At 51.2% G+C, this 57,671-nt stretch carries 52 protein-coding genes (1 of these 52 running past the window's edge); 27 read left to right on the top strand and 25 right to left on the bottom strand.

The genetic code is table 11. The annotated features are described in order from the left end of the window. The first annotated feature begins 100 nt into the window (after nucleotides 1–100). The 3 genes from AC5JO6_RS08385 (at nucleotide 101) to AC5JO6_RS08395 (ending at nucleotide 1,911) form a co-directional block, all read left to right on the top strand. On the top strand, nucleotides 101–1,213 hold the full coding sequence (locus AC5JO6_RS08385) for a WD40 repeat domain-containing protein (RefSeq protein WP_496080604.1): 1,113 nt from the start codon (nucleotides 101–103) through the stop codon (nucleotides 1,211–1,213). 60 nt (nucleotides 1,214–1,273) lie between these two features. Further along, nucleotides 1,274–1,546 carry a hypothetical protein gene (locus AC5JO6_RS08390; protein ID WP_496080605.1) on the top strand — a complete coding sequence of 91 codons (273 nt, stop codon included), beginning with the start codon at nucleotides 1,274–1,276 and terminating at the stop codon, nucleotides 1,544–1,546. Nucleotides 1,547–1,671: 125 nt separating this feature from the next. Continuing rightward, a complete protein-coding gene (locus AC5JO6_RS08395; RefSeq protein WP_496080606.1) occupies nucleotides 1,672–1,911 on the top strand; it encodes a DUF433 domain-containing protein in 240 nt (79 codons plus the stop codon). A 16-nt stretch (nucleotides 1,912–1,927) separates the two neighbouring features. On the opposite strand, the gene AC5JO6_RS08400 is transcribed toward AC5JO6_RS08395, so the two are convergent. Both AC5JO6_RS08400 and AC5JO6_RS08405 read right to left on the bottom strand, forming a co-directional pair. Then, complete coding sequence (locus AC5JO6_RS08400) at nucleotides 1,928–2,176, bottom strand: hypothetical protein (RefSeq protein WP_496080607.1); 249 nt, start codon at nucleotides 2,174–2,176, stop codon at nucleotides 1,928–1,930. 44 nt (nucleotides 2,177–2,220) lie between these two features. Beyond that, the gene (locus AC5JO6_RS08405) at nucleotides 2,221–2,808 is read right to left on the bottom strand and encodes a prolyl hydroxylase family protein (RefSeq protein ID WP_496080608.1); all 588 of its coding nucleotides are present in this window, start codon (nucleotides 2,806–2,808) and stop codon (nucleotides 2,221–2,223) included. 92 nt (nucleotides 2,809–2,900) lie between these two features. On the opposite strand from AC5JO6_RS08405, the gene AC5JO6_RS08410 reads away from it, so the two are divergent. Together AC5JO6_RS08410 and AC5JO6_RS08415 are read left to right on the top strand one after the other, a co-directional pair. After that, the gene (locus AC5JO6_RS08410) at nucleotides 2,901–4,421 is read left to right on the top strand and encodes a hypothetical protein (RefSeq protein WP_496080609.1); all 1,521 of its coding nucleotides are present in this window, start codon (nucleotides 2,901–2,903) and stop codon (nucleotides 4,419–4,421) included. A 148-nt stretch (nucleotides 4,422–4,569) separates the two neighbouring features. Continuing rightward, a complete protein-coding gene (locus AC5JO6_RS08415; RefSeq protein ID WP_496080610.1) occupies nucleotides 4,570–6,321 on the top strand; it encodes a pentapeptide repeat-containing protein in 1,752 nt (583 codons plus the stop codon). A 108-nt stretch (nucleotides 6,322–6,429) separates the two neighbouring features. Here AC5JO6_RS08415 and AC5JO6_RS08420 read toward each other — a convergent pair whose 3' ends face one another. Together AC5JO6_RS08420 and AC5JO6_RS08425 are read right to left on the bottom strand one after the other, a co-directional pair. After that, nucleotides 6,430–7,122: a GntR family transcriptional regulator gene (locus AC5JO6_RS08420; protein ID WP_496080611.1), complete on the bottom strand. Its 693-nt coding sequence runs from the start codon at nucleotides 7,120–7,122 to the stop codon at nucleotides 6,430–6,432. A 341-nt stretch (nucleotides 7,123–7,463) separates the two neighbouring features. Then, nucleotides 7,464–8,180 carry a response regulator gene (locus AC5JO6_RS08425; protein WP_496080612.1) on the bottom strand — a complete coding sequence of 239 codons (717 nt, stop codon included), beginning with the start codon at nucleotides 8,178–8,180 and terminating at the stop codon, nucleotides 7,464–7,466. 957 nt (nucleotides 8,181–9,137) lie between these two features. Between AC5JO6_RS08425 and AC5JO6_RS08430 the strand changes: the two genes are divergently transcribed. Beyond that, on the top strand, nucleotides 9,138–12,392 hold the full coding sequence (locus AC5JO6_RS08430; protein ID WP_496080613.1) for an ATP-binding protein: 3,255 nt from the start codon (nucleotides 9,138–9,140) through the stop codon (nucleotides 12,390–12,392). A 57-nt stretch (nucleotides 12,393–12,449) separates the two neighbouring features. On the opposite strand, the gene AC5JO6_RS08435 is transcribed toward AC5JO6_RS08430, so the two are convergent. From AC5JO6_RS08435 to AC5JO6_RS08445, 3 genes are all read right to left on the bottom strand, one after another. Then, entirely contained in the window at nucleotides 12,450–13,688 is a 1,239-nt protein-coding gene (locus tag AC5JO6_RS08435; protein ID WP_496080614.1) for a pentapeptide repeat-containing protein, read from the bottom strand. Between the two features lie 598 nt (nucleotides 13,689–14,286). Continuing rightward, a complete protein-coding gene (locus AC5JO6_RS08440) occupies nucleotides 14,287–15,489 on the bottom strand; it encodes an argininosuccinate synthase (protein WP_496080675.1) in 1,203 nt (400 codons plus the stop codon). 127 nt (nucleotides 15,490–15,616) lie between these two features. Next, nucleotides 15,617–16,333 (bottom strand): Uma2 family endonuclease, encoded by a 717-nt coding sequence (locus tag AC5JO6_RS08445; RefSeq protein ID WP_496080615.1) that lies wholly within the window; start codon nucleotides 16,331–16,333, stop codon nucleotides 15,617–15,619. A 77-nt stretch (nucleotides 16,334–16,410) separates the two neighbouring features. On the opposite strand from AC5JO6_RS08445, the gene AC5JO6_RS08450 reads away from it, so the two are divergent. Next, on the top strand, nucleotides 16,411–17,844 hold the full coding sequence (locus AC5JO6_RS08450) for a HEAT repeat domain-containing protein (protein WP_496080616.1): 1,434 nt from the start codon (nucleotides 16,411–16,413) through the stop codon (nucleotides 17,842–17,844). Between the two features lie 216 nt (nucleotides 17,845–18,060). Here the strand turns inward: AC5JO6_RS08450 and AC5JO6_RS08455 are convergent, their stop codons facing one another. Continuing rightward, entirely contained in the window at nucleotides 18,061–18,438 is a 378-nt protein-coding gene (locus AC5JO6_RS08455) for a hypothetical protein (RefSeq protein WP_496080617.1), read from the bottom strand. A gap of 213 nt (nucleotides 18,439–18,651) precedes the next feature. On the opposite strand from AC5JO6_RS08455, the gene AC5JO6_RS08460 reads away from it, so the two are divergent. Both AC5JO6_RS08460 and AC5JO6_RS08465 read left to right on the top strand, forming a co-directional pair. Beyond that, nucleotides 18,652–20,640 (top strand): amylo-alpha-1,6-glucosidase, encoded by a 1,989-nt coding sequence (locus AC5JO6_RS08460; protein WP_496080676.1) that lies wholly within the window; start codon nucleotides 18,652–18,654, stop codon nucleotides 20,638–20,640. Further along, entirely contained in the window at nucleotides 20,637–21,389 is a 753-nt protein-coding gene (locus AC5JO6_RS08465) for a hypothetical protein (protein ID WP_496080618.1), read from the top strand. The genes AC5JO6_RS08460 and AC5JO6_RS08465 overlap by 4 nt, the downstream gene beginning before the upstream one ends. 256 nt (nucleotides 21,390–21,645) lie before the next feature. On the opposite strand, the gene AC5JO6_RS08470 is transcribed toward AC5JO6_RS08465, so the two are convergent. From AC5JO6_RS08470 to AC5JO6_RS08480, 3 genes are all read right to left on the bottom strand, one after another. Further along, entirely contained in the window at nucleotides 21,646–23,010 is a 1,365-nt protein-coding gene (locus AC5JO6_RS08470) for an 8-oxoguanine deaminase (protein ID WP_496080619.1), read from the bottom strand. Nucleotides 23,011–23,240: 230 nt separating this feature from the next. Continuing rightward, nucleotides 23,241–24,794: a mechanosensitive ion channel family protein gene (locus AC5JO6_RS08475; RefSeq protein WP_496080620.1), complete on the bottom strand. Its 1,554-nt coding sequence runs from the start codon at nucleotides 24,792–24,794 to the stop codon at nucleotides 23,241–23,243. Between the two features lie 216 nt (nucleotides 24,795–25,010). Beyond that, nucleotides 25,011–25,148, bottom strand: a complete 138-nt coding sequence (locus AC5JO6_RS08480; RefSeq protein ID WP_496080621.1) for a hypothetical protein — start codon at nucleotides 25,146–25,148, stop codon at nucleotides 25,011–25,013. Nucleotides 25,149–25,214: 66 nt separating this feature from the next. Between AC5JO6_RS08480 and AC5JO6_RS08485 the strand changes: the two genes are divergently transcribed. From AC5JO6_RS08485 to AC5JO6_RS08495, 3 genes are read left to right on the top strand one after another with little or no spacing between them, the layout of a single operon-like run. Next, nucleotides 25,215–25,469, top strand: a complete 255-nt coding sequence (locus AC5JO6_RS08485) for a hypothetical protein (protein ID WP_496080622.1) — start codon at nucleotides 25,215–25,217, stop codon at nucleotides 25,467–25,469. A 21-nt stretch (nucleotides 25,470–25,490) separates the two neighbouring features. Continuing rightward, on the top strand, nucleotides 25,491–26,228 hold the full coding sequence (locus AC5JO6_RS08490) for a hypothetical protein (protein WP_496080623.1): 738 nt from the start codon (nucleotides 25,491–25,493) through the stop codon (nucleotides 26,226–26,228). A gap of 7 nt (nucleotides 26,229–26,235) precedes the next feature. Then, nucleotides 26,236–27,405 (top strand): lipase family protein, encoded by a 1,170-nt coding sequence (locus AC5JO6_RS08495; protein WP_496080624.1) that lies wholly within the window; start codon nucleotides 26,236–26,238, stop codon nucleotides 27,403–27,405. Here the strand turns inward: AC5JO6_RS08495 and AC5JO6_RS08500 are convergent. From AC5JO6_RS08500 to AC5JO6_RS08535, 8 genes are all read right to left on the bottom strand, one after another. Then, nucleotides 27,381–29,225 carry a mechanosensitive ion channel family protein gene (locus AC5JO6_RS08500; RefSeq protein WP_496080625.1) on the bottom strand — a complete coding sequence of 615 codons (1,845 nt, stop codon included), beginning with the start codon at nucleotides 29,223–29,225 and terminating at the stop codon, nucleotides 27,381–27,383. The two genes, AC5JO6_RS08495 and AC5JO6_RS08500, sit on opposite strands and share 25 nt — an antisense overlap. A gap of 22 nt (nucleotides 29,226–29,247) precedes the next feature. Next, nucleotides 29,248–31,521, bottom strand: a complete 2,274-nt coding sequence (locus tag AC5JO6_RS08505) for a tetratricopeptide repeat protein (protein ID WP_496080626.1) — start codon at nucleotides 31,519–31,521, stop codon at nucleotides 29,248–29,250. 136 nt (nucleotides 31,522–31,657) lie between these two features. Beyond that, nucleotides 31,658–32,014: a hypothetical protein gene (locus AC5JO6_RS08510; RefSeq protein ID WP_496080627.1), complete on the bottom strand. Its 357-nt coding sequence runs from the start codon at nucleotides 32,012–32,014 to the stop codon at nucleotides 31,658–31,660. A 16-nt stretch (nucleotides 32,015–32,030) separates the two neighbouring features. Then, a complete protein-coding gene (locus AC5JO6_RS08515) occupies nucleotides 32,031–32,555 on the bottom strand; it encodes a hypothetical protein (RefSeq protein WP_496080628.1) in 525 nt (174 codons plus the stop codon). A gap of 59 nt (nucleotides 32,556–32,614) precedes the next feature. After that, nucleotides 32,615–33,046 carry a DUF4087 domain-containing protein gene (locus AC5JO6_RS08520; protein WP_496080629.1) on the bottom strand — a complete coding sequence of 144 codons (432 nt, stop codon included), beginning with the start codon at nucleotides 33,044–33,046 and terminating at the stop codon, nucleotides 32,615–32,617. Nucleotides 33,047–33,368: 322 nt separating this feature from the next. Further along, nucleotides 33,369–34,016, bottom strand: coding sequence for a hypothetical protein (locus AC5JO6_RS08525; RefSeq protein WP_496080630.1), 648 nt, complete (start codon nucleotides 34,014–34,016; stop codon nucleotides 33,369–33,371). 232 nt (nucleotides 34,017–34,248) lie between these two features. Continuing rightward, nucleotides 34,249–34,662 carry a hypothetical protein gene (locus tag AC5JO6_RS08530; RefSeq protein ID WP_496080631.1) on the bottom strand — a complete coding sequence of 138 codons (414 nt, stop codon included), beginning with the start codon at nucleotides 34,660–34,662 and terminating at the stop codon, nucleotides 34,249–34,251. Nucleotides 34,663–34,716: 54 nt separating this feature from the next. Then, complete coding sequence (locus AC5JO6_RS08535; protein ID WP_496080632.1) at nucleotides 34,717–35,157, bottom strand: hypothetical protein; 441 nt, start codon at nucleotides 35,155–35,157, stop codon at nucleotides 34,717–34,719. Between the two features lie 691 nt (nucleotides 35,158–35,848). On the opposite strand from AC5JO6_RS08535, the gene AC5JO6_RS08540 reads away from it, so the two are divergent. Next, nucleotides 35,849–36,244: a hypothetical protein gene (locus tag AC5JO6_RS08540; protein WP_496080633.1), complete on the top strand. Its 396-nt coding sequence runs from the start codon at nucleotides 35,849–35,851 to the stop codon at nucleotides 36,242–36,244. Nucleotides 36,245–36,334: 90 nt separating this feature from the next. Here the strand turns inward: AC5JO6_RS08540 and AC5JO6_RS08545 are convergent, their stop codons facing one another. From AC5JO6_RS08545 to AC5JO6_RS08555, 3 genes are all read right to left on the bottom strand, one after another. Then, a complete protein-coding gene (locus tag AC5JO6_RS08545) occupies nucleotides 36,335–36,940 on the bottom strand; it encodes a Uma2 family endonuclease (RefSeq protein WP_496080634.1) in 606 nt (201 codons plus the stop codon). 15 nt (nucleotides 36,941–36,955) lie between these two features. Next, a complete protein-coding gene (gene glmS / locus AC5JO6_RS08550) occupies nucleotides 36,956–38,872 on the bottom strand; it encodes a glutamine--fructose-6-phosphate transaminase (isomerizing) (RefSeq protein ID WP_496080635.1) in 1,917 nt (638 codons plus the stop codon). Nucleotides 38,873–39,098: 226 nt separating this feature from the next. Then, on the bottom strand, nucleotides 39,099–39,608 hold the full coding sequence (locus tag AC5JO6_RS08555; protein ID WP_496080636.1) for a hypothetical protein: 510 nt from the start codon (nucleotides 39,606–39,608) through the stop codon (nucleotides 39,099–39,101). A 395-nt stretch (nucleotides 39,609–40,003) separates the two neighbouring features. On the opposite strand from AC5JO6_RS08555, the gene AC5JO6_RS08560 reads away from it, so the two are divergent. The 6 genes from AC5JO6_RS08560 (at nucleotide 40,004) to AC5JO6_RS08585 (ending at nucleotide 46,860) form a co-directional block, all read left to right on the top strand. Further along, nucleotides 40,004–42,052 (top strand): beta-ketoacyl-ACP synthase III, encoded by a 2,049-nt coding sequence (locus tag AC5JO6_RS08560; RefSeq protein WP_496080637.1) that lies wholly within the window; start codon nucleotides 40,004–40,006, stop codon nucleotides 42,050–42,052. A 97-nt stretch (nucleotides 42,053–42,149) separates the two neighbouring features. Continuing rightward, nucleotides 42,150–43,088, top strand: coding sequence for a DUF6999 family protein (locus AC5JO6_RS08565; protein WP_496080638.1), 939 nt, complete (start codon nucleotides 42,150–42,152; stop codon nucleotides 43,086–43,088). Between the two features lie 168 nt (nucleotides 43,089–43,256). Beyond that, entirely contained in the window at nucleotides 43,257–44,327 is a 1,071-nt protein-coding gene (locus tag AC5JO6_RS08570; RefSeq protein WP_496080639.1) for an Mrp/NBP35 family ATP-binding protein, read from the top strand. A gap of 194 nt (nucleotides 44,328–44,521) precedes the next feature. Then, the gene (rodA, locus tag AC5JO6_RS08575) at nucleotides 44,522–45,799 is read left to right on the top strand and encodes a rod shape-determining protein RodA (RefSeq protein ID WP_496080640.1); all 1,278 of its coding nucleotides are present in this window, start codon (nucleotides 44,522–44,524) and stop codon (nucleotides 45,797–45,799) included. 128 nt (nucleotides 45,800–45,927) lie between these two features. After that, the gene (locus tag AC5JO6_RS08580; RefSeq protein ID WP_496080641.1) at nucleotides 45,928–46,125 is read left to right on the top strand and encodes an NAD(P)H dehydrogenase subunit NdhS; all 198 of its coding nucleotides are present in this window, start codon (nucleotides 45,928–45,930) and stop codon (nucleotides 46,123–46,125) included. Nucleotides 46,126–46,194: 69 nt separating this feature from the next. Next, nucleotides 46,195–46,860, top strand: coding sequence for an HAS-barrel domain-containing protein (locus AC5JO6_RS08585; RefSeq protein ID WP_496080642.1), 666 nt, complete (start codon nucleotides 46,195–46,197; stop codon nucleotides 46,858–46,860). Between the two features lie 148 nt (nucleotides 46,861–47,008). Here the strand turns inward: AC5JO6_RS08585 and AC5JO6_RS08590 are convergent, their stop codons facing one another. Next, nucleotides 47,009–47,584 carry a pentapeptide repeat-containing protein gene (locus AC5JO6_RS08590; protein ID WP_496080643.1) on the bottom strand — a complete coding sequence of 192 codons (576 nt, stop codon included), beginning with the start codon at nucleotides 47,582–47,584 and terminating at the stop codon, nucleotides 47,009–47,011. Between the two features lie 10 nt (nucleotides 47,585–47,594). Here AC5JO6_RS08590 and AC5JO6_RS08595 point away from each other — a divergent pair, with 10 nt between their 5' ends. The 4 genes from AC5JO6_RS08595 (at nucleotide 47,595) to ftsZ (ending at nucleotide 50,881) form a co-directional block, all read left to right on the top strand. Next, on the top strand, nucleotides 47,595–47,741 hold the full coding sequence (locus tag AC5JO6_RS08595; protein ID WP_496080644.1) for a hypothetical protein: 147 nt from the start codon (nucleotides 47,595–47,597) through the stop codon (nucleotides 47,739–47,741). A 7-nt stretch (nucleotides 47,742–47,748) separates the two neighbouring features. Further along, complete coding sequence (locus tag AC5JO6_RS08600; protein WP_496080645.1) at nucleotides 47,749–48,189, top strand: DUF4168 domain-containing protein; 441 nt, start codon at nucleotides 47,749–47,751, stop codon at nucleotides 48,187–48,189. Between the two features lie 363 nt (nucleotides 48,190–48,552). Beyond that, nucleotides 48,553–49,407 carry a cell division protein FtsQ/DivIB gene (locus AC5JO6_RS08605; RefSeq protein ID WP_496080646.1) on the top strand — a complete coding sequence of 285 codons (855 nt, stop codon included), beginning with the start codon at nucleotides 48,553–48,555 and terminating at the stop codon, nucleotides 49,405–49,407. A gap of 211 nt (nucleotides 49,408–49,618) precedes the next feature. Continuing rightward, a complete protein-coding gene (gene ftsZ / locus AC5JO6_RS08610; RefSeq protein WP_496080677.1) occupies nucleotides 49,619–50,881 on the top strand; it encodes a cell division protein FtsZ in 1,263 nt (420 codons plus the stop codon). 32 nt (nucleotides 50,882–50,913) lie between these two features. Here the strand turns inward: ftsZ and nblS are convergent, their stop codons facing one another. Next, complete coding sequence (nblS, locus tag AC5JO6_RS08615; protein ID WP_496080647.1) at nucleotides 50,914–52,956, bottom strand: two-component system sensor histidine kinase NblS; 2,043 nt, start codon at nucleotides 52,954–52,956, stop codon at nucleotides 50,914–50,916. 88 nt (nucleotides 52,957–53,044) lie between these two features. Then, on the bottom strand, nucleotides 53,045–54,337 hold the full coding sequence (purD, locus tag AC5JO6_RS08620) for a phosphoribosylamine--glycine ligase (protein WP_496080648.1): 1,293 nt from the start codon (nucleotides 54,335–54,337) through the stop codon (nucleotides 53,045–53,047). Nucleotides 54,338–54,497: 160 nt separating this feature from the next. Between purD and AC5JO6_RS08625 the strand changes: the two genes are divergently transcribed. The 4 genes from AC5JO6_RS08625 to AC5JO6_RS08640 form a co-directional block, all read left to right on the top strand. Continuing rightward, complete coding sequence (locus AC5JO6_RS08625; protein ID WP_496080649.1) at nucleotides 54,498–54,704, top strand: hypothetical protein; 207 nt, start codon at nucleotides 54,498–54,500, stop codon at nucleotides 54,702–54,704. A gap of 71 nt (nucleotides 54,705–54,775) precedes the next feature. Then, nucleotides 54,776–56,107, top strand: coding sequence for a tetratricopeptide repeat protein (locus tag AC5JO6_RS08630; RefSeq protein ID WP_496080650.1), 1,332 nt, complete (start codon nucleotides 54,776–54,778; stop codon nucleotides 56,105–56,107). Nucleotides 56,108–56,345: 238 nt separating this feature from the next. Continuing rightward, entirely contained in the window at nucleotides 56,346–57,341 is a 996-nt protein-coding gene (ilvC, locus tag AC5JO6_RS08635) for a ketol-acid reductoisomerase (RefSeq protein ID WP_496080651.1), read from the top strand. Nucleotides 57,342–57,579: 238 nt separating this feature from the next. Further along, nucleotides 57,580–57,671: the beginning of a DedA family protein gene (locus AC5JO6_RS08640; RefSeq protein ID WP_496080652.1), read on the top strand. Its footprint extends 517 nt past the window's final position; only the first 92 of its 609 coding nucleotides appear in the window; the start codon lies at nucleotides 57,580–57,582; the stop codon falls past the right edge of the window.

Consider the following 57,671-nt stretch of genomic DNA (forward strand, 5'->3'; position numbering starts at 1 on the left):
ATGCGTTACGGCTATGCTTAACACATCCTACGTTTAATTTCACCCAGCTACTTAGTAGCAGTTTGAGCAAGGATCAGTCACATCAATAACCGCGTTGATTATGTGGGCTTTAAGAAAACTGACCAGACGCAGACAGCCGTTGTTGGGAGGCTTAGCGCTCTTGCTGCTGGGAGTCGGCTTGTTTTCAACTTACAGCGTTGTACGCTACGGTTTCTTAGCAACGCCTAAGTTTTTAGCTGACAGCTTTCCAAGTAGCCGTTTCCTGGAAAAGACCTTAAGAGGGGAATCCAAAAGCATCTTCTCGATCGCGTTCAGTCCAGATGGAACATTCGTAGCAAGCGGTGGCGATCGTGGTCGCATTACCATCTGGGATCTTGCTACCGGACGAAGCATTCACATACTCGAAGTCGCTTCTGATCAGGTCGATGCCGTTGCGTTTAGCCCAAATGGTCAGGTGCTTGCCAGTCATCACAGAATTGGTGACATTGTCAACGGTCGTCGCTTCACTCAGCTATGGAATCTCACCACTGGAAAAGTAATTTCCATTCTGGAGCAGGGTAATCCGCCGTTCGGTAGTCAAAGTTTCGCTTTTAGTGCCGATAGTAAGCAGTTTGTTGGCATCGATCGAAGTGGCAAGCTCACGCTCATAGAGGTGACGACCGGAGCCACGATTCGCACTGTCAAACCTGATCGGGCTGTTTATGCGATCAGTTCAAACTTTGATAGTAAAACGCTGACTTACGCCACATTCAACACGGTTCGCCAGTTGAATTTCACCACTGGGAAGGACATTCGCCTTGCTAAAATGCAAGACCTGGTGTTGTCTTCTGCTTTGAGCGCAGACGGTAAATGGCTTGCGCTGGCTCGATCGGTCGATGCTGAAGCAAGTAATCGGGGTAAGTTTCCTCAGGCGATCGAGCTGTGGGATGTCTCGACTCAGACCAAGGGCAAGAAAATTCGCACCCTCAAGGGAAATGATGATTGGCTTGACTCATTAGCGTTTAGTCCAGACGGTCAGACTCTCGCAAGTGCCAGTGCCGATGGCATGATCAAACTATGGCGTGTGACGATCGGTGAAGCAATGCAACCGCTCCAGGGGCATCAAAGCCGCATGATATCCTCGCTCTCGGTGGCGTTTAGTCCCGATGGCAAGCTGCTCGCAAGCGGGAGTCGTGTCGATGGCACCATCAAGCTCTGGCGCGTACCCTACTAGGCGATCGTCTTGATTGTCACAATAGTCGTTAGAACACAGTGAGGAGTAAGGAGAGAACCAATGAATGCTGTCAAAGGGGTTCTAGGAATCGGACTGCTGGCGATCGCCATTTATTTGGGCTTTGCCAGATTTCCACTGTGGAGTGTGCCACTGTTAGCATTACTCTTCACTGCTGCCTATATTCAGGGCAAGTGGTACTTATGGCGCGACCTCTTTCAGCAGCAAAATCGCAAGCTGTATCAATCGCTGCTCGTCACCTATTTCATCCAAACCGTTGTCGTATTCGTCTTCTACTTGCTGGGTAGCGGCGCAGCACGCTTACTGAGTCGGTGACAGGCGTTCAACTGAGTCTCTTGAGGTGCCGCTTCTGTGGCACGATCGAAGACGAAACTGCTCCTGCTCAAAGATGACTGAGTCTCTTCAGGAATCGACAAAAACAACACGACCATTGGTTAGATATGGCAACGACAAAAATCAGAAAAACGCCTGGCATCTGCAACGGAGCCGCTTGCATCGGTCGGACGCAAATTCCGGTGTGGCAATTAATCGCTTTGGGGTTACAGGGGTGCTCAGATGCCAACTTGCTGGGCGACTACCCACAGTTGACCAAAGATGACTTAAAAGCTGCTCGCACCTACTACGCTCAAAATACAGAAGAAATCGACATGGCGATCGCCTCTGAGAATGGGGAGAGCTAGAGCACAACAGCCTTGGTCAAGCCTTAGCCTGAGCCGACTCCTCCACTTTAGGTGAGGCAGGTTTGCGGGCAGACAGCCAGACCGTCATCGTACTCACCGCTGCTGCCGCCACGATCGCCATAGCGATCGCCGTCTCACTCTGAGCACTCGTCGAAAGCAGCAGATCGATCGCGATCATGCCTGTCGAGCAGCCCCAGATGATTGCAGTGGCAGAAACGCAGCCACGTTGAGCATTACTAGGGACAGCCTGAGCGGAAGGTGACATGACGTGACCTGAGTTTTCAGTAGTGAGCGAATGAATAGTAGTCACTAATAAAAAAGCCAACTGGTGAAGGAGTATTTACGTCCTCGGATGACTGGCAGAGATTGATGCGGATGTGTGTAGTAAGAGGGAAAGACGATCGCGCTGCCTGCCTGGGGTTTGATTTTGATATTTTGGCGATCGAACAGCGTTTCACCACCCTCAAAATCATCGTTTAAATAACCGACGATACTGATGTCACGAGTGGGGATGCCGTTGGTAACTTCCTGAAAGCGGCTTGCTAGCAGCAGATTATCGACATGGCGTTTGTAGCGTTGCCCTGGCTTATAGCGCAAGATCGAACACATCTCTGCCTGAGAGAACTTGATGCCATAGTGTTTGAAGAGTGCATCCTGAATCACTTTGACTTTCGTGAGCAGAATTTGATTCGTTGACTCCTGGAGCTGCTGCCCTGTATTGCCCAACGGCAACATATCGCTGCTACGCACATCGGTATCCACCACGTTGACCAGAATGCTGGACGGTTTGAACTGACAGCATTCTGCCACCTGCATTACATGGCTACAGAGCGCTGGTTCTAGCAGGTGCTCAATGAGCAAGATGTCTGATCCTAGATCTTTGAACAAATGTCCCACGGGCTATCCTTATCCAAGTTGACCAAAACGTCAGGTCACGAAACAATAGATGTCTGAACTGCAAAGTTAATGCCTTTACCTAGAGTGCCCCATTGACTCGCTCAAATTCTACTGCCACATTGCGCTCGTTGACGCAACCCATCGATCGTGTCGCTATCGTCCTTATCGTAGCGCTGAGCTTGCTGATTGGTATCTTGCTGCTGAGCGGCAATCATGCCTCCGCTCGTGTGCGCGACTTTAGCTGGCAGGGCAAACAGGTTGGCGCTGATGATACCGCGTTTACGCTCACCTTCAGTCGCCCCATGAATCATGCCAGCGTAGAGTCAAACCTTCGCATTGAGCCACCGTTGGCTGGGAGGGTGAGTTGGGCAGGGCGACGGATGGCGTACACCTTGAACACGCCTGCTCCTTATGGCACACAGTTTCAGGTCAAGCTGCCAAATGCTCAGGATCGGTTTGCGAGTGACGGTAAAGTATCGATGCAGCCGTTTACAGGACTGTTTGAGACCCACGATCGCGCCTTTGCTTACATTGGCGTGAGCGGTGAAGAAGCAGGACGACTCGTACTCTTTAACCTAAACCAGCAGCAGCACCAAATCCTCACGCCAAAAGACATGGTGGTGATGGAATTTAAGGCATATCCTCGCGGCGATCGGCTCCTCTTTGCCGCTACACAGCGCACGACTCAGCCCACAGCCCTGACTGAACAGCAGCTTTACACCGTCACCACGGGCATTCAGGTAGAGTCACCCATGCAGCCCGATGCTCAGGCAGCACCCGTCAAAGCGTTGCCGTCTACGGCACCCCTCGGCACGGTGGCTTTGGTGCTGGATAACAAAGAGTATCAAAACCTCAAATTTGACCTTTCGGCAGATGGTAACGTCATCGTTGTGCAGCGGGTCAACCGGGCAAATCCCAACGATTTTGGACCCTGGCTGGTAAAAGCGGGCGAAGCACCCCAGGCGCTGAAAGGTGAGCCGGGAGGCGATTTTTTGATTACGCCAGATAGCAATTCGCTGGCGATCGCCCAGGGGCAAGGGCTGGCAATTTTACCATTACAGCCGAATGCTAAGCCGCTGAACTTTTTGCCCAAATTTGGCATGGTACTGAGTTTTACCAAAGATGGCTCACTGGCAACAATGGTGAAGTTTAATACCGACAATACCCGATCGCTCTTTTTGGTCGGTAATCAAGGCGACCCCAAAGAACTGCTTCGCACGACAGGCTCCATTCTAAGTGCGCGGTTTGATCCCACCAAACAAACGCTTTATTGCTTGCTCACCGAACTCTTGACAGGAGGAAACGTCTATCAAGAACAGCCCTATTTGGCGGCGATCGACCTTAAAACCGCTAAGCTTCGACCACTGGTCATGCTGCCGAAACAGCGAGACGTTCAGGTGAGTCTATCACCCGATGGTTTAGCGCTACTCTTTGACCAAACCACAGAAGCGACGCGTGATGATGATGCAGGCGGGCAACTGCGTGACAGCACGGGAAATGCGATCGCATCTAGCCGTCTCTGGCTACTGCCCCTCGACCCAGCGAACCCTGCTGCTAAAATTCAACCTGAATCGCTGCCCTTAACAGGGCTTCGTCCTCTCTGGTTGCCTTAGCCATTTCGCCGATCGCTCTCGACTATTGCCCTCAAATCGCTTTACTCTGTATCCATCCTGATCTGCGTCAATCCTGAAGCACTCGACAGAAGTTTGGTAATGAGCACCCGTAACTGGTGGCGATCGTCATCCTGCTCAAAGGATCAATATGCAAGTACAGGATCTATTAGAGCGATACCAAAAAGGCGAACGTGACTTCGCCCATGTCAACCTTAGTGGAGCCAGTCTGAGCGGCGTTAACCTTCGAGACGCTGACCTGACTGGCTCTGATCTGACGGGTGCAAACTTAAGCTGGGCTTTTTTAAGTCGGGCAAACCTCACAGGTGCCTGTCTGCGGCGGGCAGACCTTCGCAGCGTATCACTCAACAACGCCAACCTCAGTCAGTCCAACCTCAGCGGTGCCAACCTCAGCAAAGCCGATTTACGGTTAGCCAACCTCCAAAATGCCGACCTCAACTGGGCAATCCTGCAAGAAGCCGACTTGAGTGGTGCGAACCTTCAGGACGCAAAATTAGATCAGGTTAACCTGGAGCGAGCAAAACTCAGCAGCAGTTGCCTCACTGGAGCGGAGCTGATGGAAGCAAACCTTCGCCGTGCCAATCTTGCAGGTGCCAACCTCGATCGCGCGAATCTCCGAGAAGCACACCTGGAAGAGGCAAACTTGCGAGAAGCGTCCTTAGTCGGCGCAAACTTAATTGAAGCGAATCTCAGCGGCGTTTACCTGCGACAGGCGAACCTGACTGAAGCAGACCTGCACCGCGTTATTTTGACCGGAGCCGACCTTAGTGAAGCCATCCTTAACAGTGCTGACTTGAGTCGCGCCAACTTAGCTGGCGCTTATCTGTTAAAAGTGAGCCTCAGTAAAGCTCACCTGTTACGAGCAAACCTGCAAGATGTTTACCTGCTACGGGCAGACCTCAAGGAAACAAACCTGCGTGGGGCAGACTTGCAGCGAGCTGACCTCAGCGGCGCGTACTTAAGCGATACCTCCTTAAACGAAGCCGATCTGAGCGGTGCCTATCTCCTTGAAAGCCATCTGATTCGCACGAACTTAGACGGTGCCCAAATGACAGGTTGCTGCATCGCCAACTGGCATATCGAAGAAACCGATTTTTCTAAAGTCAACTGTCGCTATGTGTTTACCCAGTTTAACTACACCACCAAAAGCCCAACCGATCGCTATCCCGTTGGGCGTGACCTGGAGGTAGGCGAATTAGGGCGACAGTACGAGGAAGACAACGCGCTGCTAGAAGTCCACCTCACTGAAGCGCCGAATTGGGAAGCGTTGGCGTTTACATTGGCACAGATCGATCGCGAAGCCAACGGCTTAGGGTTGACCGTCAAAGCCTACGAAGCGTCTGATGACCACTATTTAGTGCGGATAAAGGCAGACCGCTTGGTTAATGCCAAGATTCTTTCACGGCGAATCTTTCAGCTTTATCCAGAGGTTTTACAGCGGCTGTTTACGCATCGGGCAGAGATTTTTAACCTGCTGGCGATCGATCCCCGTGCCAGTGAACCAGATCTAATGCTGGAGCCACCACCGCAACCATCCCCACCAGAACTGAAAGCGTTACCATCTCCTGATCGACGCATCCGTCTCTACCAGGAAGTCGTGCGGCAGATCCAACACATTATGATGTCACAGTCTCCTGAACAATTTGTACAAAGTGTTCAACAGTTGCTTAACTATCTAAGCAGGCAAGGCATCGCCACCGAAGACATCCAGAAGAAAGTAATCAGCCAAGTCATCACCCAACGCGCCAAACAGGACAAAAACTTTCGTGCCCACATGCAGCGCTGGGAGACAACCGCTCCTGAGGCGGCTCGTCTATCTACAGTCGGGCAGGCAGTACGGCTGGCGATCGCCCTCATGTGGACTGAAACGAAGAGGGGGTGAGGGGTGAGGGGAGCAGGAACATAGTAATCAGAACTCAAACTTTTAGCCTTTAGCCTTTAGCCTTCTGCCTCCTGCCTCCTGCCTTCTGCCTTCTGCCTTCTGCCTCCCTCATCCCTTCTCCTCAATCTGCTCAATTTCTCGAATGACGCGCTCTTTGCTGGCAGTGAGGTGATCTTGCATCGCTTGGACGGCAGCAGAGACGTTGCGATCGCGCACAGCGTCGTAAATGTTGCGATGCTCACTGCGAATTTCGAGGACGCGAGGATTGTGTTGCATCGTGCGTAGCCGTAGCAGCATCATTTTGTCAAACACCTGATCAAGGAGCGTCACCAGCCAGGGATTGTCTGAACTTTCAGCCAGTAGGCGATGAAACTGATAGTCCATATGCAGCAGTTGATAGTTAGTTAGCGGATGGGCTTCTTGTCCCATTGACTTCTCTACTTGCTGAACAGCAAGGTCGATCTGCTCAAGCTCTAGCGCTGTTGCATGACGGCAGGCAGCCGCAACCGATACTTGTTCCAAGGCAATGCGGCAATCATAGAGGTGACCTGCATCTGTTACGGAGAGGCTGGCAACACGCAAAGCTCCGTTATCGTCGGTAGCAATCAAGTTCTCTCGCTGTAGCTGGCGAATCGCCTCGCGGATCGGTGTACGGCTCACCTGAAGCACACTCGCAAGCTGCGTTTCTACCAAACGATCGCCCGGCGACAGTTCGCCTGACAAAATCGCTGTTCGCAGCGTCTGATACGTTTGTTCATGCAGCGACTGAGCACGCTGAAGCGGACGAGATGAGAGAGTCAAAGCGGGTGGAGGTGACAAGATTGACGCTCCTTGAAGGGTCACAAAAAGGCGCAAGCGATGCAAGCAAAGATCGTGCGATCGACGCGAAGCCCTGAATCAAAAAACAACCGTACATCTGAGTGCTATACCGAGTACCGTATTCAATCACACGTGTACTGCATACACAATCCGCTATAAGTGATGATCTGGTCAGGGGTTATAACCAGCACACGATTGCTGCGAGGGTTACAACCAGACGAAAGAGCCTACAACTGTTGCTCTTTTACCATGACAGTCTCTTTTACCATGACAGTCTAACGATCGTTCCCAATCGCTGGCGAAGCCTTCGTCATTGCAAACATTTAACCAACTAAGCCCGATCGAAGTGCTCTCACGGCTGCCTGAGTGCGGTCGTCAGCACACAGCTTATTGAGAATATTGCGAACGTGCGTTTTCACGGTACCAACAGTGATGTAAAGCTTTTCGGCGATCGAGGCATTGCTGCACCCATCTACGATCAACTGCAACACTTCCAGCTCACGCTCTGTCAGCGGATATGCCTCAATGATCTGGTTATACTCAGGCTCAGCCGCATTGATTGAGACTGTCTTAGATTCCGAAGCTTCTCCCTCTGGTGTACCCTGACGCGCCTGATGCAGCACGACACGAGCGATCGCGGGATCAATCCAGGAGTTACCGCCGTTGGTCACCCTTAGAGCCTCGGCAAGACTATCCAGGCTGACATCTTTCATGCAGTAAGAGTCAGCGCCAGCCGCAAACGCAGCCAGTACAACATCATCATTGTCCTGCAACGTTAAAATCAGTACTTTGGTTTCTGCGGCAACCGCTGATTCTGTCTGCGTTTGCTTAAACCGACGGGTCAGTTCGATGCCATCCATGTCGGGCAAGCCAATGTCTACGATCGCAACATCTGGTTTGACAGTCTCCAAAAGCTTCAGACCATCCGTGGCGTTCGCTGCTTCACCAATCACGTTGAATCCCCGCTGTTGCAGTGCGGTACGCATGCCAACTCTCGTCAGATCGTGGTCTTCGATGAGGGTGATCCGAATATCTTCCATGCTTCAGTTGCCTCAGTTCCAAAAAATAGCGGGTAGGAGTTAGGGATTGATCATAATCCTAAATGGGTCAGTGGCGCGGAAATGCTGACGCTAACGAGCGGCTTATCTCTATACAGATAGCTTCTTACAGCGCTGTGGTCAGTAAAACCGTCTCCCTCTGACCAATAGCATATCAGTAATAACTTAGTTGTCTTAGAAGGCTTGAGAACAGCAGCATGAAGCACGTACAGTCAGTGATGAACACGCCCTACAGAGCGGCTACGTCAACCAAACGCTTTGCTGCTCAGGTTGGGTATGATTGCACGCCTTTTCGCCAAATAGCTTCTGTCGTGGCACATCGCTCTTTAACTGTACGATCGCGCACCTAGCACCAATTTAATCCTCTCAGGGTTTGATCGAGACATTAACTTAGAAGACATTAGCTTAGAAAGCGTTGTAACCATTCATAGCAAATTGTCAGAAATCAAAGGCTGAGACATCTACCTGAGGTTAGAACTAGCACCCAACAGAGGAGGCATTGCAGGTAGGAATATTAACCATCCGTTTCGTCTGCCACTTAGAGCTTGCTAAAAAATAACTGCACCCTTTTGGATTCAGCTATCAGCTATCAGCTTTTCGCTGACGGCTACAGACCATGCTGTTCTTTCTGTACAACTCCTTAACCTGCTTCTAATTAGCCTGTTTCTAATTATACTTCTCATACCAATCAGGCTTCTCATGCCGATCGCGCTTTAAAGGCGTTCTCTCAACCGATTCATACCTTTAAAGGGGCATTCAACCTGTCAATAGATTGAGGACAGAGCGAGAACATTCCTTAATCATAGAGATATAAGCAAGTGTAAATACTTGATTGTGTTGTCTCAAAAGTGAACACCTTCGAGAGGAGAACTAGTAGCTAGAAGCTAGTAAGAACGCTGCTGTGACTAATTCTTAATCTCCAATCTTTGGTTACGAGTGATGGAAGAAACCCTAAAAATTTTGCTAGTCGATCGTGATCCACAGTCACGGTCGATCGTGCGTCAATCGCTTGATGCGGCTGATATTAAGGCAGAGATAGTTGAAACGGAAACGTGTGCGGCTGCGATCGCCATCATACAGCAGCAACCGCTGGACAGCGTACTACTAGACCACGACCTACCCGATGGTGATGGTCTATCGCTCGTGAGACGCATCAAACAATTAGGCATTACGGTACCGCTCATTGTCCTCACTGGGCAAGGAGATGACCAGATAGCAGTGGAGTTAATGAAAGCAGGCGCTGCTGACTACCTTTCAAAAAGCAAACTATTACCTGGAGCGTTAGTACGGAGCCTTTTCAATGCGATCCGGGTGCATCGGGCGGAACGGCAAGCAGCAGACGCAACGCAGCGGATGCGCGAAAGTGAAGAGCGCTATCGACTGGTGCTGGAAGGCTCACATGATGGTATCTGGGATTGGGATATTTGCCAGAATGAGGTTTTTTGTAACGATCGCCTGCTCGAAATCATCGGTGTCACTCGTGAGGCTATGGGCACTGCCTACGAAGCGTTCTATCAGTTGATGCATCCTGATGATCAGCAGAGTGTTCTGACGGCGATTACCGCACATCTCAAGCGGGGAACACCCTTTGACGTAGAGTTTCGGCTGCGACATGCTTCGGGAGACTACCGACACTGCACCTCACGGGGTAAAGCGCAACGAGACGCGCACAACATGCTTTCTCGGATGACAGGCATTGTCAGCGATATCACGGCGCGCAAACAGGCAGAAGGTGAAGTCGTTAAGCTAAACCGTGACCTGGAGCGACGTGTGACGGAATTGCAAACCCTCTTTGACGTGATTCCGATTGGCATTGCGATCGCTAACGATGCAGAGTGCCAGGACATTCGCGTTAACCCTACATATGCCGAGATGCTGGGCATTGAGCCTGCTGCCAACGCGTCGTTTACAGCACCAACTGGTGAACGTCCTGCTTACAAACTTCTGCATAATGGGCAGGAATTGTTGGCTGATGCACTCCCAATGCAGATGGCAGCAGCACTGGGAAGCCCTGTCCTTGATGCTGATGTCGATATTCTCCGCAGCGATGGCACCGTGATTAATACGATGGGTCGTACAACCCCCCTGTTTGATGAGCAGAACCATCCTAGAGGCTGTGTGGGTGCCTTTTGGGATGTGACAATGCTCAAGCGGGCAGAAGCAACGCAGCGATTTTTGGCAGAGGCAAGCTCTGTGCTGGCAGCCTCGCTTGACTATGAGACGATTTTGCATAACATTGCTCAACTGGCAGTGCCAACGCTAGCAGACTGCTGTTTTTTCGACGTTCTCAGCAGTCAAAATACGTTTCAGCTCCTTACCTGGCAGCACGTCGATCCGGCGAAACAAGGATGGATGGATCGGGCACGCTGCCATACCCCAACGCCCGCTCAGCACCAGCATCCGGTGGTGCAAAGCTTAACGACGGGGCAAACCGTCCTTGTGCCTGATGTGACAGATGCCTGGCTGGAGTCGATCGCCGTCAACCCTGAACACCTTCAGTTTCTACAGGATCTAGAAATCGGTTCGCTGATGACGATTCCGCTCATCGTCCACGATCGCAAACTGGGTGCCCTAACGCTTTGCCTTTCTCGTAGTCCTGGGCGCAGTTCTGGGCGCAGCTATACCGCTACCGATCAGCAACTGGCAGCCGCGCTGGCGCAACGGGCAGTACTGGCGATCGACAACGCACAGCTTTACAGTTCCACGCAGGAAGCCGAACAAAATTTGCGACACGCACTCATGATCCTCGGTCAACATCAGCAGCAGTTGCGAACGCTGCAACGGCTCACCGACCTGCTGAACCAATGTTTGACCAACCTGCCTGAACTGTTGCAAGTGATGGTCGATGCGATCTGTGACGCGATCCCCAATGCCGAGTTTGGCTTGATCGTGCTGCAAAATCCTTACACTGGCATGTTAGAACTGACCGCTGCCACCGGGATAGGTACCGATCGCTTCCAGCTTGAGGACGACTTCGCGCCTGGTGAAGGACTGTTGGGTGAAATCTTTCTGACGGGTGGGTCACGGTTGATTCAGGAGGCAGAGGGCAGAGGGCAGAGGGCAGAGGGCAGGAGGCAGGAGGCAGACGGCAGGAGGCAGGAGGCAGAAGAGACACCTTGGGAGAGGCAAGAAGCGGTAGAGACGTGGAGGCGCGAAGATAGCGAAAGTCATCTACCCTTTTCGCCTTTTGCCTTGCCACGCTCCCTCTGTGTTGTCACGATCGAGTCTGCTAGAGCAGGCAGATTGGGCGTACTGGCGATCGGTCACTGGAGTCATCCAGCCGCCTTTGATGACGATAACCTGCACTTGCTCGTTGCCTTTGGCGAACAGGCAGCGATCGCTCTGACGAATGCCCAACTGATCAATGCGCTGGAAGAGCGGGAAGAGCGCTTAGAAATTCAAAACCGTATTCTGGGCGAACAGAATCGAGAGCTAGAGGAACAGCGCCAGCAGATTCAGTTTCAAAACATCCGGCTTCAAGAAGCAGCGAAACTCAAATCGCAGTTCCTGGCAACCATGTCACACGAACTGCGAACACCTATGAATGCAGTGATTGGCTTTTCTCAACTGCTGCTGCGGCAGCAGCTTATGCCTCCACAACACGACATGGTTGAGCGCATTCTCAGCAACGGCAGAAACCTGCTAGCGCTCATCAACGATATTTTAGACTTATCTAAAATTGAGGCAGGACGACTGACCTTTGCGCTCGAAGCCCTTAACTTGCACCAGCTAGTGACGCAGACTGTTGCAGAGCTGCGATCGCTCGTTGACCAAAAGCAACTCACGCTGGACTTGCAGCTATACCTCTCCAATCCACTGGTCATCACTGACCGCACTCGTTTACGGCAGGTACTCGTGAACCTGCTCTCCAATGCCATCAAATTCACTGAAGCGGGTCGCGTTTGTATCAGCGTGACCGACGTGGAACCAGAGACGATCGTGCTTGTCGTGCAAGATACGGGCGTTGGCATTGCAGCAGCACAGTTAGACTATATCTTTGAAGCGTTCTACCAGCTTGATCAAACGCTTGCCAAAAAATTCCCCGGTACAGGTTTGGGCTTAGCCATCACTGATCTCATCGTCCGCAAGATGAACGGCACGATTACCGTTGAAAGTGAACTCGGCGTTGGTTCCACGTTTCGAGTAACCCTGCCGCGAAATGTGGATGGTGCTAGTAACAGTGTGAGTGATTAGCGGTCAGCTATCAGCCGTCAGCCGTCAGCTTTTGACCTTCGTGCAATTGGTCAAGACTCATTCCACCTCTAAAGTCTCCGGTGGCAACCCCAACCACTCGCGGATTTCAGGGTCGTATTCAGCCGTCTCCCAGCCTTGAGCAGATTGGAGATTCGCTCGTGCTTTCTCTTTGGCTTCGGCGAGTGCGGTCTCAGTGAGCCGAGAATTCCAAAAGCGTGTTCCTCGAAGATTCGCTTCCACAAGATTTGCCTTCTGGAGATCCGCTTCCCAAAGGAGTGCTTCCTGGAGATTCGCTCCCTCAAGGTCTGCCTGCTGGAGATTCGTTCCCTCAAGGAATGACTGCTGGAGATTCGCTCCCCTAAGGAATGACTGCTGGAGATTCGCTTCCCAAAGGTCTGCCTGCTGGAGATTAGTGTTCCAAAGGACTACCTCTTGGAGATTTGCTTCCCTAAGGTCAGCCTCCTGGAGATTCGCGTTCCTAAGGTCAGCCTTCTGGAGATTCGCTGCCTTAAGGAATGCCCTTCTCAAATCTGCTTTCCTCAGGTCAAGGGGATATTGCTCCCAATCCTTATTCTTATGCCTGCGTCTCTTTAAGAACGTCAAAACGGTTTGAATGTCGGTTGGTAAGGGGGGAAGTTCCTCTGTTGTGTTCTCACCTGCTTCTGGTGACTGTTCGGTGAGCGTCGCTTGAGTTTCCGCTTGCTTTGCCTGCTCTTTCGGTGGATACGGCGCATTCTCTCGCACAAAGGCAGTCAGGACTTCTAGCACCTGCCTGTAGTTCTCATCGGGAGCGTCTTTGTTTGAGTCAGCCGCAATACTTTCCAGGGCATAAATACCGCCCAGTCGGAGATGAATGCTGTCATTCTTCCCAAGCATTTCTACAGCTTTGTTGAACCGTTCCATTGTCAGCCGGGATTGCGCCAATTTTTCGTCCCTTTCTGCCTTCTTAATGTCTTCGTCTAGCTTCTTTTGAGCGATCTCAGCGTTGCGATTGGCGACTCTGAAGTTTAGGAACAAAACAATCCCGGCAGCAAGGGTGGCTCCGGTACTAACGACACTCAGAGACGCGTCAAATTTCCGCTTGGACTGTTCTGATGGATTGGTTTGAAGGTCTGACCAGTTCCAAGCCAGTGTACCGATCGCTAACCCGATTGTTGTTAGCGAGCCATAGACGGCAACGGCAAGCCAGCGATCGCTCTTAAATAGGATCAGTATCTTTTTTATGCGAGCGAGTGTGTCCTTTTCCTTGGGTGAAGGAAGTTCGGTAATTTCGGTTTGCGATGTTTGCTTGATCATGCGCCCTTTCCTGGCAGCTTCCCTGTCTTAGACTTGAAGCTATCCTAATCGAGCAGTTTCACATCTGTTTATCTCACCGCAAAATTTACAGGTGGCAATCATTCACAAGTGTTGATCGCCCTCTTACGAGTATTCAAGACTCATCCACGAGGTTCAAAGACTCATCGACGAGTGTTTACTACTCATTCACGAGGACCAAAGACTCTCCCGCGAGTGTTCACCACTCGCTCGCGAGTAGCAAACACTCATTCATGAGCATCAAACATTCGAACGCACGTTGCAAACACTTGAAGGCGAGTAGCAAAGTCTCATTTATGCGTATCGAAGACTCAAACGCGAGTAGCAAACACTCGAACGCGCGTTGCAAAGACTCGAACATGAGTAGCAAATACTCAAACGTGAGTTGCAAAGACTCAAACGTGAGTTGCAAAGACTCGAACATGAGTAGCAAACACTCGAAGGCGTGTAGCAACTATTCACGATCGAGTATGCAACCCTCAGCGATGAGTAGCAAACACTCGTTGCTCAGTGCTAAAAACTCAGAGCCACACCTACACAGCGTCGCTTTAGACTACAGAATGGCATCGATCAGCAGCATCTACTGTCTTGCTTTCTGCGACCAGACGCGAGTCGGCAAGCCCCAGACGTAGATGAAGCCTTCAGCGGCTCTATGGTCGAAGGTATCGTCTGCACCGTAGGTTGCCAGGTCGGGGCTGTAGATGGAGTGGGCAGACTTACGCCCAACGACGATCGAGTTTCCCTTAAAAAGCTTGACCCGCACTACACCTGTCACGCGCTCCTGGCTTTTTTTGACAAACGCATCCAGCGAATCGCGGAGGGGACTGTACCACAGACCGTTATAAACCAATTTAGAATACGTGTCTTCAATACCGCGCTTGTAGTGAATCAGGTCAGCGGTGAGGGTGAGGCTTTCTAAATCACGATGCGCCTGAATCAGCACAGACAGCGCAGGCGTTTCGTAGACTTCGCGTGACTTGATGCCGACCAGTCGATTCTCCATCATGTCAATGCGTCCCACACTATGGGCACCGACAATTTGATTGAGTTGCGTCACCAGTGCCACTGGCTCAACCGTCTTACCGTTCAGGCTGGTGGGAATGCCTTGCTCAAAGCCAATTTCCACATATTCGGGCTGGTCGGGCGCATCCGCGATCGCCGCTGTCATGGTGTAAACATTCTCTGGTGGCTCCGTCCAGGGATCTTCGAGCGGTCCTGCCTCGATCGCACGACCCAGCAGATTCTTATCAATACTGTAGGGTGACGATTTCTTCACGGGCGATTCAATACCAAACCGCTCACCATAGGCGATCGTTTCCTCCCGACTCATGCCCCATTCTCGTGCGGGAGTCAGCACTTTGATATCTGGGTTAAGGGCAGCGATCGCCACATCAAAGCGCACCTGGTCATTCCCCTTCCCCGTGCAGCCATGCGCCACTGCATCAGCACCGTACTCTGCGGCAGCATCCACCAGCAGCTTGGCAATCAGCGGTCGTGCCAGCGCGGTCGAAAGCGGATACTGATTCTCGTACAGTGCATTCGCCTGAATCGCTGGAAACGCGTAGTCTTTGACAAAGGCTGCTGTCGCATCTGCCACCAGCGAAACAGTGGCACCCGACTTGAGCGCTTTTTCACGCACGGGTTCCAATTCATCGCCCTGCCCCAGGTCAGCAGCGAGAGTAATGACCTCTTCGACTCCCCATTCGTGCATCAGATAGGGAATACAGACGGACGTATCGACTCCGCCTGAATATGCCAGTACAACTTTTTTGGCGCGACCCATGACTGCCTCGGTTGGATAAATGAACTGAGCAATCATTATGCAGTGTATTGTCACCAATTCATGTCAGAACGGGCACAGAAGTTGGAGAAGGGATGGAGTAAGGTCAGCCGAACGCTAGTCTGCCCCTCTAGACCTCATCTGGGTCAATGCCAGCAGCTCTCAACCGTGCTGCAAGGCGCTCGGCACGTTGCTGTTCTTGCTCGGCACGTTGCTGTTCTTGCTCGGCACGTTGCTGTTCTTGCTCGGCACGTTCTTTTGCCTGTTGAAGCTGGTTCGCCGTCTCGGTGTAGCTAGTGAAGGGTTCCCCATCCGGTCGGAGGAGTCGCAGCACGGCACCAGCGGTATCAAACCGAATGCCGAGTCGAGGACTGACCCAATCGCCGATTGGGTCGATCACATCCAATCCATTTTCGTTGCGCAGCCAACCGCTCAAGTCGTTGCGATCGGGATCATATAGATAATACTCTTCTACACCGTAGCGGCTGTAGAATACCAATTTCTTATCCATTTCGGTGCGCGTGTTGCCAGGGGAGAGGATCTCGAACACAACCTGGGGCGCAATATTATCTTCTCGCCACTGTTGATAGGAGCCACGATCGCCCTTGGGTCTGCCAACAATCACCATGACATCTGGCGCGGTACAGATTTTGTTACTCCCCTCCACGGGATACCAGAGCAAGTCACCCGCCACAAAAACATTGGCATCGTCCGCAAACAACCACTCCACATTCTGCTGAATAGTCACAATCCAGCGGAACTGTTTGGTGTTGTCTGCCATTGGCTTGCCGTCGCTGTCTGGGTAGATAACTTGTAAGTCGTCGGCTGTCTTGAGTTGAGGCACCATAATTTGACTCGATCAGCAACTCTGAATTTACCCTATCATGGCAATGTTTTAGATTGCTGCAACGTGGCGATGAGTCAATGAGAAAGCGCCTAGACCAATCATCACGATCGCTCCAGAGCATATTCAAGGTCGGAACGCTATGGGGTGCGTTAGTGATCGGAACGGTCGATCGCGCGATCGCACAGTCGCCACCATCGTCTTTACACCCTTGCACATCCAAAGACATTCCAGCTTTAATCGAGCGACTCAAAAACCCTAACCCTAATCGGGGCGATCGTACTGGTGAGGCAGATATACTGCTGGTAGTGTTGGAAAGAATGGGCACGTCAGCGAAAGACGCGGTGCCGCAGCTCATGCCGCTTCTGGAAGATTCAGACGTAACTGTCCGCTACTACGCCGCTAAAGCATTGGGACAAATAGGCGCATCAGCGAAAGACGCAATTCCACAGCTCATTCTGCTCCTGAAAGATTCAAACCCAGGTACGCGCGATGAAGCAGCTAACGCATTGGGAAAAATGGGTGCTTCAGCGAAAGACGTGGTTCCACAACTCACTCTGCTCCTGGAAGATTCAGACTCAAGTGTCCACTTCTATGCCGCTAAAGCATTGGGTCAAATAGGCACGCCAGCGAAAGATGCCATCCCACAGCTCATTCCGCTCCTGAAAGAGCCAGACCCATACACCCGTCGCAGTGCCGCTGAAGCATTGGGGCTGATAGGAGAACCAGCGATCGTTGCCATTCCACCACTCATTCTCTCGCTGAAAGATTCAGACTCGTACGTCCGCAGCAACGCAGCTAAGGCATTAGGGCTGATCGGAAAACCAGCAAAAGAGACGATCCTACAGCTTATGCCGCTCCTGAAAGATCCTGACCCGATCGTCCGCAGCGACATAGCTAAAGTATTGGGGGCGATGGGAGAAGCGGCAAACGTTGCCATTCCACAGCTCATTCCGCTCCTGAAAGATTCAGCTCCAGATGTCCGTGGCAGTGCCGCTGAAGCATTGGGGCTGATGGGAGAGGCAGCGAACGTTGCCATCCCGCAACTCATTTCTCTGTTAAAAAATCCCAAATACCCCTATGGAGTTTTTGCCTCTATCAAGGCAGCCAGTACGCTGGGGAAGATGGGCAAGGCAGCAATGCCGCGGCTCATTCCCCTTCTAAAAGCTCCAAACCCTTACGTCCGCAGCAATGCAGTTTATGCCTTACGACAAATGGGCGCGTCAGCGAGCGTTGCCATCCCACAACTCATGCCCCTCTTGAAAGATCCAGACTCAAATGTTCGCAGTAGTGCAGCTTATGCGTTAGGAGACATGGGTGCGCCAGCGAAAACTGCCATCCCACAACTCATTCCCCTCTTGAAAGACCAACGCTCAATTCTCGGTGCAGCCTATGCGCTAGAAAAACTGGGATACCAGCCTGAGGCGATGCGGAAGCTTCAACAAGAGGAAAAGTCAAGAGGACTTAGCGAAGCTTTTAAAGCTGATAGGGGATCAGAGGTCTGCAAACTCTGATTCTCTGTACAGATTAGAACTTACGCAAAGATCCCCGACTTCTCCGATGGGGTTAGGCTTTTGTGACTGAGTTTTAATCAGAAGTCGGGGATCTAAACACCTTATGCGTAAGTCCTACAGATAAATCAGCCTCTTATAGTTGTCAGGCGCTCAAACAGCACGGAGACGATCGCTTGGGAATCGTCGCACCTCGTGCTGATGACTAACGGCTCCTTCCTACATCTCACTACCCGACTTACACGTCAGTGTGCCTTGCTTCTGGTTTGGTTGCCCGCCCATCGGTTTTACGTCCAGAGACGGTTGATAGGTGGGGTAGCAGCGCACAAGGATGACATCATTTGGTTGTGTGCTGTACAACACGTAGACTTGCTTGCCGCCCAGTACGGCTGGTACTAGCTTGGGGGGTTGTGCGGCAGTGGCGATCGCTCCAGGACTCAGTTCTACCAGCGATGCTTCTGGCTGACTAATTGTTTCAGTGGCAATCGTTTCGGTAGCCGAAAGGGCTGGCGTTGCCTGAAGAAAATGAATGCAGAAGGCTAACGCGATCGCCAGCGCAACCAGAACCAGCTCATGCTTAACCGGAATTTTGATCATCGTTCCACGTCCTCTCTCTTTAATCCAGTTTGAATCAAGCCCTACTCTACACCTGGACTGAGAAAAAATTAAGGGTTTTATTCTCATTGCTTCACGCCGCTGCTCTCACGTAGCGATCTAAAGTTTGGTGTCAGTGTGGCGATCGTGCCGCGATCGTCGATCGCATAAGGCAAAATGGGCGATGGAGACTTCAAGGGAGAGGCAGTTATGCCAATGGGGATTCACTTCGGGCGCGAAGTCTGCGGCGACTTTGAGCAGGGACAAGCAAGAGAGTGGCTGGTCACCAATGGGACGGGTGGCTATGCATCGGGTACAGTGGCAGGCTTGCTAACTCGGCGCTATCACGGCTTACTGGTCGCAGCGCTGCAACCTCCCCTGGGACGCACGCTAATGCTGTCCAAGCTGGATGACACCGCACTGTACGGCGATCGCTTCTATCCTCTCCATACCAATCGTTGGGCAGATGGCACGGTTGGTCCTCACGGCTATCGACACCTGGAACGGTTTGCGCTGGAGAGCAGTATTCCCGTCTGGCGCTATGCATGTGCTGATGCACTGATTGAAAAGCGCGTGTGGATGCAACCGGGTGCCAACACCACCTACATCTATTACCGTTTGGTACGAGCAACTCAGCCGCTGATGCTAACGCTCAAAGCGATGGTAAACTACCGCGATCATCACAGCAATACGCAGGGCAACGGCTGGCGTATGACCATCGTGCCAGAAGAGCACGGCGTATATGTGTCTGCCTATCCAGAGGCGATACAGCTTCACCTCACCAGCGATCGCGCCGAAGCAACTGCGGCTCACGATTGGTACTACGACTTTGGGCTAAGCGCTGAGCACGATCGCGGCTTGAACGATCGCGATGACCACCTCCACGCCGCAACCTTTCAAGCCACCTTGCAGCCAGGAGAATCCCTGACGCTGGTTGCCAGCACCGAGCGCAAGCTAGAACGCGACGGCGAAACGGCACTGAAAGTGCGCCATGCCTATGAGCATAAGCTGCTGAGCTTGTGGCATAGCAATCGTCCTGTCGATCACAGAGAGATTCCCGCATTTGCAAATCAGCTAGTACTGGCGGCAGATCAGTTCATTGTGCAGCGATCGACCCCTGAAGAACCCCACGGCAAAACGATCATCGCGGGCTATCCCTGGTTTAGCGATTGGGGGCGCGACACGATGATTAGTCTCCCCGGACTCACCCTGGCAACAGGTCGTCCTGAAATTGCGCGATCGATTCTGCGTACCTATGCCCGTCATGTCAGTCAGGGCATGATTCCCAATCGCTTTCCCGATGCAGGCGAACTGCCAGAATACAACACCGTCGATGCCACGCTATGGTTCTTTGAGGCTGTCCGCGCTTACTACGGCGTGACCGAAGATGATGATCTGGTGCAAGACCTCTTTCCCGTGCTGGCAGACATTGTGGACTGGCACTGTCGCGGGACTCGCTACAACATTCACCTCGACCCTGCCGACGGGCTGCTGTATGCAGGCGAAACCGGGGTGCAGTTGACCTGGATGGATGCCAAAGTGGACGATTGGGTCGTCACGCCTCGCACGGGCAAACCCATTGAGGTGAACGCCCTGTGGTACAACGCGCTGCGGACGATCGCCAAACTTGCCCGCACCATCGGTAAGCCCCATCAGGAATACGAAGCAATGGCAGACCGGGTTCTGGCACGTTTCTCCCGCTTCTGGCATCCTGACCTGGGCTATTGCTACGATGTCCTCGATAGTCCCAATGGCGATGATGCGTCTCTGCGCCCTAACCAGCTTTTTGCTGTCTCCCTACCTGAAAGCCCACTATTAGCGGCTCAGCAAAAAGGCGTGGTGGATGCTTGCGGACAGGCATTACTAACCTCGCACGGACTGCGATCGCTCGATCCAAACCACCCCGACTACCAGGGTAGCTATGGCGGCGATCCGCTTCAGCGCGACGGAGCCTATCATCAAGGCACCGTTTGGGGATGGCTCATCGGACCCTTTGTCTTGGCGCATCTGAGAGTGTACGGCGATCCAGTCAAGGCACGTCAATTTCTGGAACCGATGGCAAGTCAGTTCTACACCCACGGCGTTGGTAGCTTAAGCGAAATCTTTGACGGCGATGCACCCATGAAGCCAGAGGGCTGTGTTGCTCAGGCGTGGACGATCGCTGAGGTGCTGCGTGCATGGTTGGCAACGGAGGTAGAGCGATGAAGCCTGAAGTCATCACTGCAACAATTGCTGCGATTGTCGCAGTTGTTAGCGCAGCCATCAGTCTCTACGGTCAAACTCGCCTTGCCCGATTAACTGACCGACTCATGAAGCAACGTGAAGCCGAATCGCGTGAAGCTCAGACGGCTACTTTGATGTCTAAGTATCGAGATCCCTTATTGCGTTCAGCCATTGATCTTCAGAGCCGCCTTTACAATATTCATCAAAAGAGGTTTTTGGAGCGTTTCTACCATGAGTCACCCTCCACCCAGAGTTATGCACTTTACAACACCCTTTATGTTGTAGCGGAGTATCTTGGCTGGGTAGAAATTCTACGCCGAGAAATTCAGTTTTTGGATTTGGGTGATCTAGAACTGAATCGTCGCCTGAGTGAACTCTTAGCCAGCATTAATCAAGCATTTGGACGGGATACACTCGGAGATAACTTCCGACTGTTTAATGGAGAACAGCGCGCGATCGGGGAAATCATGACGATTCCTCGTTCCAACAGTGAAGTGATTGGATACGACTGCATCGGTTATGCAACGTTTGTGAAGAAGATGAGCGATCCAGAATTTGCGCGTTGGTTTGCAAAACTGAGAGACGATATTGACCTGATGGCAAATGCGCCAAAGGTTGATTTGAACAGACTCATATTGATTCATAGTAAGCTAATCGATTTAATCGATTTCCTTGACCCTCATTGCATTAGAGTGCCACCAAAGCACCGAACTAGGATTGAACAGCAATAAGCGTTAGTCGTAGGATGGGCAAAGGATCTTGCCCGTGCCCATTGCTGTGAGCCAACATGCATGGGCACGCAGAGCTTTGCCCATGCTACTTTAGTCATTTATTTTCTCTTGGAGCAATGGGAGCCTTTAAAAGCGCTTAGTGTTGCGTTAGTCGTAGGATGGGCAAAATCCTTTGCCCGTGCCCATTGCTGTGAGCCAACATGCATGGGCATGCAGAGCTTTGCCCATGCTACTTTAGTCATTTATTTTCTCCTCCCTATACAGCGTTTAATAATTGATATGCCAATTGGTTATGCTTTTCGACTAAGCTCGGCAACTCAATAGTAGTCAGTTGTCCTCGATCGACCACCTTTTTTCCATGAATAAAGCTGTAATCGACCGTATCTACCTGACAGAAAATGAGTGCAGCGACGATATCGTGATGGGCACCAGCAAAGGGGTGACGATCGACATTAATCGCAATAAAATCGGCGGACATACCAGGGGCGATCGCGCCAATATCATCGCGCCCCAAAACTCTTGCACCTCCCAGCGTGGCTACTTCTAACATCTCTCTCGCTGACATCACCGTTGGGTCGCAGTCACGGACACGGGCTAAAAGAAACGCAATGCGGGCTTCTTGCAGCAAATTACTCGTGTCATTAGACGCAGAGCCATCGACACCAATACCGACTGGGACATTGTGATCCAACAGCTTGCGGATCGGCGCGATGCCACTGGCAAGGCGCATGTTGCTACAGGGACAATGGGCAACACCAGTACCCGTTCTGCCAAATTTTTGAATGGAATCATCGCTGAGCTGAACGCAATGGGCGTGCCACACATCTTCACCCAACCAACCGACCGATTCTGCAAAGTCACCGGGAATCATGCCGAAGTTTTCCAGGCTGTAAGTAACATCAGACTTGTTTTCTGCTAGATGAGTATGCAGTCGCACACCGGGATACGATCGCGCCAACGTTGCCGACTCACGCATGAGATCCGGCGACACGCTGAATGGCGAACACGGGGCAAGCGTCAGCCTCAGCATGGAGTGACGCGAGTTGTCGTGATAATGCTCAATCAACCGCTGAGAATCTTTGAGAATGTCGGCTTCTTTTTCTACCAGTGAATCGGGCGGTAGTCCTCCCAGACTTTCGCCCACGCTCATGCTGCCACGACTGGCATGAAACCGTAGCCCGATCGCCCGAATCGCTTCAATCTCATCATCCAACGTGCAGTCATTGGGATAAAGATAGAGGTGATCGCTGGCAGTGGTGCAGCCCGATAGCATCAACTCTGCTGCTGCCATTTGAGCGCTAATGTAAACCCCGTCTGACGTGAGCTTTGCCCAGATGGGATACAGCGTTTGCAACCAGTTAAACAAGCTACAGTCTTGTGCCGCTGGAACCACTCGCGTCAATGTTTGGTAGAAGTGATGATGGGTGTTGACCAGCCCAGGTAGTACCACATGCCGACCCTGCAAATCCAAGACATCATCGGCAGTTTGAGGCAATTCATCGGTGGTTCCCACTTGCTCAATGACATGATCTCGTACCAGCAGTGCGCCATTGTGAAGCTCTCGCCGCGCCGCATCCATCGTGACCAGGGTGTGAATGTTTTTAACCAGTAATGTAGACATAGACAAATCGCTTTTAAATGAGAAACCTCCAAGAAGTTTAGGGGGAATTAGGTGCAGCGTCAGTATCCCAGGTACCCATGAGCGGTTCAGTCCTCTAAGGCTTAAGCCTCCGAGGTTTTGGGTTAGACAGTACTCAATTCAATCTATGGCGAGAAGAGCGATCGGACTCAAAGGAGTGGTTGATCATCGGCGATCGCGTTCCGGTGAGCCTATTCGTCCACAATTTCTGTTTAGGACAGTGCGTTTGCGTGATCGAGTGCCTGCTGTAACATCTTTCGCAGCAGGCGTTGAGTATACAGGTGTCTACCAGGCTTTACCTTTGTTAAAGTCCGAATCACCAGATTACTTGTGCCGAGGGTTTCCAATCCATCTACCTGAGTGGGTTCAAGCACATCTGGGCATTCAGCGTTTAACTGTTGTCCGATCGCTGCAATCACTGAGTACATCTGCTCCAGGTGCGTGTTGTCTGGCACGGGAACATCGACTTTGGCGTAGATATATTGCTTGGAATAATTGATGATGGAACCAATCTCGCCATTGCGAATGATCTGGAGTTGACCATCGGGATGACGAATGTGAGTTGTTCTTAGTTCGATCGCCTCTACAATCCCTTCGACCGTGCGTTCCTCAATTTTTCCAGCTTCGATATAGTCACCGACCAGGTAATAGTTCTCAAACAGAACGAAGAAGCCACAAACAATATCGTTGATCAGATTCTGTGCTCCGAAACCAACAATCAAGCCCACCAAGCCTGCACCTGCCAGAAGCGGGGTCGGATCAATGTTGAAAAGCCTGAGGACAATCAGCGCTGCTGTGAAGTAAATGGTATATTTCAGGATGCTTTTGAGCAATGGAATGACCGTCAACCGCCGCTGCCGTTGCAAGTCCGTCAGATGATCAATACTGAGAACTAAATCCTCAAGCACGACATTGGTGAGTTCGATCAAAACACTGGAAGCAAAGTAAATAGTGATAATTGCAATGATTTCATCGGCGTAGGACGCAATCCAGGCGATGAAATCAATTTCGCTAATAATCAATGCTGCAATGCCGACATAGAGTATGTATGCCACACACTTTTTTAGCGCTGGAACCAGGTGCCGGAAGCGCTCATAGTACCGCAGTAAATTATCAGGACTGGAGTATTGCAGACTGAGGGCATCCAGAGTATCAATCAGGGCGGTGAGCGTTTTAATTAACAATTGCCCAATTGCGATCGCCACATAGGATTTGAGGGCAATGTACAGATATTTTGGAATCGCGTCGGGTAAGTAAAGAAATTGGGTACACCAGATGCCCGCTAAGATCCAGAGGCTATGGGTGAGGGTCTTTTTGAGATAAGTAAAAAATGCTTCCACCGCTTCATCATTGGCAGTGATGCGATCGTAGTTTTTGGCAAACGTGCTTCCCCAGTCCAAAAAGCGATGCAGAACGGGTACGCAAAACTTGACCAGCAGCAGCAGGCTGATACATTTGGCGATCGCCACTGCCAGCGTGACCCAGAATGCGGCTGGAATACTCTGAATTAAATTGAGTTGGAATGCTTGAACATTTTTACCTTGGTAGATCAGAACCCCATTCACACTGATGATGACGAAGCACAATCCCACACACGCCAGGAGCAACAACAGGCTAATATTTTGGCGCTGGGCGGCAAGCCTTTCCGTTCTGCCCCGGAACCAATGGGTTGTCATCACTTTAAAGCCGATGTCAGTAAGCCAATTGAGCACGGTGAATGCAAGTATTAGCACGCAAACTTCAGCAATCGTAAGGAGAATATCCACTCGTCATGCCACCAACCGTTTGATTTCTCTACCTTCACATAGAATCAGGCATCTTCTTGTACCCTAAAAAACTTTACGACTTTGAGATAATAACGCGATGTGCAACTAATTCGCCCTCATCCCCACCCTTCTCCCTGGGAAGAAGGGCTTCCAGACCGTTCCGGTTCCCTCTCCCGATGGGAGAGGGCTAGGGTGAGGGCAGTTTTGGCAGGTATTTTAGGAAAGTCGCACATCGCGTGATAATAGGCTAGAGATGCGTTTGCGGATTTCCTCGCCCCATCCCCGCTGACCGTCGATCGGCACAGAACCCTCATCCGTCTCATCCGTCACAATCACGATGTAGTCTTCTGGCATAAATGGCGGAGTTGAGCGGTTAACCCGGTAATAGCCTCCAGCACACAAAGATGGTGCCTTGCTGTTGTGTTAGCGGCTGTTGTTTCTGCAACCGCTGTATCAACTCCCACTCAAGTGGTGGTTACTTACGCTCAAGTCGTCCTTACTGATGCTCAAGCTGTGGTTACTTACGCTCAAACGTTGGTTACTTATGCTCAAGCTGTGGTTACTTACGCTCAAGCGTCAGTAAGGAATGATGAAGCTGTGGTGACTTACGCTTCATGCGTGGTTACTAACGTTAAAGCAACGGTAAAGTTCGGTGGTGCGATCGCCACACGTTAAGCTTAAATATGGCACGTTCCAATGGCTTTCACCAGGCTGCAACAGCCCAAACAAACCCATCCATACGCTACTTCAGTGCCATCAGCGGCTGGCTCTTTTGCTGTCGTGCGCTTATCATGCTCTCTGTCGCACTATAATCTTTTACGAATAGAGGCTTCAGCCCAAAGTAAGCGGCAACGATGTAGCGGCACCAGATCGTTGCTACAGAGCGTGGCTTTGTTGATGCCCTTTCTGGTGGCATGGCAGAAGATTCAATTTAGAAGCAGTTTAGGGGCAGTTTGGATGTCGGATAGCAACCCTAATTTAGTCGCTTCCGAAGAAACACCCATTCCAGAGGCGTTTGTTCGGCGTAACCGGAAGGTGCGAAACCTGGTTTTAGACTACGCGCTAGGGGCTGCCATTGTGGGTCTAAATCCCTTTCCTGGTGCCCTTTGGTTAACAGCGCTGATTGTGATTGTGCTGTGGCTCAAGATGGGTCGGGATATTGGCAAGCAATGGGGCTATCCCAGAGGGCAAGATGTGCTGGCGATCGCGGGAAAACTGTTTGGCGTTATTGGGGCGTTTGCGATCGCGGGCATGACCTGGCTCAGTGTGTTTGTCCTTGGTTTTTTTCTACCGATTCTGCGAGTCTTTGCTGCCTCAGCCGCACTCTTCACGCTTACCTGGTCATTGGGGCAATCAACCCATCATTTCTTTGCCAGTGGACGACCAAGACAACTCGCCAAAACTCAAAGCTCAAAGCTTAGAACTCAAAACTAATCCAGCGATGGTCAAATTCACACGGCGGCAACTTTTACTTACAGGTTTAGCAACGGGTATAACCGTGACTGGCACCCATCGCTACTTTCAGCTTCAGTCAAACCAAAAGCGGCAGGCTGAGTTAGAAGCGCTGGCAAGGGCAAAAGTCTCACAACGCGATGCCTATGACGTTTTGAAGAGCTGGTTTGGAGCGGGTGACGAGAAGATTGAGGATGCATTGAAACTGAAAGAAGCCGTCACTCTCGCAACGCCCACCATTCCCTACAATCGGGCTATGTCTAAACTGTTAATTCAATGTAGCCGCATTTGCACTTATCAGTATGCGATGAGCAAACTCAACCCTACATACGATGGTGCCATCAAAGCACTGCCAGCTTATTCTAAACAGTTGGATGGTTACACTCAGATTGCCTCTATTAAAGCGTCAGACAGTGAAGGTATTGAAGATTCTGTGGAGGTCGAAGTGCCATCGGACTTAGAAAGCCAACAGGGTTCTCTGGAAGGAGAATTGAACCATTCTAGAAAACGCTTGGAAAAGACGCTTAAACAAGTCGTGACGATTAAAAGCGTGATTCCCGTTTACCAGGCATTCGTTTTGTCGTCCCAAAAGAACAACATCATTGCCTTCCGAGGCACCAATCGCACATCCGAAATGGTGCAAAATTTCCTGATCTTTCAGCAAGACTACTCAGAGGTAGGCTATGGCAAGATTCATGAAGGGTTTGCTGATGCCTATCAAGCGATCGCTCAACAAGTCCGCGATGCCGCCCAAAAGCTGAATCCAGCACTCCCCTGCTACATCACTGGGCATAGTTTGGGAGGGGCACTGGCAACTCTGGCAGCGCTGGATCTGGCACTACATCTGCCGCAGTTAAAACCCCGCCTTCAGCTTTACACCTATGCTTCTCCTCGCGTGGGCAATCCAGAGTTTGCTACCAGGCATACCCAAATTATCCCCAATAGCTATCGAGTGATCAATCTGGCAGATGCGATCACTTTGGGACCACCGCGCAACTTTCAGGGCATGACCTTCACCCACGTTGGGCAGGTGTGGTCATTTCTAGTAAATGCGGGTGATATCGATCCCAACCATTCGTTCAATACCTATCGGTTAGCGGTTTTGCGTGAAGTCGAAACCGATCAAACGCGCACCTATCCGCTTGCAGGCACCCGCTGATCATCCGGGTTGAGCGTTTTCCCAGAGTAATTCCAAACTTGTTGCTGCGGCATCCCTAACGCTATCTGGTGCTCATCCAGAGCATTTTTCAAACGGAGACGAAATGCTCGACCAACTTTCCACTGTTGCAGCGGTTGGGTTTTGATCTGAGTGTGAATCAAGATACCTGCATGAGAGACGCGATCGATGCCTAAAACCTCTGGCGGTTCGAGGATCAACGATCGCAAGGCTGGATCGTCATATAAACCTTGAGCCACTGCTTGAATCACTCTAAGCGCCTGATCTGCATTCGTACTTGCCGCTACTTCGATCGTGTGATCAACCCGCGACCAAGTTCGGGTCAAATTTTCAACTCGATTAATCGTGCTGTTGGGCAGCACAATCAAATGTCCTTCGGCATTGCGTAACTGGGTGGTTCTTAAGTTGAGACTTTCTACCACGCCAGTGGCAGTGTCCACTGCAATCACATCCCCGATCGCGTACTGGTCTTCTAGCAGAATCAAAAAACCATTGACCAGATCTCGAATCAAGCTTTGTGAGGCGAGAGAGATGGCAAATCCGACGATCGCTCCAAACGCTAAAATCGAACCCGTGTTAAAGTCAAAACTTCTCAAAGTCCAGAGCACCGCAATGAGATAAACCAGAAATGTTTTTAGCCCTTTCAGCACATGAGCAATGGTGCTTACTCTCAGCGATCGCCGTTGTAAATCTGCTGCAACGACCTGGTGTGTCGCCCAAAAGACTGCCGATCGCTGAATGACAAAATCTCCCAAGGAATTGACGATTCCTGCTACAAACCAGATGAAAAGAATTTCAAGTGGAAGGATCAAGATATCCCACAGTCTTAGGGGAATAAAAGGAAATTTGTCAATCAGCAAACCAATTCCAACGACCCAGATTAGAATCATGATCCAGATCAGTGACAAACGGAAGATTTCAATCAGGCTGAGTTGCAGAGAACGGTGATTGTGTCGTCTAAAACCCCTGAGAAATTCAAAGCGACGGTTCGCACTGGTTTCGCTTGCAGGAACCGCTTCAAACCTCAGGGCAGTTTCAGCCTCTCTCGCTTTCAACCTCCGTTTAGAACGGTTGAGCCATTGCAGCATGAGCCAGGGGATGGCGCTGCTTAACACCAGGAGCAGAATTAACCCAAACGAGATCACACACCACTCAAGGAGTTGTGCGGGCGATCGCTCATTCAGTTCAGCAACCAGAGCGGTTTGTAGGCGATCGCGCCATTGCTGCGCCAACTCTGCTTTGCTCAAGCCATTGTACTCTGCGTCCTGCTCCGTCACGGTCATAACGATGAAACGCTGGGTGCGGGACGCATCAGTGGCGGTCAAGACGGTTTCATTGCTGAGAGTGGCGACCTGAATCGCTAAGGTCTTGGCATCATAAACGGTGGTTAGCAGCCGATCAAACGATGTAACGTCAATGGCACTAATAGCAATGATGTACTGCAAGTTTTCTTGAATCCGCTTTGCTCGCGCCTCAACCGGAATTTGATTACCCGGATTTTTGCGATCGAGCACTGTAGAAGACGCAATCGTGAATAGATCATCACCTTGAAACTTAACAGAAGCAACCTCTATGCCACCAATTTGTGTCACGTTTGACGGCGGTTGGAATGAGTCAGTTAAGGACAGTGACGGGGGAGCAAATTGAGCGATGACAGGGGCTGGCTGAAGCGGCATTCCCTGCGCCACAAGTATGCTTTCATATGAAGCGATCGCAGGCGTTTGAGTCAGCGTTAGAAGCAGCGTTAGAAGACCCAGAACAACGAGAGAAAAAGGTTGGCGATATTTCCCAAAGTGCCTCATGAGCAAACAATCACGTTTCCATTTAGTTTAGTTCATTGATTGTCCCTATCGTCTTCTGGTAGCTTGTTTCATCTCCTTGCTGCTGATAGAGCGTAGCCGCTTTTTGGTAGTCATCTAAAGCCGCCTTAGCGCCCAAGTCATGATAAACGGTTGCCCGCGTGAAGTAGGCGATCGCCAGCTCTGGCTTCAGGTTGATCGCTTGTGTGAGTGATGTAATTGCTTCTTGCCGTTTCCCTTCCAATGACAATGCCAAACCTTTGCCCAGATAGCTGGCAGCGTCGTTGGGAGACAGTTTAAGCGCCTGATTATAATCTGCAACCGCTTCTTTCAGATGCTTATGCGACTCCACATGCACTAAGCCGCGATTTTTGTAAGCGGCAACAAAGTCAGGTTTGAGCCGAATGGCGTTGGTGTAGTCGGCGATGGCAGCTTCGTACTTGTGCAGGTTAGTCAGGGCAACACCCCGATTGTAATAGGTTAATGGATTGGTGCGATCGCGTTTGATTGCCTGGGTATACGCTTCAACAGCAGCGAAGTAGTTGCCTTTTTCGCTGTATTGAATCCCGCGCTCCAAATGGGCTTGAGCCACTTGATCCGTTCCAGGTTTCGACTGAGCGATCGGGGCAAGGGTTTTTGCCTCGTTTGGCACCATCGTCGCTAGAGCGGTCGTTCTCAAGGTTTTTTCTAACAAAAAGACGGTGTGAAAGCTCTCGGTCGATCGACCATAGATGGTGGGGGTATAACCAATTGCCTGACGGACTTCGCGATTCTGGATTGTATGTAACGATCGCTTTTCGACAATCGCTTTGGCAACTGCGATCGCCAGCCCTTCTCCCACCGAAACATTGAATTCCACAATCCGTCCGGCGGCTTCCCCTAAACCACCAAAGCCAGACGCGGGACTCAACACAGCGAGATTTTCCCGGTCTTTGGGCAATGTATGGCGAAACCCATAGTTGAACGTGGGCATATAGTGAAAGTCAATACTTTTAATGCCCGCAGTAGCGGCTCTGGCTCCCAACCCCTTAATGCCGCCACGCACATCCAGGTGGTAGGAAAACGTGCCCAGCGCCTCATCCGCCGGGACACCGCCCTGCGTCATGCGTGTAGAGGAGAGTTCTTCCACCGGATTGGCAATTTGATCCGTGCTGCGAATATACAACTCGCTCATGATCTCGACTCGGTTCGCGCCTAACCCTCGAAAAAACGTTTGTACATTTGTGGCAAATTCCAGCATGTATGCTTCCGGTTTCGCGCCACCGTCACTCAAGGCGATCGCGCTCTTCGCATCCACATAAAACAAGACGGCATTGAAACTGAGCCGATCGCGCAACACTGCAATGTTTGCCCGATCGAGGGTTTCTTTGGCACTCAAAATGGTACTGTTGGTACCGCCATGAAACGCAGTAGAAAACGCCAGCGATCGCACATCGGCAGAGTCGGGGGTTGATTGATACAGTGTGGCAGGCTCTCCAGAAGACGTTGCCAACGTTGCCAAAATTGCTTGCCGATGCTCTTGATCGTCTCCACTGGCGATTTTCAACCAGGTTTGTGCGACGCTGTCGTTAGAATTTTGCAAGCGACGGATCAGTTTTGCTTCGAGTTGTCTGAGTTGCTCGATCGTCAAGCCATACGTTTCAAACACCAACCCGACGCTGAGACTACTATCGGGTAGCCCCAGTGCTGCAAAGCCCGGAAGCAGTTTCACCCCTGCCGTTTTGGCGAACTTGCCGCCCTGGGTCGCATCAACAAACTGCCTGGCAGCAAAGGTTCCATTGCTCGTAGTCGTCAAAGAACAGACTGTTTTAGCGGTCGTTGTCACCGATTGCAGTTTGACCTTGCCAATCACGTCTACCTTTTCCTGTGCCAGGGTGCGCTTGAAGGCAGTGTCGGCTTTGAAGCGATCGAGCGCGATCGTCTGAGTTCCTGTAATATTCAAAAACTCTTTGTACAACGGACTGGCAGCCGCAAAATTTCCCAGCTTAGACCGCATATCGGGAGGCACCTGGTTGCGATCGAGATACCCTAAACCACCCCGCACCAGATGCCCGCCAATGCCCTCAGTCGTGTCTCCTTCGGTGATCAGTGCCACTCGCGCCGACTGATTCCGCTTTCTGAGTTCGCGCTTTACCTGGATCGCTGTCATCACACCCGGCACTTGATCGCCAAACACAATCACGTCGTAAGCTTTCACATTGCTACCAGCCTGCGAAAGATCAGGACACGCCGATACGATTTCCGTTGCCGCGATCGCTTCAGCGGAGAATGGTGGAACCAATACCCCTCCAAAACCCATGCATATTGAAAGCGAAACGGTGAGCTTTAGATTCCTCATATGCTTACTGAGTAAGTCTTCAAGAGAGCGATGCGCAAAGGAGTTGAAAGTTTTGTCGTGCCAGGTTTGTTCTTGAGCATCAAGCAATTCAGTCTGTCTATTTCCATGTGCCTAATTCATTGACGATCACCTTTTTGTCTTCAGAAACGCTGAGCCGCCCATCTTCAGAGACAATGTAAACATACCTGCCATTTCTAAATTCGTAGCCAAGCGAATGGCATGGAGTAACCCCATCGGCACACAGACTCATGATCTGTTTGCCAGACAACTTAAGTGATTTTCCAGTTCTTTTATTGGTTCCCTGATAGATAACTTTATCGCAACCAACAACGCCCTCTTGACACTGAGTTGTAATCTCAACTTTGAAATTGGGCGTGTCTAATGTCTCAGCGATAGCCAACCCTGGCAGCAATGTCAATACCAACGTCAAGATACTTCCGAACGCTTTTTTCATCACTGTATCCTCCTAATCACCTGTCCACCTTGTTGAATGGATAAATGGATTTTTCCGTAACCAGATTGCCTAAAGACTTTTTGTATTGACCGTTGTATTCTCCGATCAAGCCGCACTTCAAAGTGACCCCTCGTTGCAAGCTGCTGATTTTGCCCTCAAAGAAGTCACAGGACAGGAGATTGTCTTGACTCGATCGACGACCCGAAAATACATTCACATTCACGGTGTAATCCTGACTGACCAATTGATTGAGCTTTGAGGCAGAGACAACTAAGCGATTGAATTGTGCCCGTCCTGCTTTGCTGAGTGCGATCTGGCGGTTATTGGCAAGATCGACCAAACCAACTTCATTGACCTTCACCGATGAGTTCTTTTTCGGTTCGCCATAGAGAGAGACAGACACGATAATGGTCTCTTGAGGCTTCTCTAGCCGAAGTCGCGCTTTCTCGGTCAGCGTCACGTTGACATAGAAGGCTGGAACGTTAACCGCATCTCCTTGTTGAGCGATCGCGGGTGGACTCGCCCAGCCATAATTAGGCATTAGGAGTTTGGGAGCGGTTATACTGAGACAAACCGCGAAAGCCATCCAGGATAGTCTTTTCACTGAAATGTTTGCCTCCATTTTCTCAATGCGGGATCTTGACGACAGGCTGCCAGCGGCTTTGCGATCGATCGCTTAATTTCTGAAACTTGTTGAGTTTTCTTGTTAACTCGAACTTGCAGACATGCGCACCCATAGCCATAATCGCTCACACCAGGTCGTGTCCCCACCCATTGCCCCGGTTTGAAATTCGGTGAGTCCCAGTTGCCTGCAACCTGATAACCACCCTGCATTTCGATCGTCCACTGACCGTCCCGATCATATAAGAAAGTATTTGCAGGTGTAGGATTGCTGAACCAACCGCAACGTATTTCAAGTGGCGAGGCATTGGATTGACCGAGCGTCTTGGGTTGCCCGCTGATCAAACTGACAGTGATTAACACCAAGCATCCCACAAGCATCAACTGAAATCTTTTAAGTTTCTTTCCCATAACAGTCTTCGCGTTAATGAGCGATCGTCTAACACACTATGCTGCACCTGCTAGTTAGCTTTGCAACTACAACTTATATTGATTCAGTCTTGTTGACTGAGAACCGCACCAACTTTGATGCATCAAATTTTGCGTTGACATCGATAAAAACGAACGTCTTCTGCTTGCCATCGCTTGTTTTCCCAGTTCGTTGAAAGCTATGGCGAAGTGAATCTTGAGTCGCTTGCTTTGGCTGTTTTTTGGATAGGCTCTTAGTGGATGGAGCTAAACCCCTTCTAGCGACATGCTTTTGCCGCTTCTTCTGGAGACTTAACCTCAGCAATCAATAGCGATCGCGAATAAACGTATTACCCGGTTTGTCGGCGCAGTAACAGCGGAGTCGAGTCCGCACGTCCTTACATTTTTTCAGAGAAGTCCCTTCAGAGCCACGACAATACGTTTCCGAAGAGCAGAGGGCTTGGCGGTTACGCGTCCGTTCACTCCGGGAGAGTTCAGTGGTGAAGGCACCCTTTTCGATCACATTGCTGCCCTGTTTAATTTCGTATTCCAAATTGTTTTGCCCTTCCAGCACCGTGAAGCGGGTCAGTTCGTGTTGAGTGCCAAATTGAGCGGATGTCGGTTCTGACGTGCGCCCTTTGCTGTAGTCGCGATCGGTGAATGGAATCGTATCGCCTGCCAAACCGCGCGACACATTGCGAATCACGACTCGCCGACCTGTACCGGGTGGCGTTGCGGTTGAGTAGAATCTCGCCTTGAGAGTCCCCTGCGCTTCACCTGGACACTCTCCTTGATAGATGGTATCGATGATTCTACCTGTGTTTGGGGTGCCGAAGCCTTCAAATTCTAAGCCCGCTTGTGTCGGGGCTGTTTGCACATCGGCTTGTGAAATGGTTGGAAGCTTACCGCTGGCTGGGGATGGTTGAGCAACAGCAGGCATTGCTGACACTAACAATGCAGCAAGAGAGGACATGATGATTTTCATAAGATCAAATCCTGAAGCCTAATTGAGCTAAAGCTGTTCATGGGAGTGGAATTTGAATCGAGGCACATTGAGGATGCTCCCAGGGGAGGGACTGAGAGCATCCAGGTTGTAGATGCGCTTAGGATGATGGATTAAATAAAGTGGGATAGCCGTCCCGGCTGTCTCCTAACAGGCAGGATGCCTACCCCACAAAATCTGCATCTTGTTTAATTCTCATTCCTCAGTACTTGCAGTCGTAGACCGCAGGGCTATTGCCACCACCGCTGGTAGTAAGCGTTGCCTTACCTCTTCCTAAATCCTCAACGACAAAGTTGCTACCATTCTTGTGGAAGGTATAAACTGAAGCGCGTTTAGCACCGCGATGATACGTGCCATGTTTAATGTTGATGGTGTTTCCTCGCTGATTGACCGCTTCATAGACATAGCGATTGCCATCGCCGCTTTGCTCAGTGACAGTGACCTGTGCCTGACCGCAGTCGTAGCTTCGGCTCCAGTTGGTTGGGTCAGAGCGGAGTCCTTGACTGACACGGACAGGCGTTGCAGCGTGAGCGAACGTATTTGCCAATAGCGCTTCAGCACAAAGTAGGCTGGCGATCGCCATCGAACCAACGAATTGTTTTTTGGCATTATGCATTGAGAAGATTTCCTTTCTTACAAGATTCAGTTAATTCCTGCCATCCCAACTGCTTCACGGACCTGTAACCGTACATTCTTCACGTACTTGAAGGTCATAACCACCGTCTGGCAGCGATCGAATCACCTCTAGTTCGCCAGAACCATCGCTACGGTCTTGAAGCGTGTAGGTGTAGTTGCTATTGCGAAAGCTGAAGATGTTAGCGCTGGGGTCATAGGTGCCGCGTGTCAAAGTCAGCCCACTGGTGCGATAGGTAAACCTGCCGGAGTCCATATTGCCAGTGAGAGTGATTCTAAACTGACCGCAGCGAAAAGTCTGAGTGAAATCGGCTGCCTGTCCTGGACGGTTTTGGCTCAGGCGGATCGGTGTAGTTGGTGACGGTGTGGCATGGGCAGAAGTAGCAAACGTGGCTAGTAGTGTACCTAACAGGCTGGCGATCGCCACCAGTCCAGCTAATTGCTTTCTGCCAGGATGGATCAAGTTAAAGTCGTTCATACGGTTCAAATCCGAAATTAGCCTGGTATTAGTGTACACACGAAAAATAATGTTTTGATAAGGACGCGATCGAGAGTCAAACATCGCGCTCTGCATCAGATGCCGTTCAGACCTCTAAGGTTTTGAAAACCTCGGAGGTCTTGGGTGCCAGTCACCACAAAACGCTGTAGTACTAAAGCCTATCTCTGACTAGCTGAGCCACTGATGATTGACTCGTCAATTTACCTGATCGCCAAAAAGGCTGCTGTTGCCTCTGCACAAGTTAGCCTTGCTCGTACAAAAGCTGTCGTTACCTGTGCATAAGCTGTCGTTACTGCCACACAAGTTAACGTTACCTCTGCACAAGCTGTCGTTAGAAATAGAGAAGCTGTCGTTACTTCCACACAAGTTATGGTTAGTCATGATGAAGCTAACGTTACTAACGGTAAAGCTGTCGTTACTAACGGTGAAGTTGCGGTAAAGTTCGCTCTCTTCAACGCCACATCAACAAACTCAGATTGGCACTTGCCAACAGGGTTCTTCAGATTGCAGCAACACAGCCAAGCACATCCGTACCTTACCGCAGCGCAATTACTCATTGGGCACAAAAACTTCTTAGAAAAAAGATAGAAGCTTGCGTGGTTCGCTGAACCGGAAGCCTCTACTCGTAAGCCATTCTGGTCTTATCAACCTTCGTTGCAGGCTTGCATTTATGACCCGCAAAAAACGTACCTCTCAGATGCTCGAAAAAGCGGAACTCCGCTCCGCTGGCTTGAAAGCCGTTGATCCTACTATGGACTTTGGTGACACTCGCAGCATCACCAACCTCGCCACTCAGATCGAACAACTCCGCACCAAAATCGACGCTTACAACACGGCTCTTGCCATCATCGATTCCTCTAAAACTGAAATTGCAGCATTGGAGAAAAACCTGGGCGATTTAGCAGACCAGATGTTAATTGGGGTCGCGTTCAAATATGGCAAGAACAGCAGCGAATACGAAATGGCTGGTGGTGTGCGCAAGAGTGAGCGGATTCGCAGAAGCACCGTCAGTCGTTTGAAAGCGGGAACCGATGAACCAGCAACCAGTAGCACCCAAATGGCTTAGCTCAAAAGAAACTGGGTTTCTAAACAGCAGACGATCGCTAGAAAGTCTCTTTTTGCCAGGAAGCCCGGTTTCCCAATCAGCAGGATAACGTTAGGACGATCGCAGCATCTCCCGTACCGCAATGACACATTCTGGAAACGCCAATGGTGCGATCGTCAATGCTTCCGACAAAATCGCCTCACTCTGATAACCATCTGCACTCGGCACACGATAGACGTGTAGCTTGTGAGCGTTCACATCCAATACCCAATACTCAGCAATACCTGAACGAGCATAGGCTGGAGCTTTTACCTCACGGTCAAATTTAAGCGTTGCATCAGAAACCTCAATGAGCAAGAAAACTTCTGATGGGATGGGATGGTGATCTTCGTAGAACAGGGCATTTGGCTGTACAACAGCAACGTCTGGTTCTGGCTCCGAATAATCGTTAAGTTGCACTGGATCTTGAAACCGTAGCAAAACGCGATTCTCCAGAGGAGAGGCTATGCCAACGCCTAAGCGATTCCTTAACAGCCGCTCGATACGAGTAACGGCTGCACTATGAGCGGTTCCTTTCGCTGCCATCTGGATTATTTGTCCTTCTAATAGCTCAACCCGTTCGTCCGGCTGCAAGATACCAGCTTCTGCCATCTGGTGATAATCCTGTACAGATAAACGACGAACCGCAGTAGTAGGACTATGAATAGACAGCATCATAGACAGCAAATTAATTTACTCTACTGTAACGCTCTTCGCTAGATTCCTTGGCTGGTCTACGTCCAAGCCTCTACGGGCAGCGATGTGATACGCCAACAGTTGTAGGGGAATGACGGTAACGATCGGCGACAGAATCTCATCCACATGCGGTACGGGAATCAACGTATCGAAGGTTTCTGCCGCTTCGTGTTCATCCATTGGTGTCACTCCAATCAAACGGGCATCGCGGGCTTTCGCTTCCTGAGCATTGGAGAGCACTTTTTCAAACACGGTTCCCGGCATGGCGATCGCGACTACAGGTACTTTCGCATCTAACAGCGCGATCGGACCGTGCTTCATCTCACCAGCGGGATAACCTTCGGCATGGATGTAGCTGATTTCTTTCAGCTTGAGGGCACCTTCGAGGGCGATCGGAAAGTTGATGCCCCGTCCCAGGAAAATGAAGTCCTGTGTCTCCGCAAAGTCGTGTGCCAGTTGCTCAATGTAACGCTCCTGGCTTTCCAGCACCACTTCAATATGTGCAGGGAGTTGCTGTAAGCCTTCTAGCAGTTGTTCAAGTTGGGTGGGTGCAATGACTTGACGATGGTGTGCGAGGTCGATCGCCAGACAGTAAAACGCCATCAACTGCGCGACAAAGGTTTTCGTGGCGGCTACACCAATTTCAATCCCGGCGTGGGTGTCAATAATATGAGGCACCAGATCGCCTAGCGAACTTTCGGGACGATTGGTAATGCCCAAGAGCCGTGCCTGAAATTCGGCTGCGTGCCCCGATCGACGCTGCTTTTCCATTGCCAGTGCCGCCAGTGTATCGGCAGTCTCGCCCGATTGCGTTACGCCAATGGTGAGGGTGTGGGGGGTCATTGGCGAAGGCGCGTAGCGAAATTCGGAGGCATACTGCACGGAGGTTGGAACGCCAGCCAATTGCTCTAATAAATATTTGCCCACCAGACCTGCGTGCCAACTGGTGCCACACGCCACGATTTGAATGTGCTGTAAATCGGCATAGAGGTCAGCAGGTAAGTTCAGGCGAATGGGCGAATGGGTATGATCGGCGGCTGTCCAATGAGTGTCGATGTAGGTTTCCAGGCACGATCGCACGACTCCTGGCTGCTCGTAAATTTCCTTAAGCATGAAGTGTTTGAAGCCCTGCTTTTCCACCATCACCGGGTTCCAGTTGAGGGTGCGGGGCGTTTTGCGTAAGCGCTGTCCTTCAAAGCTGTAGACTTCTACGCCTAGAGGGGTCATCCGCGCCAGTTCGCCGTTGTCCAGGGTCAGCACCGCACGGGTGTAGGGCACGATCGCAGGGGTATCGGACGCACAGTAGAATTCGCCCTGTCCAAAGCCAATCACCACAGGAGCCTGCTGTCTTGCCACGATCAATTCGTCGGGATAATCGGAAGAAATAACGGCGATCGCAAACGCGCCTTCCAACCGATTCACCACCTGGCGTACCGCTTCGAGGAAGGGAGTGGGGAGTAGGGAGTGGGGAGTAGGGTCTGACTCCTGCTTCCTGAGTGTCTCCAGCACTTCAGCAATTAAATGGGGCACCACTTCTGTGTCGGTATCAGAGCGAAACTCAACACCGTGGGCTTTCAGTTCTTCCCGCAGTTCGCGGTAGTTTTCGATGATACCGTTTTGGATCACCGCGATGCGCCCTGCGGTATCAGTGTGAGGATGGGCGTTATATTCTTCGGGTTTACCGTGAGTTGCCCAACGCGTATGGGCGATGCCAACTCGCGCCGGATTGTCTTCCCCCGCAAGTTTCTCTTCCAGGTTATGCAGTTTACCTTTGGCACGGACACAGTGAATCTCACCTTCCAGCACCGTAGCGATGCCAGCAGAATCATACCCGCGATATTCCAGCTTCCGCAGCCCTTCGAGCAAAATACCACTTGCTGCCTGGGTGCCAATATAGCCAACGATTCCGCACATCTGGGGTCACTCCTGCCGAGCCTACATACTCCAGCCAATATACTCCGTTTTCTTAACCTCTAATGGAGTGGGAAGTAGGGAGTAGGGAGTGGGGAGTGGGATGAGGGCTAAAGGCTAAAAGTTTGAACCAGTGGGCGGTCATCAATAGTCAGCATTAACTCGAAATTCAAAACTTTCTCCCCCTGCCCCCTCTGCTTCCCCTGCCCTCCTTGCTCCTCACTCCGCTTCAATCCCACGCGCCTGCGTTCTGGATGCCGTAATCCGATCGGAGTAATAGGAGGGAGCGATCGAGTACCGTCTCAGGATCAATGTAAGCATCAATCTTTTTGTGAACCGTCAAGCCCTGCTTCGCTCCTTTCAGGTACAGTTGGCAGACCTGCACAGGATTGTGATAAACGCCGCCCCACGCTTTGCCCTGTAGAGACTGCCACAGAAGCTCTAGAAACACCACAAAGCTTTGGGCGTAGTAGTACCAGGGACGCTTCCAGGTAAGCGATGTGAGCAAAAAGCCAATGAGTTGGAGTTCTTGTTCCAGAGCGGTGCTGTAGCCTGTGACCACATGCATAATGTCGTGTCGCTGCATGTCGCACCAGGGAATGCACATAATGCCAACCCAGAGGTTTTGATCGCGCACAAAATCGGGGTTCGCTTGATAGTAGCGTTCAAGTCCCTGCCGCAGCGTGAACGGTTGTTGCGGTGGTTCAATGGGCAAACTAAGCGTATCGATCGTGTCCATCACCTGTATTTTAGTTGAGCTTTATGATTAGTCTGCTCAAAATCGATCGCGAAAGCGTCAAATTTGTGACAGTGAATGAAAGTGTCACAAATTTCTGTCAAACTCTACGCAAAATTACTAGAGTCAATCTGTCGAGCTTATGGTTAGTTTAGATATTTTAGAAAGCTGCGGAGCCAGTCTCTAGGCTTCATGGAGTAGCGTATTTTTCTTAACCATAGTTCAGGAATCTCCGACAGATTACTTGATTGATTCACTTGCAAAAAGTTCCAAGCGATCAGATTTGTTGAGGATGAAAGTGATCAATGAGTGCTTCAGACTGAGAGTATCAAGGTTTGAGTGTTTGAATTAGGGCGCGATCGCCCTCAAAATTACCTTTTCACAAAACGAGTCACAATATGCACGGTGTATTCATTAACAGCATCGGCAAGTTTTTGCCTGGAAAGCCGATCGCCAATGACGAGATGGAAGATTATTTAGGGAAAGTCAATGGTCGTCCCTCTAAAGCCAAACATCGCATTCTTAAAAGTAACGGCATTCAGCAGCGTTACTATGCGATCGACCAGCAGCAACAGACCACTTATAGTAACAGTCAAATGGCAGCGATCGCCATTCGTGATGCTATATCAAACGCAAATTTAGAACCGGGCGCGATCGACCTTCTTGCCTCTGCCACCAGTTGGTCAGACGTGCTTGTTCCCGGTTTCGGCAGTATGGTACACGGCGCTTTACCTGAGCTTTCGCCCATTGAAGTGACCTCTAATCAAGGCGTATGTTGTGCTGGAGTTGCTGCATTGAAATATGCGGCATCGCAGGTGAAATTGGGTGAAAAGAGAGCGGCGATAGCGGTTGCATCCGAACTACCCTCACGACTGTTTAAACACACTCACTTTGAAGCAGAAGCGAACGTCAAAACAGGAAAAGCCCTTAGTTTTGATACTGAATTTCTGCGCTGGATGCTCTCAGATGGTGCAGGCGCTTTCCTAGTTCAAGATCATCCCAATATTTCAGGTATCAGCTTAAAGATTGAGTGGATTGAATTGGTTTCTCACGCCAACGCTTATCCCGTTTGTATGTATGCTGGCACAGAAGACGAAACGGCTCAAAAAAGCTGGATGGATTACCCCTCTTATCTGCAAGCCGCTGAATCTGGAACCATTAATTTACGTCAAAATATTCGCCTTTTGGATAACGTCATCAAGCTTGGTGTGGAAGGTTGGTTGAAATTAATCGAGCGAGGGCGCGTCCAACCCGATGACATTGATTGGTTGTTGTGTCATTACTCATCGCACTTTTTCCGAGGACAAATTGTGGAACTGCTAGAAAAAGCAAACTGCATGATTCCCGAAGAGAAATGGTTCACGAACCTCTATACTCGCGGCAATACAGGGTGCGCTTCCATCTATTTAATGTTGGAAGAACTATTTCATTCTGGCAAGTTACAACCCGGTCAAAAGATTTTCTGTTTTGTACCAGAAAGCGGACGCTTTACAACGGCGTATATGATGTTGACGGTTGTAGGAGGTGAGGGGAGAGGAGAGAGGGGAGAGGTGTTAGAAGTCAGGAGTCAGGAGTCAGGAGATGGGGAAGCAGAGGGAGGAAGGGAAGCAGAGGAAGCAGAATTAATCTGCAACTCACAACTCTCTGGCGCATCTGCACAAAGCATTACTCAAAACTCTTTACCCCAAACCCCAAACCCCATGTCTCATTCATCCAACAACCTAACTCGAAACTCGAAACTCGAAACTCGAAACTCTTCCCCTACACCCCACACCCTACACCCCACACCCGAAGAATCCGTCTCTGCCTACCTGCTGCGTCAACTCGCCCTCGTCTGGCTAGAGTTTGAGCGGGAGATTCGATCGGTGCCCATTGTGCGAAAGCTACATCGAGGAGAATTTACGCTGGATGACTATAAGGCGATGCTGCAAAATTTGCGTCCGCAGGTGGTGGAAGGAGCACGATGGATTGCGCGTGCTGCGTCGAATATGACAGACTTTCGGCTGCGATCGACCTTCATTGGTCATGCTCAAGATGAACACCGCGATTACCAGATGTTAGAGCGCAATTACGTTTCGGTTGGCGGCGTGTTGGAGGAGATTGTGAATGCAGAAAAGAACATTGGCAGTGAAGCACTGTCGGCGTTTATTTTCCATCAGGCATCCCGCGAAAATCCGGTAGACCTGCTGGGGAGCATGTTTATTATTGAAGGGCTGGGTAATAATCTGGCAGCACAATGGGCAGCGCAAATTAAGTCAACGCTGGGGCTAAAGGATGAACAGGTATCGTTTTTGGGCTATCACGGCGCGAATGACGAAGCACATCTGGGCAAGCTGAATGAATTGATTAACGCCGAATGGATGACGCAAGAGATTGCCGATCGCGTCCTCAAAACTGCGAAAGTCACTGCCCGACTCTACCGACTGCAACTGGAAGAAATTCAATAAATGAACCGCTGAGACGCAGAGAAATTGAAACTCTGTGTCCTCTGCGTCTCTGCGGTAAACCTTCTACTTCAGTAAAAACTCTATCCTGTCGATCGCCATGAGCCAAGCCGAATTAATCTCACAAGCGTTAGAAACCCCTGCATCCTCAAAAGTTTCCCAGCCCTACATTCCAGAACCGCACGATCGCCGGAATCCCAATGCGTGGGATGCGCTCTATGTCGATCAGGCAATTCCAGTAGACCCGATCGCGAAGGGCTACATGATTCGAGATTTGCGAAACTGGACGCGCAGCTATTTATTAGTGCCGATCGCCTTGATTGCGAATCTGCTGCTGGCGCTGATTATGACGGTGAAGCGACTGCTACCCTTTCAATTCAGCAACTACACGCTGATGCATCGATCGGCAGCCTGGTTTCTCAATACCTTTGTGTCGCCCGAAGCCTGCTATCTCATCGTGCGGCACATTTGCCTCGGCTCTAATATTGTGAATTTCTTGATTGATAACGGACCTGATCCGACGATCGAGAAATCTAAGCTCTATCCCCGCACTGTTAGCGATCTGGCAGAAAATGCGTTTCTTGAACACGATTTGATTCTCTATAACTTTGTGCTGGATTACAACAAGGCACAGCGCGAAAACTCTCACTGGCTAAAGCAGGTACAGGTTCGCGGGTTGAATTTTGACAGCATCAAATCGGTGCAGGTAGACATTGATTTCACCAAACGACGCTGGTTACGCATTTTGGATCTGGAGTCGGCGATCGAACTCTTCAAAGTCTTCTATTCACTCTGTCTCACTAGCGACGAGTTTGAACGCGCCGTCCTCTCTCTGGAATTTGACGAAAACTTTGGCTGCTACATCAGTGCGCTCACAGGCGACTACAACTGGAACCACGTCATTACCAACCGTCACCCGCTGGCTCCCGAAAGTCCGTTTGGCGCTGCCCGTAATCTCTTGCTCCACGGCATCATTTCAGAATATCTGCATCGCTACCTGGAACTGCGGAAGGAAATGGTGCAAGCAAACGCAGACTGATTCTGAGGAGGACTCGTTGATGCGGACGTGCGTACTTTGAAAGATTGTCCAAGCTGTCTTGACTCTTTGCGTCCTGAAATCGCGTGGTATTTCACCAGTGGTACGATCGCTTAGCGGTAAGATCGGGAGGCACGCCGATCGCTTTTCGCACTGGAGCCAGGGTTGACTATGCCCAATTGCCTTGATACGAGTTCTGTCCTTGAAGTACTCCAACCTGTACAAGATCCCGAACTGAATAAAAGTTTGGTGGACTTAAATATGATTCGCAATGTGGCGATCGCTGACGGCAACGTTAGCTTTACCTTGGTGCTAACCACGCCCGCCTGCCCACTGCGTCAATTCATTGTGGATGAGTGCGAACGAGCCGTGAAGACACTGCCAGACGTTAAAACGGTGAGCGTTGACGTGACGGCTGAAACCCCGCAGCAAAAAGCACTGCCCGATCGCACTGGCATTGATGGTGTGAAAAATATCCTGGCGATTTCCAGCGGTAAAGGCGGTGTGGGCAAAAGCACGGTTGCGGTCAACGTGGCAGTGGCGTTGGCGCAGGCAGGTGCGAAGGTTGGCTTGATTGACGCAGATATTTATGGTCCCAATGCGCCGATGATGCTGGGCTTGGAAGGTGCGAAAGTCACGGTGCGGCAATCAGGGGCACAAGAGGTGCTGGAACCTGCCTTTAACCACGGCGTTAAGCTGGTTTCGATGGGCTTCTTGATTGACAAAGATCAGCCTGTCATCTGGCGCGGACCCATGTTAAATGGAGTCATTCGTCAGTTCCTATATCAGGTGCAGTGGGGCGATTTAGATTACTTAATCGTGGATATGCCACCGGGCACAGGTGATGCCCAATTGACACTGGCGCAAGCGGTGCCGATGGCAGGGGCTGTCATTGTTACCACGCCTCAGAGCGTTGCGTTGCTAGATTCCCGGCGCGGCTTGAAGATGTTTCAGCAGCTTGGCGTACCCGTGCTCGGCATTGTGGAGAACATGAGCTACTTTATTCCGCCCGATATGCCAGACAAACAGTACGACATTTTTGGTTCTGCTGGTGGCGAAAAAACGGCAAACGAGCTACAGGTGCCGCTACTCGGCTGTATCCCACTCGAAATCTCGCTGCGCGAAGGGGGCGATCGCGGTATTCCTATCGTCCTGGCAGCACCAGAATCGGCTTCAGCAAAAGCGCTCACCGCGATCGCCGAACGCATTGCAGGTAGAGTTTCTGTAGCAGCGTTAGCGTAAGACGGTGGGAGTGGGGTGTGGGGTGTGGGGGAAGAGTTTTGAGTGTCGAGTTTTGAGTTTTGAATTAATTCTGCTTCCTTTAACTCCTCTGCTTCCCTTGCTCCCTCTGCTCCCCCTGCCTCCCCTGCTTCTGACTCCTGACTCCTGACTTCTGATTCCTGGCTCCTCTCCCCTCTCCCCTCTCCCTCTCAAGCATGTTGCAAAAATCCCCTCGTCGTATTCGTTGGAAGTCGTTAGTGCAGCCCTGGCAGCATACCGACTGGTTGCTTTTTGCCTTGCCTGTGGGCTTAACTGCTTTTGGGGGCGTGATGATTCGCAGCACAGAACTTAATCAGGGCTGGACGGATTGGTATCAGCACTGGATTGTTGGCGCGATCGGCTTTGTGATATCACTGGCGATCGCCCGTGTGCGGTATGACAACCTGATGCAATCCCGCTGGATTATCTACGGACTGACCAACCTCTCACTGCTGGCAGTCATGTTTTTGGGGACATCGGCTTTGGGTGCCCAGCGGTGGATTTCGATCGGCGGCTTTTATGTTCAACCCTCAGAGTTCGCCAAATTAGGGGTAATTGTGACCCTGGCAGCCATTCTGAGCGATCGGGCTGCTTCGACGCTGCCAGTTTTAGTCAGAACACTAGCAATCACTGCGGTACCGTGGGCGTTGGTGTTTATCCAGCCCGATTTGGGTACGTCGCTGGTTTTCGGTGCTATTACCTTAGGTGTGCTTTATTGGGGTGATGCCAATCCAGGCTGGCTGCTGCTGCTGGTGTCGCCGCTGGTCTCAGCGATTTTATTCAATCTCATTGCGCTCTCGCCCTGGTTTATTGGCTTAGTGGCAATTTGGATTGTGCTGATGGGGATTGTGGCATGGCGAACGTTGCCGTGGCATCGCTTTGGGGCGGCTGGAGCGCTGGTCATGAACCTGGTTGCAGGTGAACTGGGTCACATTGCGTGGGGCTTTCTCAAGGATTATCAGAAAGATCGGCTGATCCTGTTTCTTGATCCAGATAAAGATCCGTTAGGCGGGGGCTACCACCTGATTCAGTCACGCATTGCGATCGGCGCGGGTGAGCTATGGGGACGGGGACTCACTAAAGGCACGCAAACGCAGCTCAACTTTATTCCAGAGCAGCATACCGATTTCATCTTTTCAGCGATTGGCGAAGAACTAGGCTTTGCGGGCTGCTTCCTCGTTTTACTCGCTTTTTGGGTCATCTGCCTGCGAATCATCATCATTGCCCAAAATGCCCGCGATAACTTTGGCTCTCTGCTGGCGATCGGTGTGTTGTCGATGCTGGTTTTTCAAGTCGTTGTCAACGTTGGCATGACCATTGGTCTGGCACCCGTTACAGGCATTCCGCTACCGTGGATTAGCTACGGTCGTTCTGCCTTGCTGACCAACTTTGTCGCGATCGGGCTGGTGCAATCTGTGGCAAACTTTCGTCAGCGCTTGAACTTTAGAGACTGAAGCGGAAAGAATAAAGTATAAAAGCTAGAGTATTCAGTAAAGGAGTTTTTAGCCTCTATACTTCATCCTTTATACTTTCATTCATCCTTTATACTTTCATTTATTGTCCCATCGCACCGTAAAACGCCATGATTTTACCCGGTTCAGCCGTCAAGGTGATCAATGCCGAAGATACGTACTACGCGTTTCAGGGCTTAGTCCAGCGCGTGACTGACGGTAAAGCTGCCGTGCTGTTTGAAGGCGGTAACTGGGATAAGCTCGTCACCTTTCGCTTAGCAGAGTTAGAAGAGGTTGATGTCACGGCTGGCAAGAAGAAGGGGAAATAAGGGGATGAAGGTTTTGAGTTATGAATTAAAGACAACTCAAAACTCAGCACTCAAAACTCATAACTCTCTATGCGCCTTCCTTTACCTCAATTTGCCGCTCAGAACCGTCCTCCCAATCATATTGCTGAGGTCATTGAGACAGCAACGACCGAGTTCTTGGCGCAATGCCTGGAGCCGGAAAATTTAAGTTTTCCGGTGATGCCCCCGTTTGGCAGTTGGGTCAAGTCGGTGGATGAGGAATCTGGCAACCAGATCTATGCGGTGGTCTATCATGCAACGACGAGTCCGATCGACTCAGTGCATCGCGCACGAGCCTTGGGGCTATCGCTACAAGATCTACGCGAACAGCAGCCCCAAATCTTTGCCATGCTGAAGACTGAGTTTCGGGCGGCGATCGTCGGTTTTCAGCCACCTTCTGAGGCTAGGAACGGAATGGCTGAGACTGCCACTGTTTATCAGCACTTGCCGCCCCGTCCACCACAAATCCATCAAGCTGTTTACATCTGTGATGTTGCTGAGATTCTTCACTTCAGCGAGACGCTAGACTTCCTGCGAACGCTCTTGCAAATGCCGGGTGCCCCTGTGGATGCACTGGCAGCCGCGACTATCCGCGAAATTTACCAACTGCGGCAGGCAGACCGCGCCTGGTTAGTACAAGCAGGACGATCGCTCAGCTTGCTGTTGAAAGACGATTACGATCGCCTGCGGATCATCCTCAGCCAAATTCACCTCTAAGGAGTTGTACAGAAATAACAGCATGGTCTGTAGCCGTCAGCCGTCAGCGAAAAGCTGATAGCTGATAGCTGATAGCTGATAGCTGATAGCTGATAGCTGATAGCTGATCCAAAAGTGTGCAGTTATTTTTTAGCAAGCTCTAAACGCATCACGGCTTTTGGGGGTTGAAGTCCAGCGTTTGGGGTTGAGCCTTTGGCGGTTGCTGGCGCTTTGACAGTATGGTTCCTATCAGTGTGGCATTCAAAAGGTTAACTCCGTGCAATTCCACCTGCCTCAAGTCAACATGGCTCAGGTTGGCATCTTGAAAATCGGCAAACTGTAAATTTGACTGTCTCAGCTTGACATCTTGCAAATTCGCGCCGATGAGACTCGCACCACTCAAGTTAGCTGTCCTCAAATCGGCTCCCATCAGATCAGCGTTCGTCAAATTGCTTAAGCTTAGGTCTGCCCGCTCTAGGCTTGCCACTGCCAGGTTGCTCCCTTGAAGGTTGATTTCGCTCAGGTTGGCGGTACTCAAGTTGGCTGCCTGCAAGTTCGCTCCTTGTAAATCTGCCCCAAAGAGATTTGCGCCTCTAAGGTCACAACCTGGGCAATGCTTGGTGATTAACAGCCAGTTAACCAGCACTGCCTGTCGATACACCAGCAGTAAGGTACATACAGTGAGAACCGACATCAGCACAATCCGCTTCAGCTTCACCCGCTTCACCTGTCTACCTGCATTCATACTCTAACGATTGGTGCTCCAACGATGGCAAGAGTCTTCACAGGGTAATTTGGTGGCGACGAATGCGATCGCCGTCAAAATGGGCGGCAACCGGATGGAACAAACGCCTCAAACACGCTACGTTAAATTCATTGCTGTCTTTGCCTGCCCTCACTGACTCCGCCATGCACTTACTCCGTCGTTTCTGGCATGTTCTCATCCTTCTGGTCATTACTTTCATTGCAGGCTCCGTCATCGATCAACCCATTGCCTTGGCAGCAGAGTTACCCGCTCTAAAGGATCTTCCCGCATCTCTGCAAGAACCGATCGCGCCGAGTCGATCGATCGTTGATCCCAGCAGCATTCCCTCAGAGAAGGTCAGCGAATTTGTGCATGCGTGTTTACAAGTGGTTGCCTTGATTGAGCGCCGCGAGGGCGAACTTCAGGGAGCAGAAACCGAGACAGAATCGTTGCGGGTCGAGCAGGAAATTGAATCTGAAGCACTTGCCATCATTCAGAAAGCTGGACTGACCCGTCAGGAATATCTGCAACTTTTAGGCTTAGCGAATACCGATCCAGAGTTCGGTGAACGCATCGCTGTGCAGCTTCAAGAAGCGACGAGTTAGGGAGGTGAGGAGTGAGGAGTTGGTTGACGGCGAACCACTCACTCTTTGCTACGAACCAACAGCTCTCTTGCTCTCCACGCTCTTGCGGACGAATTGACAAAACAGCCTTGCAGAAAATGCGATGGGTGATTAAATGGAAAAAAGTTGGGTGAGCGGGTCGAAGGATCAATCACCTTTGCAGCCACTGCATACTTAGCCTGAAGTGTGCATTAGTACGATCGCCTTGAACGAGGTACGTATGTCCTAAACTTAGCTGAGCCTCAAATATTGCCGAGATCATTCGTCAAAATCAGGTATCTTGGGAGATTCATTCGCTTGCTGATGGCACGAGCACTAAAAACTGCATGAGTACTAGAAACCTGGATGACTAGCAGCATTGCGTCAGTATCACGAACGGAGTTAGCGCAACGGCGACAGAAGTTGCGCCAGCGCAGGCGTGTGAAGCTTATGCAGGCAAGCTGGCGAGTGGTAGCGGTTTGTGGGTTAACTGCTGGGGTAATTTGGGCGGCAACACTCCCAACATGGGTCATTCGCCGCCCAGAGCAGGTGCGGATTGAGGGTAATCGTTTTATTCCAGTGCGGACGCTGCGATCGCTCCTGCCCATTCCGTATCCACAATCGCTCTTTCGGGTAGAACCGCAGGCGATCGCCCGTGAACTGCAAACCCGTGCGCCGATCGCAGACGTAACGGTCAGCCGTCAGCTTTTTCCACCCGGTCTGATCGTACAGGTGAAGGAACGGCTCCCAGTGGCTATCGCACTGTCATCTGACGATCGTCCGCCATCAGGAGGAATAAAATCAGCTACCGCTAAAAGCAGCTTGCTCGACGAAAATGGGATGCTGATCCCCTTACAAAGCTATACCTCGCTGGATCAATCGCTTAAGTTGCCATCCCTCAAAGTCATCGGCAACCCAGAGAGCTATCGTGCCTCCTGGTCTAAGCTCTATCGAGAGTTGATTCAAGGTCCACCAATCAACGTTTCTGAGCTTGATTGGCGCAATCCCGCCAATCTCATCCTCAAAACAGAACTGGGGCTGATTCATTTGGGTCCGTATAGTGCTCAGTTTCCGTCTCAGCTCAAAGCGATCGATCGTATGCGAAAGCTTTCGGCGCACCCGCGCTTCAGTCAAATTAGCTATATCGATCTCCGTAATCCAGATGCCCCGATGATACAGATGCCAAAACCGCAAAACCTTGTAAAATCTGGTAACCCTTAGCTTTATAAGTATGAGATTATGAATAACCAGTGACTAGACCGCTCAAATTCAGTTAAAAGAACGAGACGTTTCAGTCTATTGCAAAGCCGTCGCCATAGTTGGTTTTTTGCATCGCTTCCCTTATAGTTGACCACACCGCCTGAGCACTAAAACGTAGTTTATAACCGCTGCAATTCCAATGACTCCTAATAGTAATTCGGATGCGACTTCAATGGCGCTCAATGATCGTTCAAGAGAAGCCACTAACGGCTCCCACCCCGAAGGACAGAATAACTTTTCAGTGCCCGTGGAAACCTCAAATCCGTTTGGCAACTCCGGATTACACTTAAGTCAACCAGCTAACGTCAAGGGTCTGCCAGGGGAAGAATCAAGGAGTGGTGATATTGTGCCCAGTAGCGTAGCCAAAATTAAAGTCATTGGAGTGGGCGGCGGCGGCGGCAACGCTGTTAACCGGATGATTGCCAGCGATGTAGTCGGTGTTGAATTTTGGTCGATTAATACAGACGCTCAAGCACTCACCTACGCTACAGCAATCAACCGCTTGCAAATGGGTCAAAAGCTGACACGAGGGTTGGGCGCAGGGGGCAATCCCGCGATCGGGCAAAAAGCAGCCGAAGAATCACGCGACGAAATCGCTACAGCGCTAGAAAATGCTGACCTCGTCTTTATTACTGCTGGCATGGGAGGTGGTACAGGCACCGGAGCCGCACCGATCGTGGCAGAAGTCGCTAAAGAGATGGGCGCACTGACGGTTGGTGTCGTCACCCGACCCTTTACCTTCGAGGGACGACGACGCACCAGTCAGGCAGAAGAAGGCATTGCAGCATTGCAAAGTCGAGTAGACACCCTGATCGTCATCCCGAACGACAAGTTGCTGTCGGTTATTTCAGAGCAAACGCCCGTGCAAGAAGCCTTTCGCATTGCGGATGACATCTTGCGTCAAGGCGTACAAGGTATTTCGGACATCATTACCATCCCAGGCTTGGTGAACGTGGACTTTGCCGACGTACGTGCAGTGATGGCAGATGCAGGTTCAGCACTGATGGGCATTGGTATTGGCTCTGGCAAATCGAGAGCAAGAGAAGCAGCCGTTGCCTCGATTTCTTCGCCATTGCTAGAGTCTTCGATCGAAGGTGCCCGTGGCGTTGTGTTTAACATTACAGGCGGTACAGACTTGACGCTGCACGAAGTCAATGCAGCGGCTGAAATCATCTACGAAGTCGTTGACCCAGAAGCGAATATCATTTTCGGCGCAGTGATCGATGAGCGGATGCAGGGAGAACTCCGGATCACCGTCATCGCCACCGGGTTTACACACGATATCAGACCGCAGGCGCTGTCTAAAGCAACAGGCACCAGACGACCGATCGCACCCCCATCAATGAGCAATCAGCCAGCTTCAGAGCCGAAGAACAAACCACCAGGTGGTCTAGATATTCCCGAGTTTTTGCAGCGACGACGACCTCCCCGCTAGAAGGCTTCATTCATCAGAAATGCGACTCACTCTCAAGCAATGATTGGGCTGATTTGGGCTTCTACAAGCGCATCGGCGGAGTGAACGTGATTCTGGGCAGAATCGATCAACGCATCCTCCTGAAACACCTTAAGGTCAAACCAGAACGTGGTGCCAACTCCCACTTCGCTGATGAGACGAATGCGGCTGTGGTGTTTCTCAATAATATTCCGCACAATGGATAAGCCTAGCCCGGTGCCTTCAAGCGTATGCACCCGATTTTCGACGCGAAAAAAGCGATCGAAAATGGCACTCTGATCATCCGTATCGATGCCAATGCCAGTATCGGCGACTTCAACGCGAACCCGTTGGCAATCAGCATCCTGAGTGTCAGCAGCAGTGGCATTCTCAATCGGCGGACGGAGGAACGGATGGTTTTCGTGGTGGTCACGAGTTGGGCGATCGGGCTTCAGCAAGTACGCCCGGATGGCTACTTTGCAGCCCGTTTCGGTGAACTTCAGCGCATTACCAACCAGGTTGGTAAACACTTGCAGCAATAGATCGTAATGCCCCACCACAGACGGCAACGCCAGCTCAATGTCTTGAATCAGCTCAACGCCTTTATCACGAGCATTTAAGCGATACGTGCGCAAGGTCTGCTCAACGGGTTGCGCCAGATCAACGGGTTCAAAATTGTAGAGCTTGAACGACTCTAACTTTGACAAGTCCAACACATCGTTGACTAGCCGCGTGAGGCGATCGGTTTCCCGATTAGCAGTATCCAGAAACTCGCGCTGTTCAGCAATGCTCAGGTCTTCGCCGTACTCGTGCAGCGTTTCAATAAAAGACTTGATGTTGAACAGCGGCGTTCTGAGTTCGTGAGAGACGTTGCTGATGAATTGGCTCTTGGCTTCATTCAGTTCGGCTTCGCGGGTGATATCCTGCACCGTCATCGCAATGCCTTTCACGTTCTCCCGCGACACATCCAGCACAGTCGTTAGCAGTATGCGCACGGTGCGATCGAGCGGTTCCTTCAGCGCAATGCGAAACTCGGCTCCCTCGCGGAGTTCACCTCTCGCAATCTGGTACAGCGGTCGGGTAATTTCTGCTTGAACCGATGAGGGTAGCAGGCGCAGTAGATTGGCTCCTTCAATGGCTATGCCTTCCCAACCAAAAAGGCGACGAGCGGTAGGGTTGACCAGCACTACCTGCATATCCATGTCTAACAGCACTGCGCCGTCCGCGATCGTGGATACCAGCGTTTCGAGCTTCGCTTTCTCGGCAGTCAGTTCTTCGATGTTCTGCTCTTCGTAGCGCTCCAGCTTTTCTGCCATTTCGTTGAAGCTGCCAATCAATTCACCGAGTTCGCCACCAAGCGGTAAATCAACTCGCTGCTTAAAGTTGCCTGAGGAGATATTTTTAACGCCGAACAGCAGCTCTTTGATGGGTTTGGTAATCGTCAGCGCGTTGAAGACGGCACCCAAAATCACCATGACCCAGATCGAGACAAAAACGGCGATCGTTACGTCGCGGGTTAGATGCGATGAGGTCACTACCGTTGGGTTGGGGTTAGTGCCGATCGCCAGTACGCCTTTATAGCCGCCCTCATCGATGAGCGGTACAAACACATCCGTGACTTCACCATCGGGTGTCATGTGCTGTCGTACCATCGGCGCATCAGTATTCTCGGCGTAATTGTCGGGTAGATGAATTTTGCGACGAATGGTCAGCGAATTCTGCACTTCCGACTCGGAAAACGGAATGCCGAAAAAAATGTTGCCCTCAGCATCGGCATAGAGCATGTAGCGAATGCTCGTGGTGCTGCTGTAGAAGCGATGAGAGAACCGTGCCAGTTCGGTCCGATTTTCATCCACCAGCGGTGCCACGTTTGCCGCCAACAGCAAGCCCAGATCACGACCGAAGCGCGTGTCGTTCAGGCGAGCGTCTTCCTGAATCGTATTGACTGCCCAAAAGGTTAGCCCACTCATGATCAAAGAGACTACCAGCGTTGCCGCCGCCATCAGTTTGGTCTGGAGGGTAAACTCCGACCACCAAGTGGCAATGGTTGCTCGGATTTGGCTCAGGAAGGCAAGCAAGGGCGTGAAGGTAGTGTTTAATTTTTAGTTTTTAGTTTTCGGTGCGCTGCTCTAACAACTAACAACCAACAACTACTTTCACTATAAGTTAACTGGAGGCGGACTTAGCAGTTCTGACACGATCGCCAATGTCGTGGCGATAGTAGGCACCCTCAAAGTGGATGCTGTTAACGGCTGCATACGCCTGGTCGATCGCGGCATCAAAGGTCTCCCCAATTGCCGTCACGCCCAGTACGCGCCCTCCATCAGAAACCAGGGCTTGCTGCTTGATTTGGGTGCCAGCATGAAACACCATTGCGCCTTGAGCCTCTGCGTTCTCAATCCCAGTCAGGCGATCGCCCTTGCGAAACGAGCCAGGATAGCCTTCGGTCGCCATCACGACACAGGCAGCGGCACCAGGCTTCCAGGTCAAGGGCGGGAACTCTGCCAGTCGTTTTTGGGTACATGCCAATAAAAGTTCGTCCAGGGGCGTTTCTAGCAGCGGCAGAATCACCTGGATTTCAGGATCGCCAAAGCGACAGTTGAATTCAATCACTTTCGGATCGCCGTTTGGCGTGATGATTATGCCAGCGTAGAGTACACCGCAGTAGTCAATCTTACGTTTTTGTAGGGCTGCGATCGCTGGCTCCAGAATTTCGGTTTGAATGCGCTGCATCAAGGCAGGCGTGGCGATCGGTGCGGGAGCATAAGCACCCATGCCGCCTGTATTGAGTCCAGTATCACCGTTACCGATGCGCTTGTAGTCTTGAGCAGGCAACAAAGGGCGAATGGTGATGCCATCGGTCAGCGCCAGCACTGAGATTTCCTGCCCAGTTAAATATTCTTCAATGACGACACGTTCTCCAGCTTTGCCAAACTGCCCATCAAAGCTCGCCGCGATCGCCGCTTGTGCTTCTGCTACTGTCGCAGCAACCGTCACGCCTTTGCCCGCTGCCAGTCCGTCTGCCTTCACCACGATCGGGGCACCTTGCGCTTGCACATAGGCTTGGGCAGCCTCTTTTTCTGTAAAAACGGCGGCTCGTGCTGTGGGAATGTTGGCTTCTTGCATGAGCGCTTTTGCCCATGCCTTGCTCGCTTCAATCTGTGCGCCCAGGCGTGTAGGACCAAACACAGTGAGATGCTGATGCCGCAAGTAGTCCGTCATGCCAGCGGCTAAGGGTGCCTCAGGACCAATGATGATCAGACCCATGCCATTGACGAGGGCAAAGCGCCCAATGCCCTCAAAATCGTCAACATTGAGCGGCAGGTTTTGACAATGTGTTAGCGAAGCCGTGCCTCCATTGCCAGGAATACACGTCACCTGTTGCACGTTAGAAGATTGCAGGAGTTTCCATGCCAACGCATGTTCACGACCACCATTGCCAATTACCAGAACTTTCACGTTTTTCTCACTTGTAGAATAGCCGAGTCTGCAAACAGCCATTTGACTCAATTTAGACACCAGGCTACCCGATCACAACGTTGCGGTAGAAAGCTGCAGTGCTGCTCCGCTCTACGCTCCAAGTGGTTGCTCTTCTGGTACTTACTCTCAGCCTAACGTCTTGGTCTCATCTCTGTCCTGCAACACACCGCTAAGTGCGTTCTATTATGTCACCTTCGATTACGTAATTGTTAGCAAGTGGACACAAACACCACAGGCACTTTATAACGGAAACGTCAGCGTGTGCGCTTGTGCGATCGCAGCGTTCGATGATTGTAAGGTTATCTTGGCGATCGCAGGCGCTTCATGCTCCGGCGGCTGTATTTAGTGTGATCAGTGTCTAGAGGAGTGGTTATGCCAACGCCTGGAAAATGTAGACGAAACGGGAGAACGCAGCGAGTGAATGATCGCCACATCATCCTGGCACTCTCACTGCTGTTGTGTTTGGGCTTCACGCCTCGTGCTGTCACCCAAACCCTGCCAACGCCCATGCCCGCAGCTCAGCCAGAGCAGAAGCCAGAGGTGAAAGCGACGAAGACTAACCCTGATGAATTTCCGCCGAATCCGCTCGACATGACAACGCCTGACCCGTTATTGCCGTCGGCAGCAGCACAGCGTCCTTTGTCAGCGCTAGAGCGTAAACAACTAGCCGTAGCGCTGGATGAGTTAAACAATCAGGCGGCAGCAAGGCTGAAGCAGCGCGATCGCGTCGGAGCTTTCGCCATCTGGTACCGGGAACTCCGTCTGCGGCGATCGCTGGGTACTGTAGAGGAAGTCAAAGCACTGGGGCGAGTGGGCGACATTGCCTGGAAAGAGAATCTGACCCCGGATGTCCGATGGATTACCAAGCGGTTGGATGCCATTTTGGCGCAGCAACTGCCGATCGCAACGACATCCATGACTCCTACAACCAGCGATGCCGCAGCGCAACCATCTAACGCTGCCCCTCTGAGTAGCAGCGATCGTGCTGAACGCTTAGCAGTCCTGGAAGCGCTAGGGCTTGCCTACCAACAGGTACGCTTACCCAAACCAGCCGTGAGCATCTACACCCAGATTTTGACCGATGCAAAACAGCGCCGCGACGAAAAAAAGACCGACGAAACGCTCATTACGCTGGCGCAACTGCACCTGACCTGGTTGGATTATCCCAACGCTACCGCCACCTACCGAGAGCTAGCCAATAGGGCAAAGGCAAGGGGCGATCGCCAAAACGAAAGCATTTACCTGACGCAATTAGCATATAGCTACGAGCAGGCAAAACAACCAGCGCAGGCAATCACTGCCCAGCAGCAACTCGTCGCGCTGTATGAGAAACTGCCTGATCCCAAACCCATTCCAGCGTTAAAAATCAAAATTGCCGACAACTATCAGCTTCTGGCACAACCCGACCAGGCAGAGCAAAACTACCAGTCAGCCTACCAACTGGCTCAACCCACGCTCCAGCTTGCCTACGCCAGTGAAGCGCTGCAAAAGCTCGGTGCGCTCTACCGTGCCAACGATCGCCCTGATGCCGCTTTGAAAGTCTTCGATTACCTGGTCAGCCTTGAGCAACAGTCCTACAACCTCTACGGCATGATGAATGCCTATGACCAGATTGGACAGATTCAACTCGATCGCAACCAAAATCAGCAAGCACTCGCAGCCTTTCAACAAGGGCTAGGTCTGGCAAAACAGCTCAAATATCGTCAAGATTACTTCACCGCGCAGATTCAAAAAATCGGGAAGCCGTAGGGGAAGCAGGGGAAGCAGGGGAAGCAGGGGAAGTAGGGGAAGTAGGGGAAGTAGGGGAGGCAGGGGAGGCAGAGGAAGTAGGGGAGGCAGAGGAAGTAGGGGAAGCAGAACTCAAAACTTCCCCCTTCCCCCTAGCGCTCTCTGTGCTTCCCCTGCATCTCTTCCATCCGCTGCCCCCTGGGATCTGATAAAATTTTGAGTTCGCACAGAACTCGACCCTTGCAAGGAGACTCCCACTATGGCGCGGATGTATTATGACGCGGATGCCAATTTAGATTTTCTGGCTGGAAAGACGATCGCGATTATCGGTTACGGTTCTCAAGGTCATGCCCACGCGCTGAACTTGAAAGACAGCGGTATGAACGTCATCGTTGGGCTGTATCCGGGCAGTAAGTCGGCGAGCAAGGCAAAGGAGTCTGGGCTGACGGTCTACCCAGTGGACGAAGCGGCGAAACTGGCTGATTTCATCATGGTCTTGCTGCCAGATGAAGCGCAGAAAACCGTTTACAAAAACGAGATCGAGCCACATTTGACAGAGGGCAAAGTGCTGGCGTTTGCTCATGGGTTTAACATTCACTTTGCTCAGGTTGTGCCCCCCAGCACTATCGATGTGGTGATGGTGGCTCCTAAAGGACCCGGTCATCTGGTGCGACGGACGTATGAGCAGGGTGAAGGTGTACCGTGCCTGTTTGCCGTATTTCAAGATGCGTCAGGGCAGGCGCGCGATCGGGCAATGGCATACGCCAAAGGCATCGGCGGCACCCGCGCAGGCATCCTCGAAACCACCTTCCGCGAAGAAACCGAGACCGACCTCTTTGGCGAACAGGTTGTTCTCTGTGGTGGCTTGACGGCACTGATCAAGTCGGGCTTTGAGACCCTTGTCGAAGCAGGCTACCAACCAGAAGTTGCTTACTTCGAGTGCCTGCACGAAGTCAAGCTGATTGTCGATTTAATTGTGGAAGGTGGACTCGCCAAAATGCGCGACAGCATCTCGAACACAGCCGAGTATGGCGACTTTACGCGCGGTCCTCGCATCGTCAACGACCAGACTCGCGCTGAAATGCGGAAGATCCTGTACGAGATCCAGACGGGTCAGTTTGCCCGTGAGTTTGTCTTAGAAAACCAGTCTGGCAAACCCGGTTTTACCGCTATGCGCCGTCGTGAGGCAGAACATCCGATCGAGGCGGTGGGCAAGGATCTACGGGCAATGTTTAGCTGGTTGAAGAAGGCATAGTTCAAACAACTTCAGGCGTTGAGTTACAGCAGCCTGTCTATGGTTCCAGCAGGCTGCTGTAGCACTATCTGATGACTGCAAATTTGTAGTGAAGAATGAGATGAGCTTGATTCGTCAAATGTTGAAAGCTGCTAGAGTTTAGCGGAAAGTTGATCGACACATGTATTCTTAGCTTTCGTTTAAAGCCTGCCTCAACTTATCTTGATAGCGGCTTTTGTCACCAACCTAGAGAACCGCCATGACCGAGTGGATAACCAATACGATGACCTCCCTGGGCTATTGGGGGATTGGGCTACTGATGTTTCTGGAGAACCTGTTTCCGCCGATTCC

The organism is Tildeniella sp., assembly GCF_059505325.1.

Bases quoted from the DNA above. Each gene is read 5' to 3' on its own strand.
- AC5JO6_RS08505 (WP_496080626.1), bottom strand. From the start codon at position 31,521: ATGGGTTTTGGAGGGGTATTGGTTCCACCATTCTCCGCTGAAGCGATC.
- AC5JO6_RS08510 (WP_496080627.1), bottom strand. From the start codon at position 32,014: ATGAAAAAAGCGTTCGGAAGTATCTTGACGTTGGTATTGACATTGCTG.
- AC5JO6_RS08430 (WP_496080613.1), top strand. From the start codon at position 9,138: ATGGAAGAAACCCTAAAAATTTTGCTAGTCGATCGTGATCCACAGTCA.
- AC5JO6_RS08425 (WP_496080612.1), bottom strand. From the start codon at position 8,180: ATGGAAGATATTCGGATCACCCTCATCGAAGACCACGATCTGACGAGA.
- AC5JO6_RS08540 (WP_496080633.1), top strand. From the start codon at position 35,849: ATGACCCGCAAAAAACGTACCTCTCAGATGCTCGAAAAAGCGGAACTC.
- AC5JO6_RS08460 (WP_496080676.1), top strand. From the start codon at position 18,652: ATGGGGATTCACTTCGGGCGCGAAGTCTGCGGCGACTTTGAGCAGGGA.
- rodA (WP_496080640.1), top strand. From the start codon at position 44,522: ATGTTGCAAAAATCCCCTCGTCGTATTCGTTGGAAGTCGTTAGTGCAG.
- AC5JO6_RS08440 (WP_496080675.1), bottom strand. From the start codon at position 15,489: ATGGGTCGCGCCAAAAAAGTTGTACTGGCATATTCAGGCGGAGTCGAT.
- AC5JO6_RS08465 (WP_496080618.1), top strand. From the start codon at position 20,637: ATGAAGCCTGAAGTCATCACTGCAACAATTGCTGCGATTGTCGCAGTT.
- AC5JO6_RS08530 (WP_496080631.1), bottom strand. From the start codon at position 34,662: ATGCATAATGCCAAAAAACAATTCGTTGGTTCGATGGCGATCGCCAGC.
- AC5JO6_RS08570 (WP_496080639.1), top strand. From the start codon at position 43,257: ATGCCCAATTGCCTTGATACGAGTTCTGTCCTTGAAGTACTCCAACCT.
- AC5JO6_RS08520 (WP_496080629.1), bottom strand. From the start codon at position 33,046: ATGGGAAAGAAACTTAAAAGATTTCAGTTGATGCTTGTGGGATGCTTG.
- AC5JO6_RS08480 (WP_496080621.1), bottom strand. From the start codon at position 25,148: ATGCCAGAAGACTACATCGTGATTGTGACGGATGAGACGGATGAGGGT.
- glmS (WP_496080635.1), bottom strand. From the start codon at position 38,872: ATGTGCGGAATCGTTGGCTATATTGGCACCCAGGCAGCAAGTGGTATT.
- AC5JO6_RS08515 (WP_496080628.1), bottom strand. From the start codon at position 32,555: ATGCCTAATTATGGCTGGGCGAGTCCACCCGCGATCGCTCAACAAGGA.
- AC5JO6_RS08590 (WP_496080643.1), bottom strand. From the start codon at position 47,584: ATGAATGCAGGTAGACAGGTGAAGCGGGTGAAGCTGAAGCGGATTGTG.
- AC5JO6_RS08580 (WP_496080641.1), top strand. From the start codon at position 45,928: ATGATTTTACCCGGTTCAGCCGTCAAGGTGATCAATGCCGAAGATACG.
- AC5JO6_RS08605 (WP_496080646.1), top strand. From the start codon at position 48,553: ATGACTAGCAGCATTGCGTCAGTATCACGAACGGAGTTAGCGCAACGG.
- AC5JO6_RS08565 (WP_496080638.1), top strand. From the start codon at position 42,150: ATGAGCCAAGCCGAATTAATCTCACAAGCGTTAGAAACCCCTGCATCC.
- AC5JO6_RS08495 (WP_496080624.1), top strand. From the start codon at position 26,236: ATGGTCAAATTCACACGGCGGCAACTTTTACTTACAGGTTTAGCAACG.
- AC5JO6_RS08400 (WP_496080607.1), bottom strand. From the start codon at position 2,176: ATGTCACCTTCCGCTCAGGCTGTCCCTAGTAATGCTCAACGTGGCTGC.
- AC5JO6_RS08600 (WP_496080645.1), top strand. From the start codon at position 47,749: ATGCACTTACTCCGTCGTTTCTGGCATGTTCTCATCCTTCTGGTCATT.
- AC5JO6_RS08435 (WP_496080614.1), bottom strand. From the start codon at position 13,688: ATGATCAAGCAAACATCGCAAACCGAAATTACCGAACTTCCTTCACCC.
- AC5JO6_RS08385 (WP_496080604.1), top strand. From the start codon at position 101: ATGTGGGCTTTAAGAAAACTGACCAGACGCAGACAGCCGTTGTTGGGA.
- AC5JO6_RS08555 (WP_496080636.1), bottom strand. From the start codon at position 39,608: ATGGACACGATCGATACGCTTAGTTTGCCCATTGAACCACCGCAACAA.
- AC5JO6_RS08450 (WP_496080616.1), top strand. From the start codon at position 16,411: ATGAGAAAGCGCCTAGACCAATCATCACGATCGCTCCAGAGCATATTC.
- AC5JO6_RS08390 (WP_496080605.1), top strand. From the start codon at position 1,274: ATGAATGCTGTCAAAGGGGTTCTAGGAATCGGACTGCTGGCGATCGCC.
- AC5JO6_RS08535 (WP_496080632.1), bottom strand. From the start codon at position 35,157: ATGAACGACTTTAACTTGATCCATCCTGGCAGAAAGCAATTAGCTGGA.
- AC5JO6_RS08585 (WP_496080642.1), top strand. From the start codon at position 46,195: ATGCGCCTTCCTTTACCTCAATTTGCCGCTCAGAACCGTCCTCCCAAT.
- AC5JO6_RS08500 (WP_496080625.1), bottom strand. From the start codon at position 29,225: ATGAGGCACTTTGGGAAATATCGCCAACCTTTTTCTCTCGTTGTTCTG.
- ftsZ (WP_496080677.1), top strand. From the start codon at position 49,619: ATGGCGCTCAATGATCGTTCAAGAGAAGCCACTAACGGCTCCCACCCC.
- AC5JO6_RS08560 (WP_496080637.1), top strand. From the start codon at position 40,004: ATGCACGGTGTATTCATTAACAGCATCGGCAAGTTTTTGCCTGGAAAG.
- AC5JO6_RS08445 (WP_496080615.1), bottom strand. From the start codon at position 16,333: ATGGTGCCTCAACTCAAGACAGCCGACGACTTACAAGTTATCTACCCA.
- AC5JO6_RS08545 (WP_496080634.1), bottom strand. From the start codon at position 36,940: ATGATGCTGTCTATTCATAGTCCTACTACTGCGGTTCGTCGTTTATCT.
- AC5JO6_RS08470 (WP_496080619.1), bottom strand. From the start codon at position 23,010: ATGTCTACATTACTGGTTAAAAACATTCACACCCTGGTCACGATGGAT.
- AC5JO6_RS08525 (WP_496080630.1), bottom strand. From the start codon at position 34,016: ATGTCCTCTCTTGCTGCATTGTTAGTGTCAGCAATGCCTGCTGTTGCT.
- AC5JO6_RS08415 (WP_496080610.1), top strand. From the start codon at position 4,570: ATGCAAGTACAGGATCTATTAGAGCGATACCAAAAAGGCGAACGTGAC.
- AC5JO6_RS08490 (WP_496080623.1), top strand. From the start codon at position 25,491: ATGGCTTTCACCAGGCTGCAACAGCCCAAACAAACCCATCCATACGCT.
- AC5JO6_RS08395 (WP_496080606.1), top strand. From the start codon at position 1,672: ATGGCAACGACAAAAATCAGAAAAACGCCTGGCATCTGCAACGGAGCC.
- AC5JO6_RS08455 (WP_496080617.1), bottom strand. From the start codon at position 18,438: ATGATCAAAATTCCGGTTAAGCATGAGCTGGTTCTGGTTGCGCTGGCG.
- ilvC (WP_496080651.1), top strand. From the start codon at position 56,346: ATGGCGCGGATGTATTATGACGCGGATGCCAATTTAGATTTTCTGGCT.